Origin of the sequence: Brevibacillus fortis, assembly GCF_003013395.1 — a bacterium.
In the GTDB taxonomy this organism is placed as follows: domain Bacteria; phylum Bacillota; class Bacilli; order Brevibacillales; family Brevibacillaceae; genus Brevibacillus; species Brevibacillus fortis.
The window spans coordinates 1-57671 of sequence record NZ_PXZM01000002.1 but is presented as its reverse complement, the minus strand read 5'-3'; the positions used below and the strand labels follow the sequence as shown (position 1 = coordinate 57671).

Genomic DNA, 57671 nt, shown 5'->3' with positions numbered 1-57671 from the left:
CAGTTGACACTCGCGACTGTTGATCCAAGTATGCCAAACGGAGCAATCGTGAAGTAACGAGGGCAAGGAAAGGAAGGACCCATCTTGTTATTTGAAACCCATGCTCATCTAAATGCGAAGGAATTCGATGAAGATCGTGCGGAGGTCATTACTCGTGCGCAGGAAAACGGCGTCAGTACGATTGTGAACATCGGATTCAACGCTGAAACAATTCCAACCTGCATGGATTTGGCTCATGCCTATGACTTTATTTACGCCGTCATCGGTTGGCATCCGCAAGACGCCAAGGACATGACAGACGAACACCTAGAATGGATCGAGGAACTCAGTCGTGATCCGAAAGTAGTGGGATTGGGTGAAATGGGCTTGGACTACTACTGGGATACGTCGCCTCGTGATGTGCAGGCAGAGGTATTCCGCAAGCAGATTCGTCTAGCTCGCAAGCTCGACATGCCGATCATCATTCACAATCGCGATGCGCACCAAGACGTTTTGACGATCCTTAAGGAAGAGAAAGCAGCAGATGTTGGCGGCATTATGCATTGCTTCTCTGGCAGCTGGGAAACAGCGAAGCAGGCACTGGACATGAATTTTTATATTTCGTTCGGTGGTCCGCTTACGTTCAAGAATGCCAAGCAGCCAAAAGAAGTAGCGGCGAAGGTACCGCTAGACAAACTGTTGATAGAGACAGATTGCCCGTATCTCACTCCGCATCCTTTCCGCGGAAAGCGAAATGAGAGTGGATATGTGCGCTACGTCTGCGAAGAAATGGCGAACATTCATGGTTTGTCTTATGAGGAAATGGCACAAATTACCGCAGACAATGCCAGACGTCTTTTTCGGATGAATGGTTAAGTAAAACGGGAAATCACGATTGATCACGTGATTTCCCGTTTTTTCGTGTCAGGCACCCCGGTTCTACTCCATTTTGTCGACGCATACGATGAACAATGTGTCGAACGATTATTGTCCATCCGACATGGCTTCTCGACAGGTTTCTGCTACCATTCGCCATGCCTATTTTGCTAGTCTGGTACCATTATCGCTTCAGCCAAAAGGGAGGGTAAATTTGACAAAGCCGGGAAAGTGAAATACAATCAAAGCCGACCTTGTGAAGTACCGGCCACTTCCAGAATATTAGTGCAATTACATCGACCCTTACCTGGCTAGACAAGAAGAGCCTCGTGCTTTTCTAGGAAAAGGAGTGTGGGAAATGGAGTTACGCGCGATATGGGAAAGGTATAAGAATCGTGGGCTAGTCATGTTTGGCTGCCTTGCTCTTGTGCTCGTTCCCATGATTGGCTATTTCTCTGCCCAGGCTACTCAGCCAAAACAGGTCACTTTTTCGTTGGACGGAGAAAGCAAGACGGTCGCTACAAAAGCCAAGACCGTTGAGCAGTTCTTAACCGAGCGAAACATTACGGTAACGGAAAAGGATTCCCTTCAACCAACACCTGAGACGAAGCTAACAGACGGAGCACTCATTACTTTATATACGACCTGGTCCATACCAATCCAGGTTGACGGGCAGAAAAAAACGATAGAGACACTTAGTCGTGATGTTGCTGGTGCGTTGAAGGACGGCGGCATCGTGCTAGGTGAGAAGGACCGGGTAGAACCGGCATTGACCGCTGCAATTACCAAGGACTCCTCGATCAGCGTAAAGCGGGTTGTCGAGAAAATGGTAAAAGTCGATGAGCGAGTCGCCTTTCAAGAAATACGCAAAAATGATCCAGCGCTTGAAAAAGGTAAGACCCGCGTATTACAGAGCGGGCAAGAAGGTAAGGCAATTGCACACTATAAGCTAGTCATGGAAGATGGAAAAGAAGTCTCCCGTGATCTGGTCAAAAGAGATGTACTTGTACCGAAGAAAGATAATGTTGTAGCCATGGGTACCGCAGTCCCAATGTTGCAGAAAAAGGGTCAACCAGATCGGGTCCTGGTTGCTTCTGCAGCTGGTCCGGTTTCGCGTGGTGGAAAAGTGTTTAGGCCGAAAAAAGTACTGAACGGGGTTACCCTGACTGCTTATACTCCTTCGGGAGGTGGCAAACACCCAAGCTCGCCGGGCTATGGACGCACATCGACAGGGGTAAAAGCCAAGACAGGTCACACCATCGCTGTAGATCCTAAAGTCATTCCGTATGGATGGTGGGTGTACATTGAAGGTGTTGGGTATCGTCGAGCTGAAGATACGGGTGGTGCCATGAAAGGTGGCAAAATCGACGTATTCGTAGGCACGGAGTCCGAGGCGAGGAAATTCGGTCGCAAGCGAAACAAAACTGTATATATCATTGGACCACAGAAGCCTTAGGACAGGAGCGATTGCTCCTGTTCTTCTGTTTCCTCCAAGGTTATTGTGATAAGCTGTTTGTTAGTTAGACGATCCTTATTTACCAAATGTTTCATGTCATTTGGGCTTTGGGTACGGTTTTTTTTGGAACACTAGTATCGTACCGACTTTGTACGAAAGTGGGAGCACATGATGAAGATCAAGGAAGTCATCGTGGTGGAAGGACGAGACGATACCGCAGCAATCAAGCGTGCGGTTAATGCCGATACAATTGAAACTGGCGGTTCTGCCATTCATAAAAGAACGATTGAAAAAATCAGGCTGGCGCAACAAAAACGCGGTGTTATTATTTTTACAGACCCTGATTATCAAGGGGAGCGCATCCGCAAAATTATCAGCAAGTCGGTTTCAGGCTGCAAGCATGCATTTATTACTCAGGAGGACGGTACCAAAAAGGGCGACATCGGCGTCGAAAACGCCACACCTGACGTGATTATTCGTGCGCTCTCAGAAGTGCGTACCGAAATGGCGGAAACGGCTGGAGAGATTACCTCTGACGATTTGTTGACAAATGGCCTTACGTCCGGAGTAGATGCCAAAGAACGTAGAATCAAGCTGGGAGAAGCATTAGGGATCGGATATGCCAACGCCAAGCAAATGCTGCAACGTCTCAATGCCTTCCAAATCAGTCGAGCAGAATTCGAAGCGGCCATTACGGCCATCAACAAAGAGAGGGAGTAAGCCATGACCCAAATAGCGGGCAAGGATATTGCCACACCTACGCGTACAAAAGAAGTATTGGAGAAGTACGGCTTTTCTTTTAAGAAGAGTCTGGGCCAGAACTTCCTGATAGACACCAACATTTTACATAATATTGTTTCGGAGGCAGACCTGACCAAGGAAAAGGGAGCGATTGAAATTGGGCCCGGTATCGGTGCGCTGACGGAACAATTGGGACGAGCAGCCAAAAAAGTGATGGCGATCGAAATCGACCAACGTCTTTTGCCTATTTTGCAGGACACGCTGTCGCCCTATGAAAATATCGAAGTCGTTCATGGGGACGTATTGGAGCTGGATCTGAAGACGTTAATAGAAGAAAAGATGGCAGGAGTGGAAAAGCTGAGCGTAGTGGCGAATCTGCCCTACTATGTGACGACACCGATCCTGATGAAGCTGCTGGAAGAGAGATTGCCCCTTGAAAACATCGTGGTCATGATTCAAAAGGAAGTGGCAGAAAGAATTGCAGCCAAACCAGGAACGAAAGACTATGGCTCTCTATCGGTCGCAGCTCAATTTTATGCAGAAACAGAAGTAGCGATGATTGTGCCTGCTAGCGTGTTTATCCCGCGTCCGAATGTCGACTCGGCAGTGATTCGCTTAAAGGTAAGAGATCGTCCGCCAGTGGAAGTAGACGATCAGAATATGTTTTTCCGGGTGGTACGCAGCTCGTTTGCACAGCGTCGTAAGACATTGTTGAACAACCTAATGAACGGACTGTTTCCTAAAACCCAAAAGGATGAAGTAATACAGATGCTCACTGACATCGGGATCGATCCGACCCGGCGTGGTGAAACACTCAGTTTGGACGAATTTGCCCGCCTAGCGAACGAAAGTATGCGCCGCGGACTGATTACGTAAATCGTGTAGACGACCCCCTTATTTTTGGGCGAGATCTCCCAAGAATGGGGGTTTTTGCGTATTTAAGCCCTTTATGCATATTATTTGACAAATATCTACGTATTTTATGAAAAAAACCCCGTTGACAAAATATCTGCAGGGTTGCTATAATTTTTTATTTCTTTGACAAAATATAAGGGAGCTGTTATAATAGATGTAAGCGAGGTGGATGGAACAATGGCAAGAAACGCGTTACTTGACATTAAACGTAGTTTAGACGGACACATTGGTGAGCGCATCCTGCTGAAGGCTAATGGCGGTCGCCGCAAAACCGTTGAACGTAGTGGCATCCTCGAAGAAACTTACCCATCTGTGTTTGTGGTAAAGCTGGATGACGACCAACTCTTTGAGCGGGTATCTTACAGCTATGCTGACATCTTGACGGAAACAGTAGAATTGACGGTGTGCCGCGAAAACGAGCACATCCGCATCACATTTGTACAACAGTAGAGCCCTTTTGGGTTCTACTGTTTTGTTTTTTATATCGAAAAGCTCTGAACATTTGGGTGATGCAATGAAAAAAGACTGCGTGGAGCACACTAAGCCTGTCAACGAGAAGGAGGGTGCTATGGGTCGCAGACGAGGACTGATGTCAGAGCAGTTTAAGATGGAACTGGCCAAGGAGCTTGGGTTTTACGATACGGTAAAAGCCGAGGGTTGGGGAGGCATCACGACACGGGACGCGGGTAACATGGTTAAGCGCGCTGTTCAGCTTGCTGAGGAAGCGTTAGCCGCTAAGCGATTGTAACGTTTGGGGTTTATCGTAGGGACGTTTCTCACCATATAAACACTCGTTGACAAGGCCGGGGCATCCCGGCCTTTTTTCTATAATGAGAGCTGAATTTTCGAAATACCCATAATGATTTCGATCCTATTCTTTTTAATTGATCAAGTGGCATGGGTGAGTTTGCCTATGCTACAATAAGAGACTAGGAAATTTAGAAAGTAGGTAGAGGTGAACTACGTGCGTATCTCGGTCAAAGCTCCGGCCAAAATTAATTTGACTCTCGACGTGCTTGCCAAACGGCCGGACGGTTATCACGAAGTAGAAATGGTGATGACAACCGTAGACTTGGCAGATCGTGTGGACATGACTCTACGCGAAGATGGTGAGATTACGCTGGACTGTTCTGCCAGCTTCGTACCGGATGATATCCGTAACCACGCATATAAAGCGGCAACGCTCATGAAAGAAAAATTTCAAGTACGCCAGGGCGTACACTTGTATATCGACAAGCAAATTCCGGTTGCGGCTGGACTGGCAGGCGGGAGCAGTGATGCAGCAGCAACACTGCGCGGCTTGAACCAATTGTGGAATCTCGGGCTGACCAAAGATGAGTTGGCTAAAATCGGAGCGGAAATTGGCTCTGATGTGCCATTCTGCGTTTATGGAGGAACAGCGCTGGCGACAGGGCGTGGCGAACAGATTGCGCATCTGGGAGCGCCTGCACCGTGCTGGGTCATTCTAGCGAAGCCTCCTATCGGGGTATCTACACCGGATGTATACGGAAACCTGCGTGTGGCCCAGATCGATAATCATCCCGATACCAAACAAATGCTGCAAGCCATCGCGACTCAAGACTTTTCACTCATGTGCCAATCTCTTGGGAATGTGTTGGAGAACGTCACACTCTCGCTCCATCCACAAGTAAGGCAGATCAAGGATCTCATGATCGCTTCGGGAGCAGATGGTGTCCTAATGTCTGGTAGCGGTCCTACTGTGTTTGCTCTTGTGCAAAAGGAAGCGAAAGTACATCGGATCTACAATGCGTTGCGAGGTTTTGTCAAAGATGTGTTTGTTGTCCGAATGTTAGGCGCTCAAGATGGGGAAATACTTGCATAAACCCGTATGGAAATGATACATTAACAGCATAATATTCGGTTTTGGAGGAAGAGCCATGAAGAAATTGCGCAGAAGTGCACGTCTGGTTGACATGACGCAGCACTTGCTCGCCCATCCCCATACGCTGACTCCTCTCACTCTGTTCGCGGAACAATACGGCGCAGCGAAATCATCCATCAGTGAAGACTTGTCTATCATCAAAGAGGCTTTTGAAGTCCAAGGGGTAGGCTTGTTGAAAACGGTGGCGGGAGCGGCAGGCGGAGTGAAGTATATTCCACAGGTAAAGACGGAAGAGGCCCTTCACTTCATGCGCGAACTGATCGGTCAACTCGCTAATCCAGAGAGACTTTTGCCAGGTGGATACTTGTACATGTCCGACATTCTCGGAAATCCACAAACGATGGCGAAGATCGGAAAGCTCTTTGCAACCGCTTATGCGGATAAAAATGTGGATGTCGTTATGACGGTGGAAACAAAGGGGATTCCGCTTGCGTATGCGACGGCTATGTTTTTGAATGTGCCTGTTGTGATTGTGCGCCGTGACAACAAGGTGACGGAAGGTTCAGTAGTGAGCATTAACTATGTATCGGGTTCCAGTAAACGAATTCAAACCATGTCACTCGCTCGCCGCGGTTTGGCCGAGCAGTCTCGCGTCCTCATTGTGGACGACTTTATGAAAGCTGGCGGGACACTGCGGGGCATGATTGATCTGTTACAGGAATTCCGTGCAACCGTAGTAGGATGCGGCGTACTGGTAGAAACGACAGCGGATGTTTCTGAGCGTTTGGTAGATGAATATGTATCGCTTGCAAAACTGCAGGATGTAGACTTCAAGGGCAAGCAAATCGAAATAGAGCTGGGCAGTTTTTTTGAAAATAGAGGGGAGTAGATAGGTATGGCAATCTCTTTTGTTTCAACTGACAAGGCTCCTGCCGCTATTGGTCCTTACAGCCAAGCTGCAAAGGTAGGTCCATTTCTTTTTGCATCAGGTCAGATTCCTCTGCGTGCGGACGGCACTTTGGTAGAAGGTGACGTCGTGGAGCAAACCCATCAGGTTTTTTCCAACATTCAAGCAGTACTGGCAGAAGCCGGTGGCAGCCTGACTAACGTAGTGAAAGCGACCGTATTCATCAAGGACATGAATGATTTTGGTCAACTGAACGAAGTGTACGGCCAATATTTTGGCGATCATAAACCAGCTCGTTCCACTGTAGAGGTGGCACGTCTGCCGCGTGATGTAAAAGTTGAAATCGAAATCGTAGCTTATATCGGATAGAAAAAAATGGAAAACAGCCTGATGCCATGCGCATTGGGCTGTTTTTTGTACTTGCAGAAAAAGTTTCCAAAAAATGACATAAAAACATATTTATATATTTTTTCAAAAATTGCATAATGATAAGCAGGAATATTTACCCAGCGAGTGGAAATAATCCTAAACGCGTTACATAGATAAAGGGAGTGAACTAGATGGAAGTAACAGACGTAAGACTGCGCCGCGTGAATACGGATGGTAGGATGAAAGCGATTGCATCCATTACAATCGACCATGAATTTGTGGTTCATGATATCCGTGTCATTGACGGAAATAATGGTATGTTTGTAGCTATGCCGAGCAAGCGCACACCAGATGGAGAATTCCGTGATATTGCCCATCCGATTTCTTCGACTACTCGTGAAAAAATCCAGGCAGCAGTTCTCACAGAATACGACCGCGTAGGTCAAGAGGAAGAGAGCACTATCGAAGCTGGTGCTTAAAAAGTACTATACACAAAGCACCCTGTCACTTACGGCAGGGTGCTTCGGCGTCCTTTAGCCATAACATTTTTTTAGCTCGTTCAAAATAATTTCTCGGTCCATTCCTTCCCCGATGAAGACAGCGACCATTTTCGGTCCGAAATTTTCAAAAGGGAATAGGAGCACTTGATTATCGGTATGTTGAAAAGAGATCAGCTCGGGCTTTCCGTGGAACTGGACGTAGCCTTTTGCTCGATAGACGTTTTTGGGGAGATCGTATAGAAAGTCCTCGAATTTTTTCGCGTCTACTGGTCCGGTGAATGCATAGGAAAACGTTTCGATACTATTGTAGAGTGAGGGCTGGCTTGTTTTCAGGCCAAGGGATTGCTTGAGCCTGTCCATCGTTGACATTCGGCCGATGCTTTTCTGTACAGCAATGGGGCGGTTCGTCTCGTTGCCTGGCGACCGCTCATGGATGGTGCGTTTGACAGACAAAAGCCGGGAGACTTCTATTTCTGCCTGAACAGTAGAGTGTATCGGTGCAGTCGGATTGATTTCAATGAGCTTTTGCTTGACCCGCTCTACGACATCAGGACTGGTCAAATCGGTTTTGTTCAAAAGAAGCAGGTCTGCGTAACGCACTTGGTTTCGAATCGTTTTGACCAGAGTGGCAGTCGAAGAGAAGCGTGAGTTGAGGTCCAGAAAGCGAGAGGCGTCGACAACACTGATGGTCCCTTTTAACTCCAGTCGATCATACAGCTCTGGATGGGTAATCGTATCGATAACATCAAGCGGATCGGCTACGCCAGTAGTCTCGATGAGGATTCGGTCTGGCGCAATGGCGTTCATAATATCTTTCAAGCTTTCTGTGAGCTCACCCTTGATCGAGCAGCATATGCAGCCATCGAGCATTTTTTTGACGGGAAAGCCGAAGCCTTGCAATTGTTCCCCGTCGATATCTTCCTCCCCCATTTCATTCATCAAGACGACTACCTTCTGGTCTTGGATGCGCAAATGAGTCAGCCATTTTTGTAAAAGGGTGGTTTTTCCGCTCCCTAAATATCCAGTCAGCAAGTATACCTCTGCGCTCATCTAATCTTACCTCCTTCAAATAACCCCTTTCGCCCAACAATATATCACATTTCTTTCAGAAAATTAAATGTTGTCTGCCTTGCGTCTAACTACTGGCAATGCAAGGAATCGACGATAATCCTGTATCGATTGTCTTGAAATTCACATACGAATTAGGATATAGTCATTGTGGAACTTCTACGATGGAGGGTTGACATGTCTAAGATCCATGCCGTGGTTCTGGCTGCTGGTCAGGGTACACGGATGAAATCGAAGCTGTACAAAGTCCTGCACCCTGTGTGCGGAAAGCCTATGGTTCAGCATGTAGTCGATACGATGGCTTCCATGCAGGTTCAGGATATCGTTGTCGTCGTAGGTCATGGTGCTGACACTGTTCGCGCCAAACTAGGCGAGGACGTCACTTATGCACTGCAAGAAGAACAGTTGGGGACGGCACATGCCGTTTCGCAGGCAGCGCCGTTTTTACAAGATAAAGAAGGCACTACGTTTCTCTTATATGGAGACGTTCCCCTCTTGTCGGCGACTACGTTGTCCGCCTTGCTGACCTATCACGAAGAGCAGCAAGCGGCTGCAACCGTATTAACCGCCCTGTTACCTGACGCTACAGGCTATGGGCGTATCGTGCGCAATGAGGCGGGCGAAGTATTGCGAATCGTGGAACATAAAGACGCTACGGAAGCGGAACGGGCGATCAGAGAAATCAACACGGGCATATACTGCTATGACAACCGAAAATTATGGAAAGCCTTGGCGGAAGTGAAAAATGACAACGCACAAGGCGAATACTATGTAACAGACGTTGTCGGCATTTTGCGTGATGCAGGTGAAAAAGTAGTCGGATACGAAGCGGTTGACCCGGAGGAAACGATGGGTGTTAACGATCGTGTACAGCTATCGGAAGCAGAAGCCTACATGAAAAAACGTATTATGACTGGTCACATGCGAAATGGTGTGACAATCATCGATCCAGCTTCTACGTACATCGAAGCGGATGTGAAGATTGAGGCAGATACCGTGATCCACCCAGGTTCTTTCCTGCGTGGACAAACAACCGTTGGAGCTGATTGTGTAATCGGACCCCAAGCGGATCTGACGAATGTAGACGCTGCGAGTGGCGTGACCATTTCTTACTCGGTGATGGTTGATTCGAGTGTGGAAAGCGAGTCTTCTGTTGGGCCATTTGCTTATGTTCGACCAGGAACACAGATTGGAAGCAATGCCAAAATCGGTGATTTCGTGGAATTGAAAAACGCGAAAATTGGTGACGGTACGAAGGTTCCTCATCTCAGCTATGTAGGAGATGCGGAGATCGGAGACGGAGTCAATATTGGCTGTGGAACAATTACCGTCAATTATGATGGTGCCGTGAAGCATAAAACAACAGTAAAAGATGGAGCATTCATCGGATGCAACAGCAATCTGGTTGCGCCCGTTACAGTTGGACAAAATGCTTATGTAGCTGCAGGATCGACCATTAATCAAGATGTGCCAGATAATGCGCTTGCGATCGCACGTGAGCGTCAGGTAAATAAAATCGATTACGCGAACAAAATGCCTCGCAAGGGCAAAAAGCAATCATAACGGGAGGTTCTTGAGAAGATCATGGCTAATTACCGCGACCCAAAACTGAAGGTATTTACGTGCAACGCAAACCCGGAACTGGCAAAAGAAATCGCCGAACACATCGGTGTACCACTCGGAAACGCACAAGTAGTGCGCTTTAGTGATGGCGAATGCCAACTCAAACTCAATGAAAGCGTTCGCGGTTGTGACGTATTTGTCATTCAGCCAACGTCTGCTCCCGTTAATGAGCATTTGATGGAGCTTTTGGTCATGGTTGATGCATTGAAACGCGCTTCGGCTAAGAGTATTAACGTGGTCATTCCTTACTACGGTTATGCTCGTCAAGATCGTAAAGCACGTGCACGCGATCCAATCACGGCCAAGCTGGTTGCGAACCTGATCGAGACTGCAGGAGCACAACGTGTAATTACGATGGATCTGCACGCAACACAAATCCAAGGCTTCTTCGATATTCCAGTTGATCATCTGCTGGGTGTGCCTATCTTGGGTAAACACTTCTCTGAAAAAGGTCTGAAAGATATCGTTGTCGTATCTCCGGACCACGGTGGAGTGACCCGTGCTCGTAAATTGGCAGAACGTCTGGAAGCGCCTATTGCCATTATTGACAAACGTCGCCCAGAACCAAACGTAGCTGAAGTAATGAACATCGTTGGTAACATCGAAGGCAAAACAGCGATCATCATCGACGATATCATCGATACAGCTGGAACGATCACACTGGCTGCAAGTGCACTTGTAGAAGCAGGCGCACGTGAAGTATATGCATGCTGCACGCACCCAGTTCTGTCTGGTCCTGCTATCGAGCGTATTGCTAACTCGAAGATCAAGGAACTGATTGTGACCAACTCGATCCCGCTGACAGAAGAACAAATTATCGATAAGATTACCGTTCTTTCCGTAGCGCCAATCATTGGTGAAGCAATCATTCGTGTTCACGAAGAGCTTTCCGTAAGCAAGTTGTTCGATTAATATACAATCCCCATTTCGGGGATTGAACTAAACCTCCGATGGACAAGCTAGTGAGGAAACTTTTACTAGCGGTCCGAAGGAGGTTTTTTTGTGGAACAATTACAGGCACAGTCTCGCGAGAAAAAGACAGGCAATGCTGTAAAGGTACTGCGTAATGAAGGTTGGGTTCCCGGTATCATGTACGGCAGCGAAGTGGGCAATAAGCCGATTCAGGTCAAAGGAAGAGAGCTGGATGCTGCCCTGCGTCACCAGTCGACGAACAAGCCATTCCGGTTGAGCGTAGACGGGGACACGCACGATGTCATGGTTTACGAGCTGCAAAGGCATCCGTTGCAGGGGAACATTTTGCATGCAGATTTTAAGAAGATCAATATGAATGAAAAAATACACACGTCCGTTCCTGTCCTCATGACAGGTGATCCGGAATTGGGTGTGGCTACCCTTGTCCGCCACAGTGTGGAAGTTACTTGCATGCCAGGTAATATACCAGAATCGTTCCTAGTCGATGTAGACGGATTCAATATCGGGGATGTCGTATTGGTTGCTGATCTAACTGTCCCGCCAGGAGTGGACCTGGGGCTTGATTCCACGGAAGTACTGATCAGTGTCTTGCCAGTTAAGGCCAAGTCCGAAGAGTCGATTGATGCGCAGCAAGAAGCAGAAGCAGTAGCCGAAAAAGCAGGAGCAGCTAACGAATAAAATCATGGCATGAAAAAGAAGGGCGGGGTGCTTTCATCTCTGCCCTTTTCCTTTTGTTCACGTGACCATTCGAGTACAATGGGGAGAGAGTAGGAGGGAATAATCGTGAAAGTCATAATTGGATTGGGTAATCCTGGCAAAAAATATGAAGACACCAGACATAATGCTGGCTTTATGGCCATAGATAAGATTAGTGATAAATGGGGAATTCCTGTTACGCAAAACAAGTTTCGTGCACTCGTTGGCGAAGGTAGAATCGAAGGCGAGAAGGTACTGCTGGTGAAGCCGCAGACATACATGAATCTCTCCGGTGAATCGGTAGCGGAAGCCCTCAAGTTTTACAAGCTGATTCCGGACGATCTCGTCGTCATCTACGACGATCTTGATTTGCCGACAGGACATCTTCGTCTGCGAGAAAAAGGCAGCGCTGGTGGGCACAACGGCATCAAGTCGATGATTCAGCATTTGGGTACACAGGAGTTTAAACGAATCAAGGTCGGAATCAGTCGTCCAGAACCAGGGCGGAGCGTCAGCGACTATGTTTTGAATACGTTTCCAGTGGCGGAAAGAGCCGACATTCAAGAAGCGGTGAGCCTGACTGCTGATGCATGCGCTATGTGGACAAGAGAGTCGTTTTTAAAGGTCATGAACCATTACAACAGCTTGAAAAAGTAGTATGATTTCCCACCCAATCGTCCATACTAAGCGATAGGAACAGTATGGGGGTGGTATGTGCATGAGCATACGCTATACATGTCGTTGCTGCGGCATGAAGATTGCAGAATTTGACGAATCGCAAGTAACAGAAGCGCAGCTCGGGTTTGATTCCTTGACCCCGGAGGAACGTGCTCTTATAATATCGAGAGAACAAAGTGGAGATACGGTCGTCAGCATCACGTGCGACTATTGCCGTGAAGCGCTGATTCAGCATCCAGAGCTTTCGCTAGTGGGAAACCCACTTCAATAAGTGGATACGCATTAGGAAGGCTTGCACTGACAAGGCCTTAGCTTGGGGAGCTAAGGCTTCTTTTCGCATGGCTGACCTACGGTTGTTGTGAACGTAAGCGAGGCTCTGATTTTAGTTGATAGAAGAATTAGAGAGGGGATTAGTGAATGCAAGTCATCATTAACCCGATGAAACAGGACACGAATGTCGGGACAATCGTGGCTGGTTTGGAGAAGGGGCTACATGAGCAGCTTGTCTCTGGCTTAGCAGGTTCCGCCCGGCAAGTATTGATGGCGTCATTACAACAAATGTCAGATCGTCCGGTCTGCGTAGTGACGCATAACATGTACCAAGCACAAAAAGTATACGAAGACTTGATCGAGTTGGTTCCCTCTGATCAGGTGTTGCTTTATCCCGGTAATGAGCTGATTGGCTCTGAGCTTGCCATTGCCAGCCCAGAAATGCTGGCGCAGCGAATTCATGTATTCAACCGTCTGGCCCAAGGCTTTACGGGTTTTTTGGTTGCACCTTTTGCTGGCTTGCGTCGCTTGGTCGTTCCCCCGCATGTATGGAAGGAAGCACAGATTCAGCTATCCGTTGGTGATGAGCTCGATATCGAGTCCTTTTTGCTCCGATGTATTGAGCTTGGCTATGAGCGAGTGGACATGGTCGAGCGCAAGGGAGAAATGAGTATTCGCGGCGGCATTATCGACTTGTATCCGATCGATTCGGAGTGGCCGGTGCGGATTGAGCTTTTTGATGTGGAGATCGACTCGATTCGTACGTTTGACATGCTCTCCCAACGGTCATTGGAATCCGTTCAGACTTATATTCTCGGTCCGGCAAAAGAAATGATCGCTTCGACTCCGTTGTTGCAGGAATCGGCTGTTCGCTTAGAACAAAAGCTTGGGGAAACCATCGCCAATTTGAAGGATGGGGCTGCCAAGGAAAAAGTGATGGAGCGAATCGGGTCTGATGCAGAGAGAATGAAGCAAGGACAGCGTTTTGCACATCTGTATTCGTACATCTCCGTCATTTACCCGACTGGTGATACATTATTGTCCTATATGCCTTCCGATACCTTGCTGATCGTTGATGAGCCTTCCCGTGTGTTGGATACGGCAGCGCAGTTGCAAAAAGAAGAAGGGGAATGGCTGACAGGACGCATCATCCAGGGCGAATATATGTCCAATCTCAGCCTGTCGCGCACGTACGACGAGATCGTGTCGACGAAAAAGAGGCAGATCGTTTACCTCTCCCTGTTTTTGAGACAATCACCGAAGACCCAGCCGCAAAACATCGTAAATCTGACTTGTCGTACCATGCAAAACTTCCATGGACAGATGAATGTGTTGAAAACAGAGTTGGCTCGTTGGAAGAAGTCGCAGGATCAGATCGTCTTTGTCGCAGCTGATTTGGAGCGTGCAAAGCGACTGGAGCGTGTCCTGCATGACTACGAAATGGAAGCAGATGTTTTAACAGAAGCAGTGGAGACAGTACCTCCGGGGCGTCCTACGATCATTTTAGGGAACCTCCAGACAGGCTTCGAGCTGCCATTAAACAAGCTGGTAGTCATCACAGAGGGTGAAGTATTTACAGCGAAGCAGCGCAAGGCACGCAAAGTTCAACAGACGATGAACAACGCGGAGCGTATCAAAAACTACCTCGAGCTCAAGCCTGGTGATTTCGTCGTGCACGTGAATCACGGGATTGGAAAATACCTTGGAATTGAAACCAAGGAAATTCTCGGAATTCATAAAGATTACCTTCATATTCAATACGCAGCAGGGGACAGTCTGTTTGTTCCGATTGATCAAATCGACCATGTGCAGAAGTACGTGGCGAGCGAAGAAGCTCAGCCGAAGATTTACAGCTTGGGCGGCAGTGAGTGGAAACGGGTCAAAAATAAAGTCCAGTCGTCTGTAAAGGATATTGCGGAAGATTTGATCAAGCTGTACGCTGCCCGCGAAGCGGCTGTCGGTCATACATTCTCTCCCGACACGACAGAGCAGCGTGAATTTGAAGCGATGTTCCCGTATCAGGAAACGCAAGACCAGCTCCGCGCGATTTCGGAAGTCAAAGCAGACATGGAGCGCAAACGTCCGATGGATCGCCTCGTATGTGGGGACGTGGGTTACGGGAAGACAGAGGTTGCGATTCGTGCTGCCTTCAAGTCTGTCATGGACGGAAAACAGGTAGCCGTTTTGGTTCCAACTACGATTCTGGCTCAGCAGCATTACGAGACGTTCCGTGAGCGTTTTGCGGAATATCCGATCCGCGTGGAGGTATTGAGTCGATTCCGTTCGCGCAAAGAGCAGAATGCCACGTTAAAAGGATTGAAGGAAGGCACAGTCGATGTCGTCATCGGTACGCACCGTCTGCTTTCCAAAGATCTGACATTCCGCGAGCTCGGTCTGTTAATCGTAGATGAGGAGCAGCGCTTCGGTGTGAGTCACAAGGAAAAGCTGAAGCAGATCAAAACGAATGTGGATGTCATGACACTCACGGCTACGCCGATTCCACGTACCCTGCACATGTCGATGCTCGGTGTGCGTGATTTGTCTGTTATCGAAACGCCGCCAGAAAATCGTTTTCCAGTGCAGACTTATGTGATGGATTACAGCCCTGCTCTCGTTCGCGAAGCGATTGAGCGCGAGATGGCTCGTGATGGGCAAGTGTTCTTCCTCTACAACCAAGTACAAGGAATTGAACAGATGGCGGAGCAGATCTCTATGCTCGTTCCTGACGCGCGCATCGCTGTGGCGCATGGGCAGATGAACGAGAGCGAGCTGGAAGGCGTCATACTCGACTTCTTGGAAGGGAATTTTGACGTATTGGTCAGCACGACGATCATTGAGACCGGGGTGGACATCCCGAACGTCAATACGCTGATTATTTACAATGCGGACAAAATGGGCTTGTCCCAGCTGTATCAGTTGCGTGGACGTGTAGGTCGTTCCAATCGAATTGCTTACGCTTACTTTACGTATCAACGGGACAAGGTGCTGACAGAGGTAGCGGAAAAACGTCTGCAAGCCATCAAGGAATTTACCGAGCTCGGCTCTGGTTTCAAGATCGCGATGCGAGACTTGTCCATTCGTGGAGCAGGTAATTTACTGGGCGCGGAGCAGCATGGCTTTATTAATACGGTCGGTTTCGATTTGTACAGCCAGATGCTGAAAGAGGCCATTGATGAGCTGAAAGGCGAGGTCAAACACGAAATTGTCACACCTGTGGAGATCAATCTGCAACTGGATGCCTATATTCCGTCGATGTACATTACGGACAGCCGACAAAAAATCGAGATGTACAAAAAGTTTGTCGCGGTGTCTACATTGGAAGACGTCGACGACTTGGCAGAGGAGCTGCTAGACCGTTTTGGACCAGTTCCGAAGCCGGTTGACAATCTTTTGACCATTTCTCGTTTGCGTGTCTATGCCTTGAAACACCACATCACCGAAATTAGCCAAAAGAATCCGGACGAGATTAAATTGTTCCTGCACCCTAGTCAGAACAACAACATCGATGGTGGAGCTCTGTTTGCGCTTACCAGTAACTGGAGCAAGAGGGTTGGGCTGTCGGGTGGACAACAGATCACCATTGCTGTTAAAGTAAAGGGGTTAAAAGAAGATGAGGGCGTGCAGTTGGTTGAAAAGCTGCTGCGTCAATTTCACCAGGTGCGAAGAGACACTGGTACGGAGAGCCCTGTGTCTTAACTGACAAAATGGGCTTGCCCGGGAAGGGAGAACCTTATTTATGAAACGTTCAGTAGCGATTCTATCTTCGGCTGTTCTGGTCGTGGCACTCATGACTGGTTGCGGCGGAAAAGCAGAAGAAGCGAAACAAGATCCAACAACTCCAGCGAATCAGACAGATGGCGGCAATCAAGCTGCTAACGATCCTTTGGTACAATTCCCTAAACTCACTCTGCCTTACTCAGCAGACCAGAAAGCGGTCATTGTGGAGTATCAGGGAGGAACTGTCACAGGACAAGAGTTCGAAGAGTTTCTGCGTGTCATTAACTTCATGAACCCACAACAAGGTACCATGATTGAAATTGCTGACAGCAATTCATTGAAAGCTTTTGCGCGTGAGTATACAGCTACCAAGGTTTTGGCTAGCCGTTCTGACGATGCCATGAAAAAAGAGTCCAAAGAACTCGCTGAGAAAACTTTCGAGAAAATCAAAACGCAGTACATGGGCTTTTTGGGCAAAGATGAAGCTCAGTTCAACAAGCTCATGGAAGGCCAAGGCGTAACGAAGGACATGATCGTCAATCAGATGGACCTGATCAACCAGTCCATCAATGTGATGAAAAAGAATATCGACGATGCTACGCTGAAGCAAACCTATGATTCGATGGACAAAGCTTCCCGTACAGTTGCTTCTGTTCGCCACATCCTGATCTCCACCGAAAAGCGCAAACCAGAAGAGGCGTTGAAACTCTCCAACGACTTGGTAGCGCGCCTGAAAAAGGGTGAAGACTTCGCGAAGCTGGCAACAGAGTTCACAGATGACCCAGGCAGCAAGCAGTCCGGCGGCTTGTACGAAAATGCGGATGTAACGCAATGGGTACCAGAATTTAAAGAGGCATCCCTGAATCAAAAAGTTGGTGAAGTAGGCCCGCCAGTAAAAACTGATTTTGGTTACCATATTATTAAGGTCGAGAATCGCAAAGAAAAGACCTTTGATGAGATGAAAGAAGAGCTCCGCGCGAATTCTTTGGAGAAAGCCTACGATAATTTCGCCAAGAACGAGCTGGACAAGCTCATTACGAAATTCAACATTCCGCAGTCCAAAAACGATGCAGCGGAGAAGAAATAAGAAGTCCGAAGAAAAACAGGGAATTCGTTTCCCTGTTTTTTCGTTTTCTCGCATATTCTGCAAACATGGGCAAATACTATTATCACTCGCTACCACCCGGGGGAGAGTAATTGAAGCAACTGGTAAAAATTAATGCCATCACCCATAGTTAAAATTAGAATTTGAGGAAAAAATACAACTAACCAACCACCATCTATTCACAACCCACTTCTTACGGGAAAGCGAGGCAACAAGACATGAAAGCAACTGGTATCGTTCGTCGAATTGACGACCTCGGTCGGGTCGTGATTCCTAAGGAGATTCGTCGTACACTGCGCATTCGTGAGGGCGACCCGCTTGAGATTTTTGTGGATCGTGACGGAGAAGTCATTCTCAAAAAGTATTCACCGATTGGAGAGTTGGGTGATTTTGCAAAAGAGTACGCCGACTCTTTGTATGAAAGCATGAATCATACCGTACTGATTTCAGACAGGGATACTGTCATTGCAGTGGCAGGTGCCTCCAAAAAGGAATACTTGGAGAAAGCAATTGGCAGTATTGTCGAGAAATGCTTGGAGGAAAGAAAAACACGACTGGAGAAAAACGCAGGCTCTTATGAAATTTGTCGTGATATGAACGAGACGATGGGCTCGTTCGTCATCGCACCGATTGTTGCAGGAGGCGATCCAATCGGGTCCGTGATCCTCCTCAACAAAAACGAGTCAACCAAGATGAGTGATTTGGAGATCAAAATGTCGGAAACAGCGGCCGGTTTCCTGGCAAAACAGATGGAGCAGTAAGATAGCTCAGCAAAAACAGCCTCGTACCCCGGGGCTGTTTTTCTTGTGCCTATGGCCTTGTGGTATAATGAACAAAGTTTTAGGTTGGAGAGGAGAAATTTCACGCACATGGCTCAAGAAAAGGCTTCCGTTCAATTTGTGAAAGGCGCGGCGATACTTGGAATTGCCGGTCTTGTCTCCAAGCTTTTAGGCGCTGTATACCGCATCCCATACCAAAACATTGCCGGAGATATCGGCTTGTACGTATATATGCAAGTATACCCGCTGTACACCACGTTGTTGATTCTGGCGACGGCGGGTTTTCCCATCGCCATCTCCAAGATCGTCTCAGAGCGCGTCGCTGTCGGGGATGCGATCGGGGCGCGCAGGGCCTTTCGGGTAGCCAGTATATCGCTGGTCGTTTTCGGGATCTTTTTCTTCTTACTGTTATATGGAGGGGCACCTATTATTGCCCGTATGATGGGTGATGAGCATTTGATTACCCCGCTCAGAGCTGTAGCTTGGTCACTGCCGTTGGTGCCGATGGTTGCGATCTTGCGAGGCTATTTTCAGGGGCATCAAAATATGATGCCGACTGGCGTCTCTCAGGTTGCTGAGCAGTTCATTCGCGTGATTTTTATCTTAGTCGCTGCATTCTGGGCGATGAACGTGTATCAAGACCCGTACCTGGCTGGTACAGGTGCCGTTTTTGCTGCTTTTCCAGGGGCAATTGCTGCTATTCTCGTCTTGCTTTGGTATTGGAGAGGGGACAAGAAGCTGGGGCAGCTGTCCACCAATCAGGTTCATCAATCGGCAGCGAATTCGTGGACCAATCGTCAAATATTACGTCATCTCTTGACCTATGCCGTTCCGATTTGTATGGGCGCACTGGTTTTGCCGCTTGTTCCGCTTGTAGACTCGATGACCGTCGTCAATATGCTGCAATGGAGCGGGACTCCGGAGGATTTGGCAAAGCTTTTGAAGGGTGCGTTTGACCGTGGTCAGCCACTCATTCAGTTTGGTACGTTTTTTGCCACGTCCTTGTCGCTGGCATTAGTGCCTGCGATCAGTGAAGCTGTTGCCCAGCGCCAGCATCAACTGATTGCTCATCGTTCCGAAGTAGCGATTCGACTGACCTTCCTATTGGGATTGCCTGCTTCATTTGGACTTGCTCTGTTGGCGGAGCCGATCAACGTCATGCTCTACGGAGACAGCAACGGTACCGAGGCACTCGCTGTACAATCCTTCACGATTATTTTCGCCACGGTGAGTATTGCCAGCGCAGGGATTTTGCAAGGCTTGGGACGTGTAATGCGACCTGCCCGCAACCTGTTTATTGGTGTATTGGTGAAGCTCATCCTCAATCTGGCGCTCGTTCCGTTCTGGGGTATCTCTGGTGCGGCAGTGTCCACTGTTTTAGCTTATTTGGTCGCTATGGGACTGAACGTTCTTGCGGTAAGCAAATACACGGGAGCACACATCGGATTGCGCCAAACGGTGAAAAAGCCATTCATTTCCGTTGTGGTGATGTCGATTGTCGTGCTAATTGTGGAGTGGCTCGCTAATACGGTGCTTGGCAGTGCCGGACTTTCGAATCGCTTGTTCCATACGCTGGTCGGATTGATTGCTGTCGGTTCTGGAGCATTGGTCTATTTACTGGCGCTATTGAAAACGGGTGGACTCACGAGAAACGATATTCAATTTTTGCCAAAAGGAAAGCGAATTGCTTCGCTGTTAACGAAATATAAGCTCCTCCCTGCGGAGAAAGCGAGATAGAACGAAAAGGAGGCGTGACGAGTGGAAATGAAGAATAAGACCATTACCGTAGTCGGTCTTGGTGCCGGAGATTTGGACCAGCTCCCTTATGGCATCTATCGTACGCTTAAAGCAGCCAAACAGCTCTATTTGCGCACAAAAGAGCATCCGGTTGTAGCCGAGTTGATCGCAGAGGGAATCGCGATTGAGTCTTTTGATGATGTGTATGAGCAGCACGATGCGTTTTCCGATGTGTACACCGATATTGTAGAGCGGCTTTTTTCACGGGTAAACGAAGCAGGCAGTCTTGTCTATGCCGTGCCTGGTCATCCTTTGGTGGCGGAACGTACCGTGCAGCTATTGTTGGCTGAGGGACCAAACCGTGGCGTGGAGATCGAAATTGGCGGTGGACAGAGCTTTATCGATCCGTTGTTTGCCCGCCTACATATCGACCCGATCGAGGGCTTCTCTTTGCTGGATGGGACCGCGCTCGCTGCTCATCAAGTATCACCGGGTCTGCATACGATTATCGCACAAGTGTACGATGCTTTTGTGGCCTCTGATGTGAAGCTGACCTTGATGGAAGTGTTGCCGGACGATTACGAGGTGACGGTAGCAACAGCTGTAGGGGTAGCGGGGCAAGAAAAAATTGAGACAGTGCCGTTGTATGAACTGGACAGACTCGATCATTTCGGGAATTTGTCTCTGGTGTATGTACCGCCGACGAAGGACGAGAAGGTATCGTACCGCCAATTCTCCTACTTGAAGGAGATCGTTGCGATCCTGCGCAGTCCGGATGGATGCCCGTGGGATCGCGAGCAAACACATCAAAGCATTCGCAAAAACTTGATTGAAGAGACGTACGAGGTTTTGGAGACGATCGACGACGATGATCCAGACGCGATGTGTGAAGAGCTGGGTGATTTGTTGATGCAAATCATGCTGCATTCGCAGATGGCAGCCGAAGACGGATATTTTTCGGTAGATGATGTTGTCGCGACATTGAATGAGAAGCTGGTTCGCCGCCATCCACACGTATTCGGGGAAAAGAGCGCGAATGATTCCGAGGAAGCGCTGGCGAATTGGCAGGAAATCAAAGCACAGGAAAAAGCAGCAAAAGGCATCGATGTAACGGTTCAATCACAGTTGGCGGGAATACCGCGCGATTTGCCAGCCCTGATGTATGCGTATAAGCTACAGAAAAAAGCAGCCCAAGTCGGCTTTGACTGGGACGATATTGCAGATGTGTACAAAAAGGTAGAAGAGGAGTACCGCGAGCTGCAAGAAGCATCAGATGAAGAACGCGCTGGCGAGCTTGGTGATTTGCTTTTTGCAGTGGTCAATCTTGCGCGCTTCCTGAAGCTTGATCCGGAGGAAGCCCTCGCATTGACCAACAACAAGTTCAAGAAGCGCTTTTCCTATATTGAAGGCAAGCTGCAAGAGGCGGGCCATACTTTTGAGCAGACGGACCTGCAAGAGATGGACAAATGGTGGGAGGAAGCCAAACATGAGACTCGATAAATATTTGAAAGTGTCTCGACTGATCAAGCGACGCACACTCGCCAAAGAAGTGTGCGACAAACAGCGTGTGGAAATCAACGATCGCCCTGCAAAGGCATCCAGTAACGTGAAAATCGGCGACAAGCTGGCGATCCGTTTCGGACAAAAAATCGTGTCTGTAAAAGTAGAGGACATCAAGGAAAACCCACGCAAGGAAGAAGCGGCTTCGCTGTATACCGTCATTGGTGAGGTTCCCGTTCCGCGTGATGAAAAAGAAGAAGACGCCTACCTCAAAGGGTAATGCGCGAGCGAAAAGAGGCTGCCGAGTTGGCAGTCTTTTTTTAGGCTTTTTTTCCAATCGAAGGATATAATGAGAGTACCTCAAGGCATTTTCGAAGGGATGTGAGCTGCATGCAACAAAACGGTGTTCGAACGGGTTACTTTTTGGCCATTTCGCTACTGCTATCATCTGTTATGTACTTTTTTGCTTCGAACTGGTCGCTTATGGCCAGGGAACAAAAGATCGGCGTTAGTGTGGCGATCCTCGTTCTTTTTTATTTGTTATCCTATGGACTCAGTTTCGTCAAACGACATTCGTTTTTGAGTAACTGGCTTCTGGTGGCTGGAAGCTTGGCTTTTGGCATCAGTGTGGCATTGTTGGGGCAAATATACAACTCTCATGCGGACAGTTATATGTTGTTCGTCGTATGGCTCATTCCGAATTTGCTGTTTGCGATTTTCACGCGCTATCAGCCATTCTATGTCACCAGCTATGTTCTCGCTCATTTGGCTATTTATTTCTTCCTCGATCCGTCTGTCATCCACGTCACTCGTGAGGACGTGTGGTGGTTCATGATGTATTGGTTGATTGCCTTGGGAAATATCATCTTGTTCTGGCTAACCTCTACGGGGAAATTGCATTCCAAGCCGATCTACTACTTATCGTTTCTAACGTTTTCCGTCAGTCTTTTCGGTTCATCCTTCACCGAAGTGTATGGTCCGCTCCCTGAGCTGTTATATGTCCTGACGGGCGGGATCCTGTTTGTCACGTTTTTAAAATGGGTGCCAAGTCGCGGGTTTCTGATTGTGACGGCCTCGCTGCTCTCGCTGTTTGTTCTCATTAAATTCATTTCCTATATGGTGATTTATTTCTCAGAGGGCTTCTTTGTTTTGATGCTGCTGCTGACCGTACTCATCGTTTGGGGAGCAGTTGTAGGGATTAATTGGCTGCGCAAGGAATCTGCTCATCAAAAAAGCAAATGGGTTGTGTTTTTCCAAGAGGCATTCACGGTTCTCGTCACGACCATTGCCGCATCCATTGGAGCGATTTCGTTAGCAGGCCTGCTTTTTCTGATCATGGAAGACGAAAGGGTTATTGATTTTCTGTTTTTCCTTTCCTTAATCGGTTTTTTAGGTCCCGTACTGTTTATTCGCACGATGAATGCAACGGTGCGTTATACACTGCTCACGATGGGGTATATTCTGGGTGTCGGTTCGGTTCTCTTTTTAGAGGGACCTTACTGGATCATCTTCCTGTTGGTGCTTGTATACGTGTGGATATCCGTCCCTGCCATTCCGGCGAGGCTGTTAACACAGCTGACTTTTTTAGCCGTGTTGGCTACGAAGCTGGATGAGTACTTGCCTTCCTTTGAGTATGTACTGCTGATCCTATTCGTTACGCAGCTGGTGATGCATTACGTGAAGCAATTGCCAGTCGTTTTGCAAAACAGCTCGTTGGTGTACGCCTTACTCTCGCTTTTGATCCTGACAGAGGAATATTCCCAATCGCTTGCCGGAAATGTGGTAGTGAATTTGGCTTTTTTCCTATTCAGCACGTATTTGCTGTACCGGACATTGCATCAGCAAAATCGGGTGAGATTCGGAATCGTGCTCGGTTTCTGGTTTGCTTTTCTCCTCATGAAGTACTACGACATGCTATGGAGCTTGCTGCACAAGTCACTGAGCCTGCTTCTGCTCAGCCTGGTGTTTTTCATCGCTACCCTTTGGTGGGATCGAAGGTCGAAAATCGAGTGGCCGAATAGCGAGCCTTCCATTTTTACGAGAAAAGCGCTTGTGTTGCTTCCTGTCATTTTGCTGCAATTTGTTTTGATTGGCTATCAAGTATGGAGCAGTGAGACGATCCTGGCCAATGGAAAAACGGTGAAGCTGGAGCTGGTCCCAATTGATCCGCGTTCGCTGCTACAAGGTGATTACGTCATACTTGGCTACACCATATCTACACTGGACCAAGAAGATATTGAATCTGGTGAGAAGATTCGCGTTGTACTCCGCCAACAAGCAAATGGCTTGTACAGCTACAGTGGCTTTTATGAGATTGAAGGTCAATGGAATCGTACCTACGAGCCTCAGTCATCGGATGTGGTGATTAATGGAAACACAATCGGTAGCAACCGAGTGGAATACGGCATAGAAAGCTATTTTGTCCCAGAAGGAACCGGACTTGAAATGGAGCGGAATGCCAAATACGCTATCGTGAAAATTGGCGAGAGAGGCGATGCCATCTTGGAGAGCCTGTCGAACCAGTAGACATTGACATTACTAAAGAAGAAGCTGCCTGTGTCATCGGGCAGCTTCTTTTGCGTGAGGAAGTAAACGCTCTTTGAAATCCATTTGCAACACAATCGAGCGGGTGAGGGTAACGCCTACGATCCCCATTGAAAAGATGAGGAGTGCCATTAGATAGGAAGGAAGGACAGCTCCCAAAGTGATACCGACTGCGCCCATGATCCGTGCGCCGGGCACAACGAGTCCATTCACTGCCATGTAGGAGCTACGCAAATCATCTTTTACAATTTGTGCCAGATAGGTTTGGCGGATGGGAGCGTGAATCAGCTCGCCCAACGTGCTTATAAGCACCGCGACCAGGATAACAATAAGGGAGTTGCTATACATGATCAGCGAGTAACCGGCAATATACATCAGCCCACTTATATACAAGGCAGGAGCTTCCTTCAAATGCCCGATGAGCTTGGTGACAGCAAGGGAGAACAATACCACGAGCAGCGTGTTTTCGAGCTGGATCAGGCTGAATATTTTGATGCCAGTCAGTTCAACAGAAAACCAGTCAAACAAACTAAAGCTCTGCGGGGTAAACTCTTGAGAAAGCCTGATAGCGATGTAGTTAGGTGTTTGAAATTCTGGTGCAAAGATGAGTAGGCCGCTTAGTGAAAAGAGGATGAAACGACGGTCAGTCATTACTAGCTTGTAGCTTGCGATCATATCCCGTAAGATACCTGTCCCCGTTCTGACAGGGTTCATTGGCTTCGGCTGGTATGATTCCTTGAGGCATAAGGAAATGATCACAAGTGTGAAAAAACTGATAGCGGTAAGCGTGAGGAGCAGTTCGAAACGATGGGTAGCAAACAAGAGACCTCCCACTACGGAACCTAGCGCAATTGATAAGTTGTTGGACCAATAGTTGATTCCGTACATATACGTTCGGTTTTCTTTCGTACTGACATCGATGAGCATCGCATCTGCGGCGGGGTTGATCATTCCGTTACTCGCATTCTGGACGAGCATCATAACAAACGTGAGCCAAGCAGAATCGAGCCACGGGGAGTTCGCTGCCATCATGATGAAAAGAGCGAAGCATTGAATCCATTGTCCGTATACCATCACTTTTTTTCTGCCCCACCGATCAGCCAAGTAGCCGCCGTAGAAGCCCATCAAGATTTGTGCACATACGGCCAGGACTAACAAGAGCCCTGTTATAGCTGGACCGAGCTTGGCAGAAAAGTAGATGGCCATAAACGGGAAGATCATATTTCCAACCAGACGTGTCAGAAAGGAAGTCACGATGCGAATACGGATGTTGGGATGTAGTTGAGAAAAGCTCATGGGGAGGACCTCCTTTTTTTCCAATTGTAGCTATGAAAAGGAGAAGAAAAAGGGTAAGATTCCTCTATGAATTTCACCTTTTAAGGAATGAGATGCCTTATGAAAAGCAATGAGCACTTTATGCAGATGCTACTCGGGCTATCCGAATGGGAGAAGGGTCGCGAACAAAAGATCAGCATACAGGAGCTGTCCCAGCTTCTGTGCTGTACGCCCCGCAATGTAAAATTGATTTTGCGCAAATGGGAGAGTGAGGGTCTTCTTCTATGGAAGGCAGGGGTAGGACGGGGGAATCATTCTACACTCACGATTCTCTGTGATATCACTGACTTTTTGACCAGTTACTTTCAGAAGCTATTGATGGACGGGAACGTTAGGGAAGCAGTGGAGCTTTTGCATCATAAAAATTTGCCTGTGGGTGCGAAGCGGCTTTTGCAGGAAACGTGGGATAGTCAATTCGGATTTATCGCGGAAGAAAACGATAAGAGGCGTCAGGAGATTTTACGTATTCCACGTGAACGAGCTTTTTCAACCATTGACCCCGCATTCGTAGCAGTAGCGGCGGAGAGTCATTTTATCCAGCAAATCTGCCATACGCTCGTCATTTTCGATTTGGCTACACAAGATTTTAAACCCCAGCTAGCCTACGCTTGGGAAAGCAATATGGATAGGAGTGCTTGGACCTTTTATTTACGAAAAGGAGTTCGCTTTCACCACGGTCGTGTACTGACAGGAGAAGACGTAGCCTATACCGTTCAGCGGCTGATTGAGCTGGATTCTCCGTATCGTTGGCAAGTGGACGATATCGATTGGATCGAACAGCGAAATGACGGAGCGATTACTTTTCATCTACATAAGCCGAACGGTTTTTTCTTGCATTTGGTATCTTGCATCGGGATGTCGATCTTGCCGCATGATGTGCCTTTTTCGGAGTCTGCGATTGTGGGGACAGGCCCGTTTCGGATGATCGAATTTACAGAGGATCGGTTGGTATTGGCAGCGTTCGACGACTATTATCGGGAGCGGGCGATTCTGGATCGGGTAGAAATCTGGCGAGTACCGGGATCAAGTGCTTCGAAGCAACGGTATCAACTCTCACTGGCTGAGGATGAGGCGACGGAAGAGGATAGCAAATCTTTGGAGGTTCAAGAGGTAGGCTGTCACTATGTGAACTTCAACTTTCGAAAGCCCGGTATTCAGCACGACTTCGATTTTCGCCAGGCAATCAAACTGCTGATCGACCCCGTACAAATGATTCGAGACCTGAAAAAAGAGACGTTTACGCCTGCCGGAAGCTTTTTGCCAGAGCGAAGCCAACGTATGCAATTTGCCGCGCATACCATAGAAGAATCAGCAGAATGGCTGAAAAAAAGCGCATATCAGGGGGAGCCTGTTTTTCTGTGTTTCAGTGACGTGAAAAAAGTCCGGGAAGAAGCTGAGTGGTTTCAGAGAAGATGTCAGCAGATTGGCATTCGACTCGAATTGAAGCCTATCACGAAAGACCAATTCTTTTCGTGCTATGCCGAACACCATGCTGAAATGGCTATGATGGGGGAAGTCTTGCAGCGAGATATCGAGATGGGATTAATTGAGATTTACAAAAACAAATGCTCGATGATTCACCGGTTTTTAGATGATGACAGGCTGGCGATTGTTGAGGAGCGGATGTCAGAAATTCTTCAGCTGCAAGGCAGTAGAGACCGCATGCGGGCTTTGGAAAAAATGGAGGATACACTTAGAGATGAGGCGTGGTTGCTTTTTCTGTACCATACGAAACGCATTGATCACTACCATCCCGCCTTGCAAGGAATTGCGGTCGATTCGTTTGGGTGGATCGACTTTTCCAAGTTATGGGTAAAATCGTTCGTTACCAGTCTGTAACCCTTTCCTGCCGAACATTTCCTATCATAGTAGGGAATTGTAGAGAAGGAGGCGTTACCGATGAATAAAAGCGTAAACAAAGGGATCTCGGTGCTGCTGGCCACCGCGGTATTGGCTAGTCCACTGATGCTCGAGCCAAAAGCGGCTTATGCTCTCTCTATTGAGGATGTTTCTGCAGACGATACAGGTGTGGATGAGGAAACAGAATATACGATTGAGTTTGAAATCAATAAGGACCTATCATCAGGTGACAGTATTTTCGTTAGATTCCCAACCGAATATTCGGTGGATAAAAAATTGAAAACATCGGATGTCACGCTAAAAGATGACGATAAAAACAAGATTTCAATCGACAACGTATACGTAAGCAAAAATGTGGTTGAGGTCGAAATCGATGAAAAGATCAAAAAAGGTACTGTACTAATACTGACGATTGATAATATCACCAACCCGGAAGACAAGGGTAGTTACGAAATCGAAGTAAAAACAAGTGCAGAGACCAGCTACAAGGGCGACAAGATTACGATCACCAAGTCTTCAAGCAGCAGCAGTAGCAGCAGCAGCAGCAAGGGCGACTTCGAGGCTTCCCACAGCAGTAAAAATGCCGAGGACGCCATCTCCTTAACACTAGGAAAATTCAATCTCTCCTCGAAAAGCACGCTGAAAGAGGGCAAATACATTTACGTCAATTTTCCTTCCAAGGACATGCTGCCAAAGAGCATCAGCAAATCTGATGTGAAGGTAAACGGGTACAAACCTGATTATGTCTCGATTCTCGACAACGACTCGATTCGGATTGAGATTCCGAGTGGTGCAGACGGAGATAGCTACATAAAGCTGGAGTTTACCTCTTCCGCGGGGATTGTAAACCCATCCAAGCCAGACAAGTACTATACGTATGAAGTGGAATATGACAGCAAGGAATACAAGTCAAAAGATGTAGAGATTACAAACACAAGCAATACGCCATTCACTGTTTCTTTGTCGGACAGTTCAGCGGGAGCGCGTACGAGCTATACGTTTGATGTGGATCTATCCTCCAAGCTGGGGGCGAACGCAGAGATCGAGGTGGAATTCCCAAGTGGGGTAACCGTTCCACCTATTCTTACCAGCAATAGTGTCACTGTCAATGGTGCTCAAGTGACGAATGTAAGTGTGTTGGGGAATAAGGTTTATTTCCGCACGCCTTACGGATTCAGTAGCACGAATCGCGCGACCATCAAGTTTGCATTCGAAGGCTACTTGACCACTCCGAAAACAGCGGGAACATATACTGTGACGGCCAAAATTGACAACAAGACCTATAAGTCGAAGGAGTTTCAAGTTACTGGAGTGACTCCTCCAGTTGCGGTGGATAATACATTGGCAACGGTTGGGCTGACGAGAGCGACTGCCTCTACTCCTGCTGGTATTTCAATCGGTATCAAGGCGATGGGTGCTCCGATTGTTCGTAATCAAGGCTTCATCGAAGTCGTACTCCCAGTTGGCTTCCGTGTTCCAGCCTACTTGCCAGCGAACACAGTAACGGTGAACGGTGTGGCCGCTAGCTTTGTTGGTGTACGCGGACAAAATCTGATTATTATCCCTGCCCAGGATATTCCGGCAAAAACAGCAGCTCAGGTCAATATCGCTGAGACAGCTGGCATTGTGAATCCGGCTACGCCAGGTGTGTACAACATTGGTGTCTACAACTCCGAGGAGAGAGGCTTGCTCTTCTCTCGTCCGGCGACCATCGTGACTCTGAATGGCGTGAGCTTCAAGCAGAACGTCGCTTCCTTTACGAAGGCTGGTAAAACAACCGGACTCGCAGTGGCACCGTATACCGTAAATGGCAACACGCTGATGCCAACTACGTTTTTCCGTGATGCCCTCGGGTTTTCGATCAGCTACACCAAAACAACTGCAAAAGTTGTGAGCGGCAATACGGTCATGCAATTCAAGGTCGGATCAAACGTGGTGAACATCAATGGCCAAAATGTAACGCTGCCTGCAGCGGTTCAGCTGAAAAACAACGTTCCTACCCTGCCTCTTAAAACCATCACGGAGCGTACTGGTTACAAAATCATCTATGTGAACGGGAACTACACCGTTTACAAGTAAGGATAGTCTGGAAAAACCCCCGTATTCATACGGGGGTTTTTTTGTTCTATCAGGACATCCCTCCCCATAGGATAGTACAAGAAGGGTACGTGAGGAGGGAGTAGTCATGAACGATCACACGAGACGGCCACGCCATGAAGTCGTGATGATTAATCGTCGCAGCTTAGCGATATCGGGAGTAAAAAACGTCGAAAGCTTTGACAGCGAAGAATTCCTCTTGGAGACGGACGGCGGCTTTTTAACTATACGAGGCCAGAACCTGCATATGAAAAATCTGAGTCTGGAAACCGGAGAAGTAGCGATCGAGGGGCTTGTTCACGAGATGGCCTATCTGGAGCAAGGGCAGGCTGGCGATCGATCGAGAGGATTCTTCGGCAAGTTATTCAAGTGAATATCGTCATCCAGTTGCAGACGGTATTTGCCATGTCGACGTGTGGTGCACTTATGGGTATGGGATTCGATACGTACCATGTATTTAAGGGCAAAGCCAGGCTGCCACTCTGGTTGGTCTTTTTCTTTGACATCCTTTTTTGGGTCGGCAGTATGGGCGCTGTCTTCTTGATTTTGGTGAAAGTGAACGACGGGATTATTCGGTTTCCCATATTTTTTGGAATGATATTTGGCGCGTGGCTGTACTTCTTATTAGGTAGTAAGAAGTATATCCTTTTCTTGCACCGCGTGATAAAATTCTGTCAGTGGTTTTACCGTACGGTCGTAAAAATTATAGACACCCTGCTTGTACGTCCTGTGCTTTTTCTTATCCGAGTGATCATCATGGTGCTGGCATTTTTGTATTCCGTGTTGCTCGCGATCCTCGGCTTTTTGTGGAAAGTGACGCGTTTTGTCACCTCTCCTTTTGCCAGATGGGGTCAACATTTGTGGAAAAAAATGTACGGAAAAACAACAGGAATTTGGACCAATTGGAAGAATTGGTTTCACTCAAAGAGAAAGCGGGAGTAGAATCGAGGTGGCGTACTGATGAAGGAAGCAAGAACCTCTTCCATTAACCGAAAAGGGCAGAGAAGGAGAATGCGTCTCTTTTTCTTTGTGATCCTGTGCTTTTTCGTCTGGACTAGCTATACCTTGTTCTTGCAAAGTGGCGAGTTGTCCAAGAAAGAGACAGAGCTGGGAGCCCTGAAGCAAGAATCAGCGGTCTTGCAGCAAAAGCAAGAGGATCTGACATATGAGGCAAGCCGGCTAAACGATCAGGAGTACTTGGCAGAGCTGGTCCGCAAGCGGATATTGTTTACCAAGCAGGGCGAAAGCATCTATATCATTCCAGATTAAATATACAGCTGATCTTCAACGAGAGGGAGGCATTCCACGTCATGGAGATCGAGGTCGGGAGCATACTGGAAGGGAAAGTCACGGGTATCACCAAATTCGGAGCGTTTGTTGAGCTGTCGGGCAATGTGACCGGACTGGTGCATATTAGTGAAATTGCTGACGTCTATGTCCGGGATATCCATCAATTTTTAAAAGTAGGAGACACGGTAAAGGTAAAAGTCCTCAGCCTCCGTGAAGGCAAGATCGGGCTTTCTATCAAAAAAACAATGGAAAAGGAACGGCCACCCCGCTATCAGCGGGAGCGAAGTGAAGGCTTTGAAGAAAAGCGTAGAGAAAAAGGGTCGCGGTCAGTCTTTTTGATTCGGAAAATTATGACTTTTCTTTTTTTATGAAAAGCGCACTTTGACTGTAAAAGTAGGAAGGTCATTTCAATGTCTTGACGAATAAAGTATCCTAAGCCCGTTTCGCAAAGCGCGAATCACCTGTCAGCCGACGTTATCCGCCATAACGTCGGTTTTTTTTGTCCATTTGCGTTACTGAATTTGTCGCACGATTCTGTGAATATTCATTGGATTTTTGACAAATTTTACAATGCCCCCTCCGTATAATGGAGAAACACATTGACCAAGAACGGGGTGGAGCGAAATGATTGCGAACAAAAACGTAACACAGGCCGGACAGGCTTGGACGCGGCAAGTGTCCGATCGAATGGGTACCACTGCCCAGACGTGGGGAGAAAAAGTAGCAGATTTCATAGAGAAGTGGAATGTTCTCCCCATCCTCATGGGCTTCTTATTGGGACGAGCTCTGATCGTGGAAGAGCTAACTCCCTTTGCTATACCGTATTTCATTGTCATGTTTTATATTCGTCGAGATTGTTTGCTTGTCACGGGGATGGCTCTTATTATCGGGGCGTTTACCCAGTCAGTGCCTGTTGGATTGGAAACCGCCTTGAGCGTGATCCTTGCCTTGTTTGCCTGCAAACTGATGAATAAAATGCGCAAGAAAGATTTTTCACGGACGCCTTTGCTGGTCGTCGGGACGATTTTCATCAGCCGTCTGTTGTATGCGGTTCTGACCAACCAGGTAACGACCTACGAGCTCGTAATGGTCGCAGTAGAAGCGATTCTTGGTTTCGTACTAACGCTCATCTTCATTCAGTCTTTATCGATCATTCATTTGGCGAAACCCTATGAGCCTCTCAAAAATGAAGAGATCGTTTCGTTAGTCATTTTACTGGCCTCCTTGATGACAGGTACTGTGGATTGGATGGTCGAAGGCATTTCGATGGAGCATGTACTTACACGCTATTTGCTGCTCGTCTTTGCTTTTGTCGGTGGTGGCACGATCGGTGCGGCTGTTGGTGTGGTTACGGGTCTCATCCTCAGTCTGGCTAATGTGAGTGCGCTTTTACAAATCAATTTGCTCGCTTTCTCCGGTCTTCTGGCAGGCTTGCTGAAGGAAGGCGGCAAAGTGGGTGTATCCGCAGGCTTGTTGATTGGTACGGCTATTCTTGCGATTTACGGTGGAGCAGAAGAGACACTCTACTACTCCTTGATCGAAACCTCTCTAGCGATTGTGCTCTTCATTCTGACCCCTGCTGCTCTTTGGAAAAAAGTAGCCCGATTTATCCCCGGGACTCCCGAGAATCTACAATCCCATCAAGAATACATGCGCAGAGTCCGTGATGTGACAGCGGGCAAAATCCAGCAATTCTCCGACCTGTTTACGCAACTCTCCCATAGCTTTGCCCAGACAGCCGATCCTGAAGAAATGGAAGAACAGGCCGATGCCTTTCTCAGTCGCGTATCTGAATTCACCTGCCAGAAATGCTGGAAAAAAGAACAATGCTGGGAAAAAGATACGCAATCGACCTATGAGGGAATGCGCTTTTTAATGGAAAAAGTGTACGAGCACGGTACCTTGGCCGGTGTGACTCCGCCGCGTGATTGGGAGCGCAAGTGTGTCAAAACCGAAAAGGTCATGACGGTGATGGAGCAGGAATACGATCGTCAGCAATCGTTTGACCAACTGAAAAAGCAAGTAAAGGAAAGCCGGATGCTCGTAGCTGACCAGCTATCGGGAGTCTCTCGTGTCATGAGTGATTTTGCCCGGGAAATACAACGGGAGGGCATGGAGCTGAGCTTTCAGGAAAAGCAGGTCTCACAAGCATTGGAGGGCTTGGGTCTGTCGGTTCGCCGCGTAGAAATACACAGCTTGGAAGAAGGGAAGGTCGATATCGAAATCAGTCAGCCGACTTGCTATGGCCGCGATGAATGCGCGAAGATCGTGGCTCCCATGCTCACCGAGATTTTGGGAGAAAACATTGTAGTTCGCGAGCGGCATTGTGAAGCGCAAAAAGATGGTTCATGCACGATGTGCCTTGCTTCCGCCAAAACGTATGAGATCGATATCGGGGTCGCAGGTGCGGCCAAAGACGGCAAGCTACTATCCGGTGACAGCTTCCGCACGATGGATTTGGGTAATGGAAAAATGGCGCTGGCGATCAGCGATGGAATGGGAAATGGCGAGCGGGCATCCATAGAGAGTCAGTCCGCCCTCGATATGCTCCAGCAGCTTTTGCGTTCTGGCATGGACGAAAAAATTTCGATCAAAACCGTTAACTCAGTTCTCGCCCTGCGTTCCAAGGAAGAAATGTTCGCGACAGTGGACTTGGCTCTGATTGATCTGCAAACAGCTCATACCCGTTTTGTAAAAATCGGCTCCACCCCGAGCTTTGTCAAAAGAAATAAAGATGTCATCACGATCACGGCCAACAACCTGCCAGTGGGGATTTTGGAAGAAATCGAGGTGGATGTCGTATCTCGTATGCTCAAGCCAGGTGATTTGCTTGTAATGATGTCCGATGGCATCTACGAGGCTCCGCGACATATTGAGAACAGGCAAGCGTGGATGAAACGAATCATCAGTGAACTGGAGACGAATGATCCACAAGAGGTCGCTGATTTACTGTTGGAAAAAGTCATTCGCCAGCATTCCGGACAAATTGTCGATGATATGACCGTATTGGTGGCGCGAATTGACCGCTTTGTACCGCAGTGGGCTGCGATTGCTGTGCATGGGATGGAGAAGCTCGAACGCCCACGGATTGTGAGTTAGGAGTATGTTTTCTCCATTACCCGTCGATACTGTTGCTAAAAATACCCTGCGAAGTGAGCAGATGTACAGTCGCTGCACAGAACAGGGAACCTCAACGACAGTTGAGGGATTAAAAACAGATCGAATGGGGAGATTATTGTGAAAGAAGCGACACTTCGTCAAATACTGGTAGTGACAGACGGCTGCTCCAACTCGGGGATGAGTCCCGTTGCTGCGGCAGCTCTGGCACGGGAGCAAGGGATTACGGTCAATGTGATTGGCGTAATCGATAAGAGTGAGTTGGGAGAAAAAGGGGAGAAGGAAATCAGGGATATCGCGGAAGCTGGCGGTGGACTCTGCGACATCGTGTACCCCCAGCAGCTTGCGCAAACGGTACAGATGCTGACGCGAAAGGCAATGACGCGCACCATTCATCAAGTGGTCAATAAAGAATTAAAAGAGATTTTGGGCGATTCCGGAATAGAGGAGCTGGCACCTGATAAAAGAGTGCAGGTTGCCGGGATGGTTGACGAGCTCGGTGAAAAAAGCAGCTTGAACGTCGTGATGCTGGTCGATACCTCAGGAAGTATGAAGCCAAAGCTGTCGGCTGTTCAGCAAGCGATACACGATTTTAGTATCAGTCTGCATTCGCGGAGTGGACAAAGCAGAATGGCAGTCGGTTCATTTCCGGGGAAACAAAAGCATCTCGATATCCGCATTTCGTGGACAGAGAAGGTTGAGCAGGCCCATCAAATTACAAGTGATTTGGCGATGAGCGGAATTACCCCTACTGGGCCCGCCATCGTAGAGGCAATTGCCTTGTTTGAGCAGGATAAGCTCCCACGCTCACTGCAAGAGCGTTACACAGACCAAGAAGAGGACGACTCGAACGGAATGCTGCGTGACCATGTCTTTTAAGGCAGCCACCCCCGACCTGCCCAAGCACTTTACAGGCAAATGGAACAAAAAATCGTACCACGTTTTACGGGAGTTGGGGCGTGGTGCAAACGGGACCGTGTACTTGGTATCCCAAGGCGGCGTGCAGCGCGCGGTTAAGGTCGGTGTGGAAGGCATGGACATTTTAATGGAAGTGAATGTGTTGAAAAGCACACAGCAGGGGCGGGATTCCAAAGTGGGACCGCTCCTGTGCGACGTGGACGATCTCGTCGTAAACGGGAAGGCCTGTACGTTTTATGCCATGGAGTATCTTCAAGGCCTGCAATTGGATGAATATATCCAACAAGAGGGTACGGACTGGGTGGCCGTGATGATGGTTCAATTACTGGCGCGTCTGGATGTATTACACCAGCATGGCTATATTTTTGGTGATTTGAAACCGCAGAATGTGATGGTTACCCAATCGGACAAGCAGGTACGGTTGATTGATTTTGGTGGAGTGACCAAGTTGGGCAACGCCGTTCGGCAGTTTACAGAAGAGTACGATCGAGCTTTTTGGCATGCAGGTGATAGAAGGGCTGAAGTAAGTTATGACCTGTTCTCCACAGCCGTGATGATGGTACGTCTGACAGTTGGACCCCAAACGTGGAAAAACAGCCTTGGTGACCCACGTCACACGGTATTGCTCTGTGATATAATACGAAAAAGTGACAGCCTGTATCCTTACCGGGAGCCTTTAGTGAAGGCGTTTCACGGTAAGTTTGCGACCGCGAAAGAAATGCGAGCGGAGCTGTTGGCAATCTTGCGAGATAGTATGGTTGCCAAAGCACAAAAGCCGCAAAAGAAAACGCGGCCGAGAGGGAACGCAGGGGCGGGCATCAGCGGTCTTTTTGTCGCCTCGTTACTCCTATTGGCTGGCACTTTGTATTACGCATGGTTTATGTGAAGGATGTGACGGTTCGTGTCCTCAGATTTGGTGATGGATACTTGCTTGTTGGCAGGCTCGATTATTTTGAAAAACGGTGGAGAGACATACCGGACGGAAGAGACAATGGCATTGATTGCAAAGGCTGCGGGGATGGATGACGTCAACAGCTCCGCTACGCCCACGAGCATCATCCTGTCCTTTCGTTGCAGTGGACTGGATCATACAAGAATGGTTCGTACCCCAAAACGTACGACCAACCTCAATAAAATTACGCTCGTGAATGATGTTTCCCGACAGTTTGTCGGTGGGAAAATTAATTTGGAGCAAGCCTATCGGACGCTGCGTGAGATCGATCAAAAAAAGCAGATTTATCCGAAATGGTTGCAGCATCTAGCAGCCGCTACGGCCAGCGGCTCCTTTTCTATGCTTGCAGGGGGAGATTGGAGCAGTCTGGTTCCTTCAGCGATCGCCGGGTTGATTGTGAACCTGAGCCAGGAATATTTAGAACAGTTTGTCCGGATGAAGTTTTTTACGGAGTTCTCCGCCGCTTTATTAGGTGGGCTTTTCGCGTTGTTGAGCGTGACGCTCTTTCCACAGTTGCCTTTAAGCATCATTATTATTGGTGCGATGCTTCCGTTGTTTCCGGGGATCGCCATCACCAACTCGCTTCGGGATTTGATGGCTGGTGATTTAGTTGCAGGTGTTTCACGCGGAGTAGAAGCCATGCTGACAGCTGTCTCCGTAGCGGTAGCCACAGCCATTATTCTTTCGTTTACGAGGTGAGTACGATGTTGTTACAAGGATTGGCGCTTAGCTTCGCCTCTTCAGTAGCGTGGTGTGTGCTGTTCAATGTGCCGGTTCGAACAATCGTAGCGGGTGGTTTTGCCGGAGTGGTCGGTTTTCTCGTCTACTCCATTCTTCCTATCTACGGTGCTGAGGTCTTGTTGTCCACGTTTGTTTCGGCTGCTGCTGTCTCTTTGCTCAGTCAGCTCTTATCTATTATACTGCGAGTCCCCTCTACGAATTTTAGCGTAGCAGGTATCATTCCACTGGTACCGGGATCGTTGGCTTACAAAGCCATGCTAGCCTTCGTGAACAATGATTATGTCGGAGGGATTACCCAGGCGACTAAGACATTGATGGTGGCTGGCGCGATTGCTTCTGGACTTATATTTGGAATTTCGGTTCTGACGATTTGGAAAGGAGCCCGTTATGCTGGCAAGCGTGCGCAACGAGATTGAGATCGAGGGGCTTTTGCTTCCAGGTGAGACCATTGTTGTCGGAATTTCTGGCGGCAACGATTCTACCGCACTGTTGCATATATTGGCTTCTCTCAATAAACAATACCAGTATAATTGGAAGCTGCATGCTGTCCATCTGAACCACGGCTTTCGCGGGGAAGAAGCAAGGCAGGACGCGCTCTATGCAGAAAAACTATGTCGTGAACTCGGCGTTGCTTTCCACCTGTTTGAGTATGACGTTCCCGCTTATATGGAAAAAACGGGACTAGGCGGACAAGAGGCAAGCCGCGATATTCGCTATCGGCTGTATCGAGAGGTAGGTCTCGCGCAAGGAGCGACCAAGCTGGCATTGGCTCATCATGCAGACGATCAAGTAGAAACGATTGTCTTTCGTTTTGTGCGAGGCAGCAGGCTGCAAGGACTGACAGGGATGCCGAAGCGCAGAATGCTTGCGGATTGCCCTATTGAGCTCGTCCGTCCACTCTTGCATAAAACGCGTCAAGAACTGGAAGGCTACTGTCGGGAACATCAACTCGTCCCCCGTGAAGATAGCAGCAACCAATCGCGCAAGTATACGCGCAATCTGCTGCGTCTCGATGTCATGCCCTTATTGGAAAAAGTGAATGACAAGTATCGAGAGCATATCTTGGCTACTGCGGAGGCAATCCGTCAGGACGAAGCGCTTTTAATGAGGCTGGCACGGGAGCAGTTGAAAGAGGTAACCATTGAGAAAAAACCAGAAGCATTTTTGATGGACAATGACAAGTTTCAAACTTGTGACGTTGCTTTACAAAGGAGAATGATTACTCTAATATTAAGTTATCTCTCAAAACATACCGAATGGTCTTCGCAACATGTGGAGACCGTTTTGCACATGCTAGGGGGAAGTCGCCCTTCTGCGGAATTGCATTTGCCGAATGACCTGGTAGTCGACCGGGTGTACGAGCGAATTGTTTTTCGTCGTAGGAAGCGACAGGATCGCATACATACGTATAGTTACGAGCTCGCCGTTCCGGGTGTGACCTGGATCGACGAGAGCAAGGCCACGGTACATATTACTTACCTGGAAGGTCCCATGGATTGGGAGCGACTCCCGGCGAATGAAGCGGTTTTTGATGCCGATCGATTGCCAGGATCGCTGTATTTGCGTAACCGAAAACCTGGAGACCGCATCACCCTGTTTGGCTCAGCAGATGGAAAGAAGCTGAAGGATTTATTGATTGATGCCAAATTTCCGCGAGCATGGCGTGACAAACTTCCGCTTTTAACGGCGGGCGATGAGGTGATTTTGGTACCAGGTGTGCGCCGTTCCGCCGTAGCGCCTGTCAATGGACAGACCAGGCGTTTTCTACACGTGCGGGTAGAGTTTGGAGAAGATTGGCGGGAGGTTTTTTCATGAATCAAGACATCGAGAAGATTTTGCTATCAGAAGAGGATATCGCGGGTAAAGTTCAAGAATTGGGCAAGACGCTGGCTGCAGAATACAAGGATAAAAATCCATTGGTTATCTGCGTGCTGAAAGGCGCAGTCGTTTTCATGGCTGATCTGATCCGTCACATGGACATTCCGTGCGAAATGGACTTCATGGCTGTTTCCAGCTACGGAAGTGGAACAGAGTCCTCTGGCATGGTGAAAATCTTGAAGGATCTCGATACATCTGTGCAAAGCAGACACGTGCTGGTTGTAGAAGACATCATGGACAGTGGGCTGACGCTGAGCCGCTTGGTAGAGCTGTTGCGCCATCGGGAAGCTGCTTCTGTAAAAGTGGTGACTCTCTTGAACAAACCAGAGCGTCGCAAGGTGGATATTTCACCAGACTATAAGGGCTACGACGTTCCAGACGAATTCGTTGTGGGATACGGCTTGGACTATGCCGAGCACTATCGTAACCTGCCTTATATCGGTGTCTTGAAGCCTGAGGTCTACACGAAGTAGGTTTGTTGTGGAGACCGTGCTTTCTATGATAAAATGTGAAAAGTGTCTGTTCGTGAGAGGAGGTAAGGAATGAATCGCTTTTTTCGTAATACCGGGTTCTACCTACTGATTTTTCTTGTCACGGTCGGGATCGTGAATTTCATCCTCTCCGGTACTGATAAGGTTGGGAAACTTACATATCAGGAATTCCGGATACAGCTAAAAGCTGACAACGTCACAGAGTTGGCGCTTCGACCAGAGAATGGTACTTACAGGGTTGAGGGTACGTTGGCAAAAGCTATTCCGGGACAGGAAAGCAACAAATTTTTTACCAATGTTCCTTTGTATGACTCAGATGTTGTTAAGCTAGTCGAAGAGAAAATCGATGCGCAAAAGGTGAAGAATGTAGCGTTTAATCCTGCGGAGGGCAATAGCATTTGGCTCACGTTCTTGACCTCTATCATTCCTTTTGTCATCATCTTCATCCTGTTTTTCTTTCTTCTGAACAACGCGCAAGGTGGCGGAAGCCGAGTAATGAACTTCGGTAAAAGCCGCGCGAAGCTTTACAACGAAGAGAAGAAACGCATTACATTTGACGATGTAGCAGGAGCAGACGAAGAAAAGGCGGAGCTGGAGGAAGTCGTTGATTTCCTGAAAGACAACCGTAAGTTCAATGCGGTTGGCGCTCGTATTCCAAAAGGGGTACTGCTCGTAGGACCTCCGGGTACAGGTAAAACCTTGCTCGCTCGTGCTGTTGCAGGCGAAGCTGGTGTACCGTTCTTCAGTATCTCCGGTTCTGACTTCGTGGAAATGTTCGTTGGGGTGGGTGCTTCCCGCGTACGTGACCTGTTTGAAAATGCAAAGAAAAATGCTCCTTGCATTATCTTTATTGACGAGATTGACGCTGTTGGTCGTCAACGCGGAGCTGGACTCGGCGGCGGCCACGACGAACGCGAGCAAACTCTCAACCAGTTGCTCGTAGAGATGGACGGTTTTGGTGGAAACGAAGGGATCATCATGATTGCTGCGACCAACCGACCTGACATTCTCGACCCGGCTCTCTTGCGTCCGGGACGTTTTGACCGTCAAATTACAGTAGATCGTCCTGATATCAAAGGCCGTGAAGCGGTGCTCAAGGTTCATGCCCGCAACAAGCCGATTGGTGAAGACGTGAAGCTGGAAGTGATTGCTCGTGGTACATCGGGCTTCACTGGCGCAGATTTGGAGAACTTGCTGAACGAAGCGGCTCTCTTGACTGCCCGCAGAAACAAAAAGCAAATCAACATGACGGAAGTGGATGAAGCGATTGACCGCGTAATTGCGGGCCCAGCGAAGAAGTCTCGCGTAGTGAGCGAAGACGAACGACGCCTGGTTGCCTTCCACGAAGCAGGTCATACGATCATCGGATACCACCTGAGAAATGCAGAAATGGTACATAAGGTAACAATCATTCCGCGCGGCCAAGCTGGCGGATACACAGTGATGCTGCCGAAAGAAGACCGTTTCTTTGCTACCAAAACGGACCTGCTCGACAAAATCGTCGGTCTGTTGGGTGGACGCGTTGCGGAGGAAATAGTGCTTGGGGACATTAGTACCGGCGCACATAATGACTTCCAACGTGCGACTGCTATCGCTCGCAGCATGATTACCGAATACGGAATGAGCAAGCTCGGTCCTATGCAGTTCGGTAAGAGTCAAGGACAGGTATTCCTGGGCCGCGACTATGGCAATGAGCGTAACTACTCCGATCAGATTGCTTACGAAATCGATCAGGAAATGCAAAATATTATCAACGAGTGCTACGCAAAGTGTACAGAATTGCTGACGACGCACCGTGATCAGCTCGATCTGATTGCGAACACGCTGCTCCGTGTAGAGACTCTTGATGCTGAGCAGATCAAGCAATTGATCGAAACAGGTAAAATGGATAACGACCCAGACGTAAATAAAGATGTGGTCGTGAACATTCAACCGAAGCTGGAAGAAGTAAAAGAAGAACCAAAGCAAGAAGAAACAAACGAAGAACCAAAGCAAGAAGATACAAAAGAAGAACCGAAACAATAAGGGGCGCCTCAGGTGCCCTTTTTTGTAATATCGGAAAGTATAAATTTTGTGGGTGTTTAAGCTCCTAAGTTTTAAAGGTGTCGATGAACCAATAAAGCTGGTGAGAAGAAAAAGCGCAGGGCTCGTAGACCTTGACAGCGCCACCCCAGTCGGAACTTAAAAAAGGGGACCACGCTTGTCGAACACTTCTTCCTTGAGAAACTTCCGCCCGTAGGGTGGCTTTGGCTCGACGGTCCCCTTTTTTAAGTGTAGACGGTCAGTGAATCCCCCTGCTGACGTGTCAGAGTCGAAGAGAACTGTGCTTTTTCTTCTCTTCCACTATGCTGACTCAATGGCAAATCCAAAGCGAATGAGAGGGATTGGATATGTTGCTTACACCGGGCATGGCTGCATTTGACATGGATGGAACCTTACTAAATCACGAATCCAAGATGACAGAAGGAACGAAAGAAGCACTTCGCCAATTGCAACAGCAAGGCTGTAAACTCGTTTTGTCTACAGGCAGGATGTATGGCTCCGCTCAAATTCCGATCGATTCCTTTCCTTTTGACGGCTATGTATGCAGTAATGGGGGCGTTGTTTTCGAGGGGGATGGCACACTCGTCCGTCGATGGCTCCTTCCCACTGAGATGGTAATCGGTGCGATCCATGCACTGAGGCAAGAAACGATTTATTATGAGCTTCATGATACCAACAGCAATCGGTGGATGATCAAAGAAGATCGAGAGCGATTGGAAGCGACAATGAGTGAGGATGCATCTGTGGAAGGGTTCTCGATCTTGAAATTTCCCTACTACAGGCTCGCTCGCGTAGAGCCATTGGCTGATGTGCTAACCAAGGTGGAGTCCGGGGAAGTAGACATCGTCAAGTTTTTCATCTGGCATCATGATCCAGATCGTCTGGAGTGGGCGATAGAGCAGTTGAAGCCTTGGGACGAGCAAGTGACCATCACTTCATCCGGTAAGCAGAATGTCGAGGTGATTCCTCAAGGGGTCTCCAAATGGGAAGGGCTTCAATACTTCTGTGAGAAGTGGGGAATCTCCCCAGAGAAAGTAATGGCATTTGGTGATGCAGAAAACGATCGGGAGGCATTAACGGGCGCAGGATATTCCGTCGCGATGGAAAACGCTTCTGACGAAATTAAGCAGGTGGCCAAATATATAGCTCCCCATCACAATGAGGAAGGTGTAGCCCGATTTATTCGGGAGCGCGTTCTCGGAGAAAAAGGCGAGTAAGAGAATGATAAAGCAGAAACTGCGTCTGTATTGGCCGGTTTCTGCTTTTTTCTCACTGTTGTTGAGAATTGTTATCAATTATAATGGTCGTATGAATACTGGCAAGTGGGGAGTGATTGCAACGATGATGCGCAAAGAGCTTATGATTTTGTGGAACCATGCATCCGTGAAAGTAATGGATGTACGCCATCAGATCGTGCAGCCAGGAGAGAAAATAACGGCTTATCAGCTCCCGGCAAGCGTATTTTTGTTTACGGTTCGAGGTCGAGCAGTCGTGCAGCTCAATAATGTGATGTACCCTGTCCATACATTTCATGTGATTCACGGGGGCAAAGGGCTGACTCTCAACGTAAGCGTTACGGATAACGAATGGGAATACTACATCATTTTCTATAAAGCAATGATTCCGTTGCCAAGTCGTCAGGAAATCATGAATCTCTTGGAATCTCGCAACTGGTTTTTGTCTCCCTATTCCATTGTGCCGCAGCAGCCTATCACTCTGCTGGATATACTGGATCATCTGCGGTCTGTTTGGGACAACGGGGATGAGGATGATTTGAGACAATTGCGGGCAAAAGGATTGTTTCATCTGTTTGTTTGCGAGCTGCTTGATCAGATGGATGAGCAAGAAGAGGTAATCACCCAACATGATCTCGTTTTCCTTGCAAAGCAATACATTCATAAACACTATGCGGAACCGATCACGCTTGCGGCAATCGCTCAGACGTTGAATTACAGCATTCCTTACTTGTCGAAGCAGTTCAAGCGTCAAACGGGTCATAGTCCGATCGATTATTTGATTGGTGTGAGACTCAAAAAGGCAAAGGACTTGTTGAGTCGTACGGATGCCACTCTTCAGGAAGTGGCGGAAGGTGTCGGGTATACGGATTTCTCCTATTTCATCAGAGCCTTCAAAAAACATACCGGCGTGACCCCAGGGCAATTCAAGGAACAAGTTCTGCGTATCGGTGAAGGCTCAGAATATCCTATGAAAAGGCTAAGATCAGATCTTGTCTCCCTATCGAATGAAACATACAATCTGATTGTTGTTGAAAATCATTCTCAAAAGGATAGGGGAATAGACGTGAAAGGAAAAATGCACAAGCTCGTGCTGGGGCTTGCTTTGTTACTTAGTGCATGTTCAGGTACACCGATGGGGAATGGTGGAACGCAGCATGCCACACCTGTTGCGACTTCTTCGGCGACAGAGGCGACTTCACAACCGACAGAGCAGCAATGGCCGCGAACGTACGTGGATGCACTCGGAAAAGAAGTGGTAATTCCCAAAGAGCCGAAGCGCATCGTCGTGACTCATTTCGGGATGATGGAATACTTTTTTGCGTTGGAAACGCCACCGATTGCGTCTACGCTCGCTGATCGCATGCTGACTACTTTTGAAACGTTGAAGCCATACGCGAGTACCGCAACGGTAAAAGATATCGGGGAAGTGAGGACGCCGAATCTAGAGATGATCGCAGACCTGAATCCAGATTTGGTAGTCGCGTTTTCCGGGACACACAACGAAGTATACGCGGATTTAAGCAGTATTTCTCCAGTAGCCATGATTAACAATACAGAAGATCGGAGCTGGACAGAGACACTCCGTGAATACGCCAAGCTGATCGGCAAAGAGCAATTGGCCGAAGACTACATTACGAAATTGCAGACGCTAATGGGTGAAGCCAGAGAGAAATTAGCCAAGCATAAAGACAAATCAGTTACGTTTTTACGGGCGACAGGTGACGGAAGCACCTTTTATGTATTGGACGACAATGACGTTTCGTATGCATACGACCAAGAAACAGGCTTGGGGTTGAAGTCTCCGGGGCAATACAAGCTGGAGGGAGAAGTAATTTCTTTGGAGGGTGTCACGGTTCTTAATCCAGATTATATTTTCGTGGTAGATCATGCGGACAGAATGGATACAACGATGGCGGAGTTGAATCAAAGCAAGGTCTGGCAATCGTTAAAAGCGGTAAAAGAAAAGCACGTATTCCCGTTGGATGTATCGATCAGTACCAAAGGACCTTTGGCGATCAAGTATACGACAAACAAAGTTCTCGAATTTATGTCCACGAACTAAGGTTTTCGAGAAAGGAGGAGGAAGGGCCCATGCTACCTATCGTCGAGCTGTTTCAAAATCGCAAGCTAACGATTTATTTGCCTGAGGGCTATCATGAAAGCGAAGAGCGTTACGCTGCTGTGTTTTTGCAGGATGACGGTGATTTGATTGACCCGAAGGATAGTGATGTTCTTCAGAAAATCAGAGAGTTAACGGCTATCAATCAACTGCCTGGCTTGCTGTTTGTCGGAATCGAATCATTCGATCGAAATAATGAGTATACGCCGTTTGTGTCGCCGAATGTTTTTGAACCGGAGTCCGGCAAACAGTTTGGTGGGAACGCTTCTGTGTATGCGGATTTTCTAGCCAATGAGTTGAAGCCGTACATCGATAGTAAATATCGTACATTACAGGAGCGAGAGTACACTGGGATCATGGGTTTTTCCTTTGGGGGACTCATTTCCGTCTATACAGCGTTACGCCATCCCGATGTTTTTGGAAGGGTGGGCAGTTTTTCCGGCTCCTTCTGGTTTCCGGGGATCGTGGATTGGATCGAGCAACGCACAATCCGTGATACGGGACAGCGTCTTTACATGAATTTGGGACATGCGGAAGGCAGCGGTCGAACAAACGGACAGCAATGGATGGTACCCAACAGTAAGAGAATCTATCAATATTTGCAGCAAAATGGTTTTCAGGGAGATTCGATCCGACAGGTAATTTATGAGAGTGACTTCCATTCTTTTGAGCGAGGAGTGCAATACGTTCCAGATGCCATGCAGTGGTTGTTCAACACCAAGTGAATCCGTTTACAGGTACCACGTTGACAAGGTGGGGTTATACGCTTACAATGACCGTAAATTATGACACCACCGTAGGGGGATTTTTTCCATGGACGCTTTAGCGTTAGAAAAAAAAGCCCAGCGCAACGCTGAGTTACGTGAACGACTGCTGCAGTTGAAGAAAGAGCGTAATGCCATCATTCTTGCTCACTTTTACCAACGTCCCGAGATTCAGGAGGTCGCTGACTTCATTGGAGATTCCTTTGGGCTGGCGCAGAAAGCGAAAGAAACGGATGCCGATGTGATTTTGTTCTGTGGGGTTCATTTCATGGGAGAAAGTGCAAAAATTCTCAATCCCCAGAAGACCGTCATTATTCCCGACGAACGGGCTGGCTGTCCAATGGCAGACATGGTAAACGTAGACGGGCTGCGGAAGCTCAAAGATCAGCATCCAAATGCAAAGGTAGTGGCTTACATCAATACTTCTGCGGATGTAAAAGCAGAAACCTACATCTGCTGTACGTCGTCCAACGCGAAGCGGGTGATCGAGTCGATCGACAGTGACGAGATCATTTGGGTGCCGGACAAAAACCTCGGCCACTATGTATCCCAATTCACAGACAAGAAAATGATCATTTGGGAAGGGTACTGCAATACGCATGATCAACTGTCTGTAGAAGACATCATGACGTTGAAGCAGCAGCACCCGGAGGCTGTGGTTGTCGTTCATCCGGAGTGCCGCCCAGAAGTGGTATCCCTGGCTGACTACGTTGGTTCCACGACCGGAATTTTGAAATATTGCCGTGAGTCTTCGCACAAAGAGTTTATTATCGGAACGGAAGACGGCACGCGCTACATGCTGGAAAAGGACAGCCCGGACAAAACATTCATTTTCGCTTCCAAGTATCTGGTTTGCCCAAACATGAAGGTGAACAACCTGAAAAAGTGCGTCGAGGCGCTGGAGAATATGAAACCGGAGATTTTTGTTCCGAAGGATGTTGCTGATGCGGCACGTGCTTCGTTGGAGCGCATGCTTGCGGTAGCGCCTGCTTAGGGGCATTTGATGTGATGTAAAAAGGGAGTAGAGCGAATGGGCTTTACTCCCTTTTTCTATTAGGAGGCTTTGGTTAATGGCTGAATGTCTTTCCGGCGATATACGTTCAGCACGAGTCCAATCAATGCCATCTGCAAAACGAGCTGTGTAATGCCGTACCCGTAACTGACCAAAGGAAGAAGGACATTTGCGTAGGGGACCAGACCCATTGTCATGAAAATACTCCAAAAAAATGGGGTGAAAAAAAGTGTCGTTATCCCTGATAACAGCATGGCACCGTAAGAATCCTTTACCTGCTTGATCGTAAGGAGCAAGCGAACCAACAGGACAATGCCCAGGATAAAAATGGATGCTCCGGCTACCAGCCCCAAGCTGTGAACCAAGTAGACAAAAATATAGTTGGACTCAAGGGCGGGGAGAGTGTCCATGGTAGAGCCAAAGCCATGTCCCCACATGCCTGCTGATTGAATCGTTTCCATGGACTGAATGGTTTGATATCCTTTTCCGGTTGGATCACTGTAGGGGTTCAAGAAATAGAAAAAACGATCCAACTCTTGCGGTGTAGCAAACAGGTAATACTTCCCGATGATGATGGAAAACGCCATCCCCAGAAAGCTCAAAACAGCACGCCAGTTGGCTTGAGAAGCAATCAAAAGTGTGACGTAGCCAATGAGAAACATAATAATCGAATAATCTTGGCGCACGGAAAGAAGAAGGAAGCACGGGGGCATAAATAATGCGATTGCTTTCATAATGGTAAAGCGTCCGTTTTCCTTCCACTCGGTGAAAATTCCTGCGATGGCGACAATGAGCAGGAACGGGCTGATATAGAATACGTTGAGCTCTTCAACTCGGATGTCTAAATGAGGGATATTATAAATGGGGTCCCCGAAAGACAGCGTAAAAAGTAATAAGAGTAGCGTAAAGAAATACAAGAGTCGACTGTAGCGTTTCAATTTACTGTAATCAGAAAAGAGAATCGCCACCAAGGCGACTGTGCCGATCAAAATGCCATTGACCTGCCTTTCCAGCCAATTTTGTTCATCTTGTGCAATTTGAAGGGAATACAATACTAACAGGCCGACTCCAAGGAGGATTCCAACGATGGCAAGAATACCCCACTCCATCCGCGGCTTATGCGCCTGATGCAGATGCCGCCCGACATCGACAGGATCACCCATCTCCGCAATCGCAATCCGAGTCGCTTCATCTTCCCCATACCCAGCCTCACGATAATCCTCGATCTTTTCAGCGAAGTGATTCTCCAACTCCAGCGTAATCGCTGGATGAACCTCTTTGTTCTTAATCTGGTCGCAAACCTCTTTTATGTAATCCGCAATACGGTTGTTTCCGTTCATGTTGCCTGCCCTCCCAACACGGAGTCAACAGCGGTACGAAAAGACTCCCACTCCTGTTTTTTCTCTTTCAAATGCTTCTTGCCTTCGCGGGTGATTTGATAATATTTGCGTTTTCGCTCGCCTTCACCCTCACTCCAATACGCCTCGACCTTCCCTTCCGACTCAAGAGTATGAAGAATGGGATAGAGGGTGCCTTCCTTGAGTGACAACACACCGTTCGAACTAGTTTCCATCGTCTTGATCATCTCATAGCCGTACATCGCCTTTTGCTCGAGCAAGGTAAGAATGAGAATGACCGTACTACCTTTCATCAGCTCTTTGTTAACCGCCATAGCTACCTCCTTATACCTCGAATTTCGATACCTCGAATATCTATGTATGATTGTATTCCATAAAAGGGAAAAAAGAAAGACTTCCTCGTCGGGAAGTCTTGTTATATGTGTTTAAGAAGGCATCGGGGTAGGAGTTGGTTTTCCGTAGCCTTGCCCATAGGTTTGGTCTATGTAGTTACGAATTTCTTTTGTAGATTTGCCTTCTTCATTCATCTTGCCGGAAATAACGGCGATTTCCATGCATACGCCGCAACGAGTGCCGTGGTCATCCCAGACAATGGAGCCGTCAGACTTTTCTTCTTTGATGAAGCAGTTGCCATTGTGCTCGTGTCCAGCACTTTCACCACAACCACAATAGCATGGAATGGATTTGAGTAGCTCACGATTTGCCGCAGCAACTTTGTAGGATCCGATAATGACAGGGTCTTGGTTATCTAAAAATTTCGGTAGCTGATCAGCGGAAGCAGTCAATTCCTGCAAATCACCATTGGGGGCGTGCTGCGTGTGATCGCTATGATTCTGTTCAGCTTGATCATTAGAGCCACAGCCGGCAGAAAGCAGAGCTGCGGTGATAAAAGTAATGGCTAACCATGATTTACGTTTCATCTTGGACATACCTCCTGCCAGTTATTTTATCATAATGAGATGGAGAAATTGTGAAGCTATGAGAGAAGCTGTACTCTTATGACGATTAAATCGGAATAAATCCTATTTACTTTTTAGGCCCCTCTCCGTATAATGAAAAACGACGAGAACGTAAATCGGAATCATTTTGAATTGGAGTAGGAGGAAATAGAGATGAAAAGAGCAATGGTGGCAGCCCTAAGTTTCATTACAGCAGTGGGACTGGTGGGATGTGGAGCAGCGAACGAAACGGCTGGTACTCCGCAAACTGGTAGTGACGCGTCCGCGAAGCCAAAAGTATACACGACGATTTATCCATTGGAATATGTAGCGAAGCGAATCGGCGGTGAGCACGTTGAGGTAACCAATCTGGTTCCCGTTGGCGTAGAATCTCACGACTACGAGCCAACCGCAAAAGACATGGTTGCTCTGTCCGGAGCAGATATCTTCGCCTATAACGGCAGTGGTTTGGAGCTGTGGGTAGAAAAGGCTGTAACCAACCTCGACAAAAACAAGACAACGATCGTCAATGCGACGGAAGGTCTCGAGCTGCTTAGTGTAGCCGAGCTTGAGCATGAAGGAGAAGGGCACACAGAAGAAGGACATGCAGAAGAGGCAGGGCATGAGCACGGCGATCTGGACCCTCATGTATGGCTCGATCCGATGCAACTGAAGGCACAGGCAGAGAAAGTCAAAAATACGCTCGTGCAAAAGGATCAAGCGCACGCTGCCGATTACGAAAAGAACTACACACAACTAGCAACAGACCTGGAGCAGCTGGATAAAGAGTTCAAAGATATGGTTACGCAAGCGCCGAAGAAAGAATTCATGGTTTCTCATAGCGCATTTAGCTACATGGCAAAACGCTACGGATTGGAGCAAGTAGCGATCTCTGGGGTCAATCCTTCTGATGAGCCGTCCACGGCTGAGTTGAAGAGCTTGGTAGAGCATGTAAAAGAACACAACATTTCTTATGTGCTGTTCGAGACGTTGGTTTCTCCGAAGGTAGCGGAAGTGATTGCGAAGGAAGCTGGCGTGAAGACGGCCACGCTCAATCCGTTGGAAGGTTTGACGGGAGACGACGTGAAGGCAGGCCGTGATTACTTGTCCATTATGCGCGACAATATGAATACATTAAAGACTGCACTCCAATAAGCTTTCCCTCGAAAAGATGTCGCTTGCCAAGCGGCATTTTTTCGTTAGTAGGATGCTTGTGATTCGGGCAAAATCGTAGTACGATAAGGGGATCAAATAAGAACAAATCCGATTTAAGGGATGGATATTTCATGGAGCCACATACACAAGAGGTGCCCGTCATTAAGCTCACAGGCGTCTCCTTTCAATATGAAGACAAACAGGTTCTCGATGAGGTTGAATTCACGCTGGAACGCGGAGACTTTGTGGGCATCGTTGGACCGAACGGGTCTGGGAAATCTACGTTGATGAAGCTGATTTTGGGTCTATTGACGCCAAACAAAGGGACAGTCGAGCTGTTCGGGCAACCACTATCCAAGTTTCGAGAATGGAATCGCATTGGATATGTCGCTCAACAGGTTGCACATGGAGCGGGTGGATTTCCGGCAACCGTGCGAGAAGTCGTGTCATCTGGATTGGTAGGTAAAGTAGGCCTTTTTCGCAGACTGACGAAACAACATCATGAGAGCGTACGGGCCGCTGTGGATCGTGTCGGCTTGTTGGAGAAACTAGATCAACGAATCGGCAACTTGTCCGGTGGGCAATTGCAGCGCGTATTTATAGCGCGCGCTCTCGTAGCTGAACCGGAGCTGCTGATCCTCGATGAGCCAACGGTTGGGGTCGATCAGGAATCGATCGATCAGTTTTACAGCTTGCTTCGTTCGCTGAAGGAAGAGAACGGATTGACGATGATGATCGTCAGTCACGATGTGGGAGTCATGTCGCAATGGGTGACCAAGGTGGCTTGTGTGCAGAAGAAGATTCACTTCCACGGAACGGCGCACGAATTTGAGCATAACCAAGAAAAAATCTTGCAAAGTATGTACGGTGATTCGGTCAGACTGCTGTCTCATCATCATTAAGCTTTGTAAATAGGTAAGAAAGAAGGAATATGCACATGCTTGCTGATTGGTGGCAGTATGACTTTTTGCGGTATACCCTGTTTTCAGGGATTTTAATTGGCCTGATCTGCCCTGTTTTGGGCACGTTTCTCATTGTTCGTCGCTTATCGATGATGGCAGATGGCTTGTCACACGTTACACTATCCGGGGTAGCTGCCGGGATGCTCATTTCCAAAAAGGTCGCCTTCTTCTCCGCAGTCAATCCGCTGTTTTTCGGGATGCTGTTTGCGGTGATTGGTTCGTTGTTCATCGAGCGGCTGCGTAAGGTGTACAAAGCCTATCAGGATTTGGCGATTCCGATTATTTTGTCCGCGGGACTTGGACTGTTTACGGTATTGATCAGTATCGCAGACGGTTTTAATGCAGATTTGTATTCGTACTTGTTCGGAAAAATCGTTACAGTGTCCATCGAAGATCTGTATGCGCTGATTGGTGTGGCAGTTGTCGTTTTGGCGACGGTCTTGTTGATTTACAAGGAGCTTTTCGCAGTCTCCTTTGACGAGGAATTCGCTCGCGTCTCCGGAGTGGCTAGACGATCGATCAACTTGTGGTTCATGGTGCTCGTTGCACTGACGATTGCGGCATCTATGCGTATTGTCGGTGTCCTGTTAATCTCGGCGCTGATTACGCTTCCGGTTGCTGCCAGTCTGCAAATTGCAAAAAGCTTTCGTCAAACGATTTTCTTGTCGATTTTGTTCGCAGAGTTTTCTGTGCTGAGTGGTTTGTATTTTGCCTATCTCCTTGATTGGGCATCTGGTGGTACAATTGTACTGATGGCGGTACTGGTTATGCTGGTTGTATTGGGTGTAAAAAAGCTGCGTGTGGCTTTCCGGTAAGAGTGATCCGGATATGACAAAAGGAAGGAGTGTTTGTCGATGAAAGTAGAAGAAGCGCTGCAAATATTGAAAGAACATGGTTTCAAGTATACCGGCAAGCGGGAGGAGATGATTCGAATCTGCGCGGCCGAGAAGCGATACCTGTCTGCCAAAGATATTATGGAAAGAATCAAGGAGCAGTATCCAACACTCAGCTTCGATACCGTCTATCGCAACATTTCCACTTTTGTTGAGCTGGGGATTCTGGAAGAGACGGAGCTGGACGGGGAAGGCAGATTCCGTTTGGCCTGTTCGACAGATGGGCACCATCATCACCATGTGATTTGTACGGAATGTGGAAAGACTTCTTCTTTGCCAGGATGTCCGATGAATATCATTTCTGCGGTACCGGAAGAGTTCCAGGTGACGGGACACAAGTTCGAGGTATATGGCACGTGTAAGGAATGTGTAACGCATTCCAATTAGTCAGATAGAGGAGAGTGTTCGCTTTTGCGGACGCTCTTTTTTTCATCTCCTTCAAGCATGTATTTGCTATAATGGGTGGAAAATCATCAGTTACAAGAGAGAAGGGACACGGTCATGATTCCCCGTTATGTTGTGGACTTTGATTTGCACGCCTTGCCTCGGATGAGGGCAGATGTAGCTGTTATTGGAGCAGGAATTGCTGGGTTGTATACGGCGTTGCAAACGAGTGAGTATGCGGATGTGGATGTGGTGTTGATCAGCAAAAAGGGACTCGATGATAGTAATACACGCTGGGCTCAGGGAGGAATCGCTGCTGTAACAGCCCAATCTGATTCCCCTGCCCTTCATCGACAGGATACGCTAATCGCTGGAGCAGGTCTTTGCTCGTATAACGCTGTGGAAGTCCTGGTGCATGAAGGCCCTGATCGCTTGCATGAACTGATTGCATATGGAACGGAATTTGACCGCGATGAACAAGGACAGTACGAACTGACACAGGAAGGTGCGCATAGCAAACGACGTATTTTGCATGCGAATGGAGATGCCACTGGGGCAGAGATCGTCCGCGCCTTGTCCAAGCGTGTGATAGAGCAGCCAAACATTCAGGTTTTGGAATACCATTTTGCTGTGGATGTCATCACGCAGGATGGCGAATGCGTGGGTGTCCTCGTGCGGAAGCCGGATGGTGAACTGTTTTTCCTGGAAGCCAAAGCAACGGTGCTGGCTACAGGAGGAGCGGGTCAGCTTTATCGCTATACGACGAATCCGCAAATCGCCACGGCAGATGGGATCGGCATCGCGTATCGGGCGGGTGCTCGCATTAAAGATGTGGAATTTATTCAGTTTCATCCGACTGCGCTTTACTATCCGGGAGCCCCGCGTTTTTTGATTTCGGAAGCGGTTCGTGGGGAGGGTGCCATTTTGCGTAACAGCAATGGTGATCGCTTCATGGACAAGTACCATCCGCAAAAAGAGCTGGCGCCGCGTGATATTGTTGCCCGGGCGATTGTCTCTGAGATGGAACAGACGAAGTCTACGTTCGTGTATCTCGACATCACCCATGAATCGGAGGAGCTTATTAAGCGTCGTTTTCCGACGATTTATAATTTTTGCTTACAATACGGGCTCAATATGGTGACAGATTGGATTCCGGTAGCTCCTGCTTGCCATTATATTATGGGCGGTGTCCAGACTGACTTGAACGGGGAGACCTCGACGAAGCGGCTTTTTGCATGCGGGGAAGCATCATGCACAGGGGTACATGGAGCGAATCGACTGGCCAGCAACTCGTTATCGGAAGCGGTTGTGTTCGGCCACCGGATAACGGAGCGGATCAAGCAGCTGGCTGATTTGCCGAGCATTCATCCCTTTCAGGTTGTATCTAAGAAAAAACGGCCTCAAACGTTCAATACACGTGAACAACGCTTGAAAATGCAAAAGCTCATGCTACGGCATGTTAGTGTAAAGCGCGACGAAAAAGGATTAACGAAAGCATTTGCGGAGCTTACGCGAATGGAGCAATACTATCAGTACGAGCCAGAGAGCGTGGAAACGTTTGAATTCTTCAATCTGCTGAATGCTGCCGTTCTGACAACGAGAGCAGCACTTTTGCGGGAAGAAAGCAGAGGCGGGCATTATCGTACTGATTTTCCGAATAAAGATGATTTGCTGTGGCGGAAGCATTTGATCCAGTCCGTAGAAGATGGTGTCCAAGAGGAGTGTGAGAAGCATGATGTGGAATAAACGGGAGCTTCAGCGAAAAATAGAGGAATGGCTACAGGAAGACGTGGGATTTGGTGATGTGACGACAATGAGCACGATTCCGGAATCGGAGCAGGGTGTCGGCATTTTGTATGCGAAGGAAGCGGGAATTGTAGCAGGCTTGCCGATTGCAGAGCAAGTATTTGCCACGGTTGATTCTACCCTCGTTTTTGAGATAAAAGTAGAAGAAGGAGCACAAGTGGAGGTTGGTCAGCAGATCGCAGAGGTCAGCGGTTCGGTTCGTTCGATTTTGAGCGGAGAGCGGCTCGCACTTAATTTAATGCAACGTCTGTCTGGGATTGCCACGAAAACGAGTGAATACGCATCAGCCGTCGCAGGGACGAAAGCACGGGTTGTCGATACGAGAAAGACGACGCCAGGGCTTAGGGCTTTGGAAAAGTACGCGGTTCGTGTCGGGGGAGGCTACAATCACCGTTTTGCCTTGTATGATGCCGTAATGATCAAGGACAATCATATCAAAGGAGCAGGCGGTATCGCCCAGGCTGTCGCTGCGGCACGCGCGGTCATTCCTCATACAATGACAGTGGAGGTAGAGGCTGAATCGTTTGAACAGGTTCAGGAAGCATTGGCAGCAGGTGCAGATACGATCATGCTCGACAATATGTCACTCGATCAAATGGTGGAAGCCTTACAGTTTATCAATGGACGGGCCATTGTTGAGGCATCTGGCGGTGTCAGTCTGGAGACGATTGGTGACATTGCAAAAACGGGCGTTGATATCATTTCGGTAGGGGCTCTGACTCATTCCGTCAAAGCGTTTGATATCAGCCTCGACTTGAATACGCGCAAGCGGTAAGGAGCGACCACGATGTTATTGGTGATCGATATAGGCAACTCCAATATTGTATTGGGCTTGTATGAAGGCGACGAGCTCCAACACCATTGGAGAGTGTCCACAGATCGTAACAAAACGGAAGACGAGTACGGCATGCTCGTTAAAAGCTTGTTTGGTAGTGTTGGGCTCGGTTTTGAGCAGGTTAGAGGCGTGATTATCTCGTCTGTCGTTCCGCCTCTTAACCTCACTATTGAACGCATGTGCGCGAAGTACATGCAACAAAAAGCACTGCTTGTCGGACCGGGTATCAAAACTGGATTGAACATCAAATATGAGTATCCACGAGAGGTAGGCTCTGATCGAATCGTGAACGCTGTTGCTGCGATTCATCATTATGGTACACCGCTGATCGTGGTCGATTTTGGAACGGCGACGACCTTTTGCTATGTGGACGAGCGGGCGCAATATTGGGGCGGGGCGATTGCTCCTGGTATTGGAATATCGACAGAGGCACTCTTTACTCGTGCTGCCAAGCTGCCGCGAATCGAAATCGCCAAACCTGCAAGTGTAGTCGGCCGCAATACGGTAGCGGCGATGCAGTCCGGCATATTTTACGGGTTTGTCGGTCAGGTCGAGGGCATCGTACGAAGAATCATGGATGAATACAGTACACGACCTACCGTAGTTGCCACAGGAGGGTTGGCAGCACTTTTTGCTAATGAGACGTCTTGTATCCATGTCGTGGATCAGAATCTTACGCTAAAAGGACTTCGTTTGATCTATGAGCGAAATCAATCATAGTGGATGTCGAACGTATTTGCAGAAAAACATTTCAGGATCATCTGGATCTAGGTGAGTAAGGGTTCCGCAGTGAGCGTATCCGAGCTTTAGACAGAGACGTTGCATTCTTTTATTGGAAAGGTTAGTAGAAGTGAACAACTTCTCTGTAGGGGAGATCGTTTCCAGATAGCGCATCATCTCCTCGCCAACCCCTCTGTTTTGATAGTGAGGGTGAACAATGATTAGATGTATAAAGCTGTTCTTAAAAAAAGATTGATTGATGAGGGCAAAACCGACGATGTTCATGTCGAATAACGCCACGTAGCAATGCTCTTGTTCTATGGCTGTTTGTAGTTCAGTTGAACGACTGGTTGAACCTAGCACCATTGCATCAATCGTACAGACAGCAAGAATGTCTTGAGGAGTAGCTAGACGGATCGAGGTCATCCATTTCAAATCCTTTCCTAGGTTGTATGGAATGGAAAAAGGGTGTTAAACTACTGGTAGAGATATTGAATTTCCGACATATAAATAAAGGAGCCAATACCGTTGCAGCGGCAAGGCTCCTGAGACAAGTAGCTGTGGACACCCACGGCGCGCAAGATTACAAAAACAGCGAACCCACCGTCAGGCGGTCAACCTTAGGCGGTGGGTTTTCGCTTGTTACGCCACTTTCTTATCCATCGGTAGAGCTTCCTGCTGCTAAACCAGAGGCTTAGCAAGGTTGCCAATACTTTTAGGAAAAGGTAAAGCGTGCCGAGCGAGACCATCAGCATCACCCCCTTTACAGGAAGCTGTGCCGTGGTCTTCCACCGCCAGTCTTGTCTTAAGTTAAATTATACCATCTCACCATTCCTTATGGTGAGATCTCTTGTTAGTGCAGATACGAGCATGCTCGACAAAAAGCGTGGCATTCGGCGAGTAACATTGCTACTGACAGGTAATGATATATACGTGTTTCACATCAATGGATGGAGACAGAGACAAAAAGTTGAGATTTTCATTATTTTTCGTTGACAGCACATGCTGCACACGCTACAATGGCTATTGTGCCTAGCAGAAAAGTTATGTCACATTGAACTTTTTAAGTTTCTTTAAAAAAGTTCTTGCGTTTCACATGAATGCATGCTAACATATGAATTCTGGAAGGCAAACGAGCGGATCGCTTTGATCCACTTCATATATACGGATGGATGTCCGAGCGGCCGAAGGAGCACGATTGGAAATCGTGTAGGCGGTGTCGAACCGTCTCGTGGGTTCAAATCCCACTCCATCCGCCATCACTTTTTTAGAAATGGCCCGTTGGTGAAGCGGTTTAACACAGCAGCCTTTCACGCTGTCATTCAGGGGTTCGAATCCCCTACGGGTCACCTAGCAAAACGCCTTGCAGTTTCGCAGGGCATATATGGAGGCTTAGCTCAGCTGGGAGAGCATCTGCCTTACAAGCAGAGGGTCGGCGGTTCGATCCCGTCAGCCTCCACCACTTATATAATAGGGCAAGGAAGGTCAGCTGAAAGTGCCGCATACGGCAACGCTGACACTCGATAGTCCTGATCGTCGCGGGATGGAGCAGCTCGGTAGCTCGTCGGGCTCATAACCCGAAGGTCGCAGGTTCAAATCCTGCTCCCGCAACCAAATTTTCTACTTGCACTTCGTTGAGTAATCATCGTGATCAAGTAGGATCGGAGTGCCCATTGGGTGCAACCAAATATGGAGCTGTGGTGAAGTTGGAGTTCACGCCGGTCTGTCACACCGGAGGTCGCGGGTTCGAGTCCCGTCAGCTCCGCCATTTCAACCTTGATGGTTTGAAATAGCGATAAATATAGTGAGAGCCATTAGCTCAGTTGGTAGAGCATCTGACTTTTAATCAGAGGGTCGAAGGTTCGAGTCCTTCATGGCTCACCAGTTTTTTAAAACAAGAGATGGATCTTCATATGCGGTCGTGGCGGAATGGCAGACGCGCTGGCTTCAGGTGCCAGTGGTGGCAACACCGTGGAGGTTCAAGTCCTCTCGACCGCACCATTACCCCAAAAAGCGAATCGAAGCTTCGAAGTGATTTCCGAGTACTTTTCGGGGACCCCACAGCAACAAAGTAGCATGCGGACGTAGCTCAATTGGTAGAGCGTCGCCTTGCCAAGGCGAAGGTCGAGGGTTCGAGACCCTTCGTCCGCTCCATAACATGTGCCCTTAGCTCAGCTGGATAGAGCGTTTGACTACGAATCAAAAGGTCGGGAGTTCGAATCTCTCAGGGCACGCATCTTCATTTTAAAAAGTGAAGAACGATAATCGGGAAGTAGCTCAGCTTGGTAGAGTACTTGGCTTGGGACCAAGGGGTCGCAGGTTCGAATCCTGTCTTCCCGACCATCGCTTTCTTGAAAAAATGATGGTTGACATGAATGTGACGCACATGATATATTGAAAATCCGCTCTTACTAAACAAATTGCAGATTGGTTGAAAAACATTTCAAAAAAGTGTTTGACACCTGAAAGCGGATGTGCTAACATGAAGTTCCTGCTAGTTTAGCAGAACTAAAAATGCTCTTTGAAAAC

54 protein-coding genes and 10 tRNA genes (1 of these 64 running past the window's edge) are annotated in these 57671 nt (G+C 48.1%); 58 read left to right on the top strand and 6 right to left on the bottom strand.

Features of this window, described 5'->3' with window-relative positions; all coding sequences use genetic code 11:
- The 11 genes from metG to spoVG all read left to right on the top strand — a co-directional run.
- Positions 1-57 carry the 3' end of a methionine--tRNA ligase gene (gene metG, locus C7R93_RS01435; RefSeq protein WP_106837138.1) on the top strand. It extends 1971 nt beyond the left edge of the window, so the window shows 57 of its 2028 coding nt (coding positions 1972-2028); its start codon lies beyond the left edge, outside the window; it ends in the stop codon at positions 55-57.
- Positions 58-84: 27 nt separating this feature from the next.
- Complete coding sequence (locus C7R93_RS01430; RefSeq protein WP_106837137.1) at positions 85-855, top strand: TatD family hydrolase; 771 nt, start codon at positions 85-87, stop codon at positions 853-855.
- A gap of 358 nt (positions 856-1213) precedes the next feature.
- The gene (locus C7R93_RS01425; RefSeq protein ID WP_106837136.1) at positions 1214-2311 is read left to right on the top strand and encodes a 3D domain-containing protein; all 1098 of its coding nucleotides are present in this window, start codon (positions 1214-1216) and stop codon (positions 2309-2311) included.
- A 171-nt stretch (positions 2312-2482) separates the two neighbouring features.
- Positions 2483-3031 carry a ribonuclease M5 gene (rnmV, locus tag C7R93_RS01420; protein ID WP_106837196.1) on the top strand — a complete coding sequence of 183 codons (549 nt, stop codon included), beginning with the start codon at positions 2483-2485 and terminating at the stop codon, positions 3029-3031.
- 3 nt (positions 3032-3034) lie between these two features.
- Positions 3035-3928 (top strand): 16S rRNA (adenine(1518)-N(6)/adenine(1519)-N(6))-dimethyltransferase RsmA, encoded by an 894-nt coding sequence (gene rsmA, locus C7R93_RS01415; protein ID WP_106837135.1) that lies wholly within the window; start codon positions 3035-3037, stop codon positions 3926-3928.
- A 216-nt stretch (positions 3929-4144) separates the two neighbouring features.
- The gene (gene veg / locus C7R93_RS01410) at positions 4145-4417 is read left to right on the top strand and encodes a biofilm formation stimulator Veg (RefSeq protein WP_005830485.1); all 273 of its coding nucleotides are present in this window, start codon (positions 4145-4147) and stop codon (positions 4415-4417) included.
- A gap of 118 nt (positions 4418-4535) precedes the next feature.
- Positions 4536-4715 (top strand): small, acid-soluble spore protein, alpha/beta type, encoded by a 180-nt coding sequence (locus tag C7R93_RS01405; protein WP_017246937.1) that lies wholly within the window; start codon positions 4536-4538, stop codon positions 4713-4715.
- Positions 4716-4931: 216 nt separating this feature from the next.
- Positions 4932-5810 (top strand): 4-(cytidine 5'-diphospho)-2-C-methyl-D-erythritol kinase, encoded by an 879-nt coding sequence (gene ispE / locus C7R93_RS01400; protein ID WP_106837134.1) that lies wholly within the window; start codon positions 4932-4934, stop codon positions 5808-5810.
- A 55-nt stretch (positions 5811-5865) separates the two neighbouring features.
- A complete protein-coding gene (gene purR, locus C7R93_RS01395; RefSeq protein WP_007719934.1) occupies positions 5866-6699 on the top strand; it encodes a pur operon repressor in 834 nt (277 codons plus the stop codon).
- A gap of 6 nt (positions 6700-6705) precedes the next feature.
- A complete protein-coding gene (locus C7R93_RS01390) occupies positions 6706-7086 on the top strand; it encodes a RidA family protein (RefSeq protein WP_106837133.1) in 381 nt (126 codons plus the stop codon).
- 191 nt (positions 7087-7277) lie between these two features.
- The gene (spoVG, locus tag C7R93_RS01385; RefSeq protein WP_007719936.1) at positions 7278-7565 is read left to right on the top strand and encodes a septation regulator SpoVG; all 288 of its coding nucleotides are present in this window, start codon (positions 7278-7280) and stop codon (positions 7563-7565) included.
- A gap of 54 nt (positions 7566-7619) precedes the next feature.
- Here spoVG and C7R93_RS01380 read toward each other — a convergent pair whose 3' ends face one another.
- Positions 7620-8636 (bottom strand): CobW family GTP-binding protein, encoded by a 1017-nt coding sequence (locus C7R93_RS01380; protein WP_106837132.1) that lies wholly within the window; start codon positions 8634-8636, stop codon positions 7620-7622.
- Positions 8637-8831: 195 nt separating this feature from the next.
- Here C7R93_RS01380 and glmU point away from each other — a divergent pair, with 195 nt between their 5' ends.
- The 12 genes from glmU (at position 8832) to C7R93_RS01320 (ending at position 24218) form a co-directional block, all read left to right on the top strand.
- A complete protein-coding gene (gene glmU, locus C7R93_RS01375) occupies positions 8832-10217 on the top strand; it encodes a bifunctional UDP-N-acetylglucosamine diphosphorylase/glucosamine-1-phosphate N-acetyltransferase GlmU (protein WP_106837131.1) in 1386 nt (461 codons plus the stop codon).
- Positions 10218-10238: 21 nt separating this feature from the next.
- Complete coding sequence (locus C7R93_RS01370; RefSeq protein WP_007726399.1) at positions 10239-11189, top strand: ribose-phosphate diphosphokinase; 951 nt, start codon at positions 10239-10241, stop codon at positions 11187-11189.
- A 90-nt stretch (positions 11190-11279) separates the two neighbouring features.
- Positions 11280-11888 carry a 50S ribosomal protein L25 gene (locus C7R93_RS01365; protein WP_106837130.1) on the top strand — a complete coding sequence of 203 codons (609 nt, stop codon included), beginning with the start codon at positions 11280-11282 and terminating at the stop codon, positions 11886-11888.
- Between the two features lie 105 nt (positions 11889-11993).
- Positions 11994-12563 carry an aminoacyl-tRNA hydrolase gene (pth, locus tag C7R93_RS01360; protein ID WP_106837129.1) on the top strand — a complete coding sequence of 190 codons (570 nt, stop codon included), beginning with the start codon at positions 11994-11996 and terminating at the stop codon, positions 12561-12563.
- Positions 12564-12624: 61 nt separating this feature from the next.
- Complete coding sequence (locus C7R93_RS01355; protein ID WP_007726431.1) at positions 12625-12855, top strand: anti-sigma-F factor Fin; 231 nt, start codon at positions 12625-12627, stop codon at positions 12853-12855.
- A 146-nt stretch (positions 12856-13001) separates the two neighbouring features.
- Positions 13002-16550 (top strand): transcription-repair coupling factor, encoded by a 3549-nt coding sequence (gene mfd / locus C7R93_RS01350; RefSeq protein WP_106837128.1) that lies wholly within the window; start codon positions 13002-13004, stop codon positions 16548-16550.
- A gap of 40 nt (positions 16551-16590) precedes the next feature.
- Positions 16591-17658 carry a peptidylprolyl isomerase gene (locus tag C7R93_RS01345; protein ID WP_106837127.1) on the top strand — a complete coding sequence of 356 codons (1068 nt, stop codon included), beginning with the start codon at positions 16591-16593 and terminating at the stop codon, positions 17656-17658.
- Positions 17659-17894: 236 nt separating this feature from the next.
- Positions 17895-18437, top strand: coding sequence for a stage V sporulation protein T (gene spoVT / locus C7R93_RS01340; RefSeq protein ID WP_106837126.1), 543 nt, complete (start codon positions 17895-17897; stop codon positions 18435-18437).
- 108 nt (positions 18438-18545) lie between these two features.
- Positions 18546-20192 (top strand): putative polysaccharide biosynthesis protein, encoded by a 1647-nt coding sequence (locus tag C7R93_RS01335; RefSeq protein ID WP_106837125.1) that lies wholly within the window; start codon positions 18546-18548, stop codon positions 20190-20192.
- A gap of 27 nt (positions 20193-20219) precedes the next feature.
- A complete protein-coding gene (gene yabN / locus C7R93_RS01330; protein ID WP_208637776.1) occupies positions 20220-21692 on the top strand; it encodes a bifunctional methyltransferase/pyrophosphohydrolase YabN in 1473 nt (490 codons plus the stop codon).
- On the top strand, positions 21679-21972 hold the full coding sequence (locus tag C7R93_RS01325; protein WP_012683879.1) for an RNA-binding S4 domain-containing protein: 294 nt from the start codon (positions 21679-21681) through the stop codon (positions 21970-21972). Before yabN ends, C7R93_RS01325 begins: the two co-directional genes overlap by 14 nt.
- Before the next feature lie 110 nt (positions 21973-22082).
- Complete coding sequence (locus C7R93_RS01320) at positions 22083-24218, top strand: GDYXXLXY domain-containing protein (protein ID WP_106837123.1); 2136 nt, start codon at positions 22083-22085, stop codon at positions 24216-24218.
- A 33-nt stretch (positions 24219-24251) separates the two neighbouring features.
- Here the strand turns inward: C7R93_RS01320 and C7R93_RS01315 are convergent, their stop codons facing one another.
- On the bottom strand, positions 24252-25532 hold the full coding sequence (locus C7R93_RS01315) for an MDR family MFS transporter (protein WP_106837122.1): 1281 nt from the start codon (positions 25530-25532) through the stop codon (positions 24252-24254).
- 99 nt (positions 25533-25631) lie between these two features.
- Here C7R93_RS01315 and C7R93_RS01310 point away from each other — a divergent pair, with 99 nt between their 5' ends.
- The 18 genes from C7R93_RS01310 (at position 25632) to nadA (ending at position 46073) form a co-directional block, all read left to right on the top strand.
- A complete protein-coding gene (locus C7R93_RS01310; protein ID WP_106837121.1) occupies positions 25632-27410 on the top strand; it encodes an SgrR family transcriptional regulator in 1779 nt (592 codons plus the stop codon).
- A 60-nt stretch (positions 27411-27470) separates the two neighbouring features.
- The gene (locus C7R93_RS01305) at positions 27471-29510 is read left to right on the top strand and encodes a copper amine oxidase N-terminal domain-containing protein (RefSeq protein WP_106837120.1); all 2040 of its coding nucleotides are present in this window, start codon (positions 27471-27473) and stop codon (positions 29508-29510) included.
- Between the two features lie 106 nt (positions 29511-29616).
- Positions 29617-29901 carry a sporulation protein YabP gene (gene yabP, locus C7R93_RS01300; RefSeq protein ID WP_007726414.1) on the top strand — a complete coding sequence of 95 codons (285 nt, stop codon included), beginning with the start codon at positions 29617-29619 and terminating at the stop codon, positions 29899-29901.
- Complete coding sequence (gene yabQ / locus C7R93_RS01295; protein WP_106837119.1) at positions 29898-30470, top strand: spore cortex biosynthesis protein YabQ; 573 nt, start codon at positions 29898-29900, stop codon at positions 30468-30470. Before yabP ends, yabQ begins: the two co-directional genes overlap by 4 nt.
- Before the next feature lie 18 nt (positions 30471-30488).
- On the top strand, positions 30489-30797 hold the full coding sequence (locus C7R93_RS01290) for an FtsB family cell division protein (RefSeq protein ID WP_106837118.1): 309 nt from the start codon (positions 30489-30491) through the stop codon (positions 30795-30797).
- Positions 30798-30838: 41 nt separating this feature from the next.
- Positions 30839-31189, top strand: a complete 351-nt coding sequence (locus tag C7R93_RS01285) for a S1 RNA-binding domain-containing protein (protein ID WP_244191418.1) — start codon at positions 30839-30841, stop codon at positions 31187-31189.
- Positions 31190-31442: 253 nt separating this feature from the next.
- Positions 31443-33917: a stage II sporulation protein E gene (gene spoIIE, locus C7R93_RS01280; RefSeq protein ID WP_106837117.1), complete on the top strand. Its 2475-nt coding sequence runs from the start codon at positions 31443-31445 to the stop codon at positions 33915-33917.
- 138 nt (positions 33918-34055) lie between these two features.
- Positions 34056-34814, top strand: a complete 759-nt coding sequence (locus C7R93_RS01275; protein ID WP_106837116.1) for a vWA domain-containing protein — start codon at positions 34056-34058, stop codon at positions 34812-34814.
- Positions 34804-35739, top strand: coding sequence for a serine/threonine protein kinase (locus C7R93_RS01270; RefSeq protein ID WP_244191417.1), 936 nt, complete (start codon positions 34804-34806; stop codon positions 35737-35739). The genes C7R93_RS01275 and C7R93_RS01270 overlap by 11 nt, the downstream gene beginning before the upstream one ends.
- 15 nt (positions 35740-35754) lie before the next feature.
- Complete coding sequence (locus C7R93_RS01265) at positions 35755-36504, top strand: threonine/serine exporter family protein (RefSeq protein WP_106837114.1); 750 nt, start codon at positions 35755-35757, stop codon at positions 36502-36504.
- A gap of 5 nt (positions 36505-36509) precedes the next feature.
- Positions 36510-36962, top strand: a complete 453-nt coding sequence (locus tag C7R93_RS01260; RefSeq protein ID WP_106657049.1) for a threonine/serine exporter family protein — start codon at positions 36510-36512, stop codon at positions 36960-36962.
- Positions 36934-38361, top strand: coding sequence for a tRNA lysidine(34) synthetase TilS (gene tilS / locus C7R93_RS01255; protein ID WP_106837113.1), 1428 nt, complete (start codon positions 36934-36936; stop codon positions 38359-38361). The genes C7R93_RS01260 and tilS overlap by 29 nt, the downstream gene beginning before the upstream one ends.
- Positions 38358-38897, top strand: coding sequence for a hypoxanthine phosphoribosyltransferase (gene hpt, locus C7R93_RS01250; protein ID WP_106837112.1), 540 nt, complete (start codon positions 38358-38360; stop codon positions 38895-38897). Before tilS ends, hpt begins: the two co-directional genes overlap by 4 nt.
- 69 nt (positions 38898-38966) lie before the next feature.
- Complete coding sequence (ftsH, locus tag C7R93_RS01245; protein ID WP_106837111.1) at positions 38967-40940, top strand: ATP-dependent zinc metalloprotease FtsH; 1974 nt, start codon at positions 38967-38969, stop codon at positions 40938-40940.
- A 365-nt stretch (positions 40941-41305) separates the two neighbouring features.
- The gene (locus C7R93_RS01240) at positions 41306-42175 is read left to right on the top strand and encodes an HAD family hydrolase (protein WP_106837110.1); all 870 of its coding nucleotides are present in this window, start codon (positions 41306-41308) and stop codon (positions 42173-42175) included.
- Positions 42176-42179: 4 nt separating this feature from the next.
- Positions 42180-44258 carry an AraC family transcriptional regulator gene (locus tag C7R93_RS01235; RefSeq protein WP_106837109.1) on the top strand — a complete coding sequence of 693 codons (2079 nt, stop codon included), beginning with the start codon at positions 42180-42182 and terminating at the stop codon, positions 44256-44258.
- A 29-nt stretch (positions 44259-44287) separates the two neighbouring features.
- A complete protein-coding gene (locus C7R93_RS01230) occupies positions 44288-45040 on the top strand; it encodes an alpha/beta hydrolase (RefSeq protein ID WP_106837108.1) in 753 nt (250 codons plus the stop codon).
- 88 nt (positions 45041-45128) lie between these two features.
- Positions 45129-46073, top strand: a complete 945-nt coding sequence (nadA, locus tag C7R93_RS01225; RefSeq protein ID WP_106837107.1) for a quinolinate synthase NadA — start codon at positions 45129-45131, stop codon at positions 46071-46073.
- 59 nt (positions 46074-46132) lie between these two features.
- Here the strand turns inward: nadA and C7R93_RS01220 are convergent, their stop codons facing one another.
- The 3 genes from C7R93_RS01220 to C7R93_RS01210 all read right to left on the bottom strand — a co-directional run bounded on the left by C7R93_RS01220 (position 46133) and on the right by C7R93_RS01210 (position 48369).
- A complete protein-coding gene (locus tag C7R93_RS01220) occupies positions 46133-47431 on the bottom strand; it encodes an FtsW/RodA/SpoVE family cell cycle protein (RefSeq protein ID WP_106837106.1) in 1299 nt (432 codons plus the stop codon).
- A complete protein-coding gene (locus C7R93_RS01215) occupies positions 47428-47763 on the bottom strand; it encodes a PadR family transcriptional regulator (protein ID WP_106837105.1) in 336 nt (111 codons plus the stop codon). The genes C7R93_RS01220 and C7R93_RS01215 overlap by 4 nt, the downstream gene beginning before the upstream one ends.
- 111 nt (positions 47764-47874) lie before the next feature.
- Complete coding sequence (locus C7R93_RS01210) at positions 47875-48369, bottom strand: PCYCGC domain-containing protein (RefSeq protein ID WP_106837104.1); 495 nt, start codon at positions 48367-48369, stop codon at positions 47875-47877.
- A 192-nt stretch (positions 48370-48561) separates the two neighbouring features.
- Here C7R93_RS01210 and C7R93_RS01205 point away from each other — a divergent pair, with 192 nt between their 5' ends.
- The 7 genes from C7R93_RS01205 (at position 48562) to C7R93_RS01175 (ending at position 55142) form a co-directional block, all read left to right on the top strand.
- Entirely contained in the window at positions 48562-49542 is a 981-nt protein-coding gene (locus C7R93_RS01205) for a metal ABC transporter solute-binding protein, Zn/Mn family (RefSeq protein WP_106837103.1), read from the top strand.
- Positions 49543-49673: 131 nt separating this feature from the next.
- Complete coding sequence (locus C7R93_RS01200) at positions 49674-50444, top strand: metal ABC transporter ATP-binding protein (protein ID WP_106837102.1); 771 nt, start codon at positions 49674-49676, stop codon at positions 50442-50444.
- Positions 50445-50479: 35 nt separating this feature from the next.
- Positions 50480-51319: a metal ABC transporter permease gene (locus C7R93_RS01195; protein WP_106837101.1), complete on the top strand. Its 840-nt coding sequence runs from the start codon at positions 50480-50482 to the stop codon at positions 51317-51319.
- Between the two features lie 39 nt (positions 51320-51358).
- Positions 51359-51784 (top strand): Fur family transcriptional regulator, encoded by a 426-nt coding sequence (locus C7R93_RS01190; RefSeq protein ID WP_016740938.1) that lies wholly within the window; start codon positions 51359-51361, stop codon positions 51782-51784.
- A 114-nt stretch (positions 51785-51898) separates the two neighbouring features.
- Entirely contained in the window at positions 51899-53527 is a 1629-nt protein-coding gene (nadB, locus tag C7R93_RS01185; RefSeq protein WP_106837100.1) for an L-aspartate oxidase, read from the top strand.
- The gene (nadC, locus tag C7R93_RS01180; protein ID WP_106837099.1) at positions 53514-54362 is read left to right on the top strand and encodes a carboxylating nicotinate-nucleotide diphosphorylase; all 849 of its coding nucleotides are present in this window, start codon (positions 53514-53516) and stop codon (positions 54360-54362) included. The genes nadB and nadC overlap by 14 nt, the downstream gene beginning before the upstream one ends.
- 12 nt (positions 54363-54374) lie before the next feature.
- A complete protein-coding gene (locus tag C7R93_RS01175) occupies positions 54375-55142 on the top strand; it encodes a type III pantothenate kinase (protein WP_106837098.1) in 768 nt (255 codons plus the stop codon).
- On the opposite strand, the gene C7R93_RS01170 is transcribed toward C7R93_RS01175, so the two are convergent.
- On the bottom strand, positions 55137-55568 hold the full coding sequence (locus C7R93_RS01170; RefSeq protein ID WP_106837097.1) for a GNAT family N-acetyltransferase: 432 nt from the start codon (positions 55566-55568) through the stop codon (positions 55137-55139). The genes C7R93_RS01175 and C7R93_RS01170 overlap by 6 nt on opposite strands.
- A 740-nt stretch (positions 55569-56308) precedes the next feature.
- Here C7R93_RS01170 and C7R93_RS01165 point away from each other — a divergent pair.
- The 10 genes from C7R93_RS01165 to C7R93_RS01120 all read left to right on the top strand — a co-directional run bounded on the left by C7R93_RS01165 (position 56309) and on the right by C7R93_RS01120 (position 57485).
- Positions 56309-56401 (top strand) — tRNA-Ser (locus C7R93_RS01165).
- A 16-nt stretch (positions 56402-56417) separates the two neighbouring features.
- A tRNA-Glu gene (locus C7R93_RS01160) sits at positions 56418-56491 on the top strand.
- A gap of 37 nt (positions 56492-56528) precedes the next feature.
- Positions 56529-56604, top strand: a tRNA-Val gene (locus tag C7R93_RS01155).
- A gap of 75 nt (positions 56605-56679) precedes the next feature.
- A tRNA-Met gene (locus C7R93_RS01150) sits at positions 56680-56756 on the top strand.
- Positions 56757-56833: 77 nt separating this feature from the next.
- Positions 56834-56910 (top strand) — tRNA-Asp (locus tag C7R93_RS01145).
- Positions 56911-56950: 40 nt separating this feature from the next.
- Positions 56951-57026, top strand: a tRNA-Lys gene (locus tag C7R93_RS01140).
- A 31-nt stretch (positions 57027-57057) separates the two neighbouring features.
- Positions 57058-57143 (top strand) — tRNA-Leu (locus tag C7R93_RS01135).
- Positions 57144-57220: 77 nt separating this feature from the next.
- Positions 57221-57296, top strand: a tRNA-Gly gene (locus C7R93_RS01130).
- A gap of 6 nt (positions 57297-57302) precedes the next feature.
- Positions 57303-57376 (top strand) — tRNA-Arg (locus C7R93_RS01125).
- Positions 57377-57408: 32 nt separating this feature from the next.
- Positions 57409-57485 (top strand) — tRNA-Pro (locus C7R93_RS01120).
- Positions 57486-57671 lie beyond the last annotated feature (186 nt).

What these genes read in the sequence shown, in the direction of transcription:
- C7R93_RS01230 (WP_106837108.1), top strand. Translation starts at nt 44,288, where the DNA reads ATGCTACCTATCGTCGAGCTGTTTCAAAATCGCAAGCTAACGATTTAT.
- C7R93_RS01175 (WP_106837098.1), top strand. Translation starts at nt 54,375, where the DNA reads ATGTTATTGGTGATCGATATAGGCAACTCCAATATTGTATTGGGCTTG.
- C7R93_RS01345 (WP_106837127.1), top strand. Translation starts at nt 16,591, where the DNA reads ATGAAACGTTCAGTAGCGATTCTATCTTCGGCTGTTCTGGTCGTGGCA.
- rsmA (WP_106837135.1), top strand. Translation starts at nt 3,035, where the DNA reads ATGACCCAAATAGCGGGCAAGGATATTGCCACACCTACGCGTACAAAA.
- C7R93_RS01290 (WP_106837118.1), top strand. Translation starts at nt 30,489, where the DNA reads ATGAAGGAAGCAAGAACCTCTTCCATTAACCGAAAAGGGCAGAGAAGG.
- C7R93_RS01370 (WP_007726399.1), top strand. Translation starts at nt 10,239, where the DNA reads ATGGCTAATTACCGCGACCCAAAACTGAAGGTATTTACGTGCAACGCA.
- purR (WP_007719934.1), top strand. Translation starts at nt 5,866, where the DNA reads ATGAAGAAATTGCGCAGAAGTGCACGTCTGGTTGACATGACGCAGCAC.
- spoVG (WP_007719936.1), top strand. Translation starts at nt 7,278, where the DNA reads ATGGAAGTAACAGACGTAAGACTGCGCCGCGTGAATACGGATGGTAGG.
- C7R93_RS01220 (WP_106837106.1), bottom strand. Translation starts at nt 47,431, where the DNA reads ATGAACGGAAACAACCGTATTGCGGATTACATAAAAGAGGTTTGCGAC.
- C7R93_RS01270 (WP_244191417.1), top strand. Translation starts at nt 34,804, where the DNA reads ATGTCTTTTAAGGCAGCCACCCCCGACCTGCCCAAGCACTTTACAGGC.
- C7R93_RS01320 (WP_106837123.1), top strand. Translation starts at nt 22,083, where the DNA reads ATGCAACAAAACGGTGTTCGAACGGGTTACTTTTTGGCCATTTCGCTA.
- tilS (WP_106837113.1), top strand. Translation starts at nt 36,934, where the DNA reads ATGCTGGCAAGCGTGCGCAACGAGATTGAGATCGAGGGGCTTTTGCTT.
- C7R93_RS01190 (WP_016740938.1), top strand. Translation starts at nt 51,359, where the DNA reads ATGAAAGTAGAAGAAGCGCTGCAAATATTGAAAGAACATGGTTTCAAG.
- C7R93_RS01355 (WP_007726431.1), top strand. Translation starts at nt 12,625, where the DNA reads ATGAGCATACGCTATACATGTCGTTGCTGCGGCATGAAGATTGCAGAA.
- C7R93_RS01235 (WP_106837109.1), top strand. Translation starts at nt 42,180, where the DNA reads ATGATAAAGCAGAAACTGCGTCTGTATTGGCCGGTTTCTGCTTTTTTC.
- glmU (WP_106837131.1), top strand. Translation starts at nt 8,832, where the DNA reads ATGTCTAAGATCCATGCCGTGGTTCTGGCTGCTGGTCAGGGTACACGG.
- C7R93_RS01390 (WP_106837133.1), top strand. Translation starts at nt 6,706, where the DNA reads ATGGCAATCTCTTTTGTTTCAACTGACAAGGCTCCTGCCGCTATTGGT.
- C7R93_RS01240 (WP_106837110.1), top strand. Translation starts at nt 41,306, where the DNA reads ATGTTGCTTACACCGGGCATGGCTGCATTTGACATGGATGGAACCTTA.
- hpt (WP_106837112.1), top strand. Translation starts at nt 38,358, where the DNA reads ATGAATCAAGACATCGAGAAGATTTTGCTATCAGAAGAGGATATCGCG.
- nadA (WP_106837107.1), top strand. Translation starts at nt 45,129, where the DNA reads ATGGACGCTTTAGCGTTAGAAAAAAAAGCCCAGCGCAACGCTGAGTTA.
- C7R93_RS01405 (WP_017246937.1), top strand. Translation starts at nt 4,536, where the DNA reads ATGGGTCGCAGACGAGGACTGATGTCAGAGCAGTTTAAGATGGAACTG.
- C7R93_RS01380 (WP_106837132.1), bottom strand. Translation starts at nt 8,636, where the DNA reads ATGAGCGCAGAGGTATACTTGCTGACTGGATATTTAGGGAGCGGAAAA.
- nadC (WP_106837099.1), top strand. Translation starts at nt 53,514, where the DNA reads ATGATGTGGAATAAACGGGAGCTTCAGCGAAAAATAGAGGAATGGCTA.
- C7R93_RS01215 (WP_106837105.1), bottom strand. Translation starts at nt 47,763, where the DNA reads ATGGCGGTTAACAAAGAGCTGATGAAAGGTAGTACGGTCATTCTCATT.
- C7R93_RS01315 (WP_106837122.1), bottom strand. Translation starts at nt 25,532, where the DNA reads ATGAGCTTTTCTCAACTACATCCCAACATCCGTATTCGCATCGTGACT.
- yabN (WP_208637776.1), top strand. Translation starts at nt 20,220, where the DNA reads ATGAAGAATAAGACCATTACCGTAGTCGGTCTTGGTGCCGGAGATTTG.
- C7R93_RS01195 (WP_106837101.1), top strand. Translation starts at nt 50,480, where the DNA reads ATGCTTGCTGATTGGTGGCAGTATGACTTTTTGCGGTATACCCTGTTT.
- C7R93_RS01260 (WP_106657049.1), top strand. Translation starts at nt 36,510, where the DNA reads ATGTTGTTACAAGGATTGGCGCTTAGCTTCGCCTCTTCAGTAGCGTGG.
- mfd (WP_106837128.1), top strand. Translation starts at nt 13,002, where the DNA reads ATGCAAGTCATCATTAACCCGATGAAACAGGACACGAATGTCGGGACA.
- C7R93_RS01425 (WP_106837136.1), top strand. Translation starts at nt 1,214, where the DNA reads ATGGAGTTACGCGCGATATGGGAAAGGTATAAGAATCGTGGGCTAGTC.
- C7R93_RS01200 (WP_106837102.1), top strand. Translation starts at nt 49,674, where the DNA reads ATGGAGCCACATACACAAGAGGTGCCCGTCATTAAGCTCACAGGCGTC.
- veg (WP_005830485.1), top strand. Translation starts at nt 4,145, where the DNA reads ATGGCAAGAAACGCGTTACTTGACATTAAACGTAGTTTAGACGGACAC.
- C7R93_RS01170 (WP_106837097.1), bottom strand. Translation starts at nt 55,568, where the DNA reads ATGACCTCGATCCGTCTAGCTACTCCTCAAGACATTCTTGCTGTCTGT.
- C7R93_RS01285 (WP_244191418.1), top strand. Translation starts at nt 30,839, where the DNA reads ATGGAGATCGAGGTCGGGAGCATACTGGAAGGGAAAGTCACGGGTATC.
- C7R93_RS01335 (WP_106837125.1), top strand. Translation starts at nt 18,546, where the DNA reads ATGGCTCAAGAAAAGGCTTCCGTTCAATTTGTGAAAGGCGCGGCGATA.
- yabP (WP_007726414.1), top strand. Translation starts at nt 29,617, where the DNA reads ATGAACGATCACACGAGACGGCCACGCCATGAAGTCGTGATGATTAAT.
- C7R93_RS01325 (WP_012683879.1), top strand. Translation starts at nt 21,679, where the DNA reads ATGAGACTCGATAAATATTTGAAAGTGTCTCGACTGATCAAGCGACGC.
- C7R93_RS01205 (WP_106837103.1), top strand. Translation starts at nt 48,562, where the DNA reads ATGAAAAGAGCAATGGTGGCAGCCCTAAGTTTCATTACAGCAGTGGGA.
- C7R93_RS01210 (WP_106837104.1), bottom strand. Translation starts at nt 48,369, where the DNA reads ATGAAACGTAAATCATGGTTAGCCATTACTTTTATCACCGCAGCTCTG.
- nadB (WP_106837100.1), top strand. Translation starts at nt 51,899, where the DNA reads ATGATTCCCCGTTATGTTGTGGACTTTGATTTGCACGCCTTGCCTCGG.
- ftsH (WP_106837111.1), top strand. Translation starts at nt 38,967, where the DNA reads ATGAATCGCTTTTTTCGTAATACCGGGTTCTACCTACTGATTTTTCTT.
- C7R93_RS01305 (WP_106837120.1), top strand. Translation starts at nt 27,471, where the DNA reads ATGAATAAAAGCGTAAACAAAGGGATCTCGGTGCTGCTGGCCACCGCG.
- rnmV (WP_106837196.1), top strand. Translation starts at nt 2,483, where the DNA reads ATGAAGATCAAGGAAGTCATCGTGGTGGAAGGACGAGACGATACCGCA.
- C7R93_RS01310 (WP_106837121.1), top strand. Translation starts at nt 25,632, where the DNA reads ATGAAAAGCAATGAGCACTTTATGCAGATGCTACTCGGGCTATCCGAA.
- spoIIE (WP_106837117.1), top strand. Translation starts at nt 31,443, where the DNA reads ATGATTGCGAACAAAAACGTAACACAGGCCGGACAGGCTTGGACGCGG.
- spoVT (WP_106837126.1), top strand. Translation starts at nt 17,895, where the DNA reads ATGAAAGCAACTGGTATCGTTCGTCGAATTGACGACCTCGGTCGGGTC.